The sequence below is a fragment of the Xenorhabdus aichiensis genome, from assembly GCF_028598775.1.
Taxonomy (GTDB): Bacteria; Pseudomonadota; Gammaproteobacteria; order Enterobacterales; family Enterobacteriaceae; genus Xenorhabdus; species Xenorhabdus bovienii.
In genome coordinates this window covers 1-57,671 of record NZ_JAQRFO010000009.1, presented here as the reverse complement: position 1 = coordinate 57,671, position 57,671 = coordinate 1, and the positions used below count along the sequence as shown (strand labels likewise).

Genomic DNA, 57,671 nt, shown 5'->3' with positions numbered 1-57,671 from the left:
TTGTTAGCCCTTTTAATTTTCCATCGCCGTGATAACTGACGTAGAAATCATTGACTCCGTAGCCTGCGTATTGAGAGAGCTTCTGCCCGCGCTCATTTTTGTCACCATTAACCCCTCTGAACTGAGTATGTTGAGTAAATTTACCGATCCAACCAAGGGAAAAACCGGTGTTAGATAGAGGGATATCTAGCATGCTGGTCAGAGTATCAGGACTGAGGTCGGCGATAGATTCTCCTGTTTCTTCGTTTTTTCCCGTTGTTCGGTTGTAAGCAAGATTCCATGAGAACCAATTTGATTCATAACTCATTGAAGCATCCCAACCCCAAATTTTGGTTTTAGGGATATTGATTGACGTTGTAGATCTCATATCCGGCATTGTCACGATGGAAGTGATGTAATCCTTCGCTTGAGTGTCAAAATAACTGGCTTTGAATTTCAACTCATCGTTGCTGGAGAATAAATCATCGAAACGCAGTCCAAAGCCAGATTCCAGAGTTTCATTGCTTTCTGGACGCAGGTTAGGATTAGGTTTCCAGTAATTAGTAAATCCCGGCTTTCCTCTCATGGGTGGCATGTGGAAGTGCTTAGAATCGTTATACATTTCACCCATGGTTGGAGCACGAAATGCCTGAGAATAGGAAGTAAATAACATTGACCAAGGAGTTGGCGTAATGCTGACAGCGCCTTTTGATGACCATTTATTGGCACTGATATCGTCATATTTAGCATTTGAAGCGTTGTAATTGTCGTAACGTGTACCGACGATGAGTGAAACAGGCAAATCACGCAGGGTTATTTCATCTTGAACCCAGCCGGATGCAAAACGGATATTGGCATCAGGGAAACTTTCTGTATTGCCGTTTGGCTTCTGTTTCTGTTTGTAAGCTTCGCCACCGTACGTGAATTGATGAACTGAAAAAGTGTTTACACCCAAATGTGAACGGTTCTCTAATTTAACGCCGTAAGTTTCTTGTTTGCGACCTTCAAAACCTTTCTCTTTGGTTTTTGCATTAATAGTGACGTCGGAATAATAGATATCCGCTTTGGTATTCAGCCAGTTGTATTCTGCCGGATTGAGTCGATAAGTCAGTTGTGCATCACGTTGTGTCGTGGTGCGATCCGCTCTCGGGTTATCGTTTTTAGCATTATCTGTAATAGCTTGCGGGTTTTTAGGCTCATGGGACTGATTGCGGTAATAGCGGAGTTCGCTACTGAGTGATTGGCTATCATTGATATTCCATTTCCCTTTTGCCAGCATATTCCCAATGGTTTCGTCGTTGTGACCGATTAGGCCGTTACCATAGCGAATATTGCCAACATCACGGCTACTGAATGCAAATAACCCATCAAGTTGCTCTGTCTTACCAAATGCAGCACCACCAAATCCCAGACTATGATCACCTGTTGCTGCACGACTGAAAACACGAAAGCCAGTATTTTTTCCCTCTTGCAATAAATCGGCTGCATCAACTGTCTGGTAGGCAATAACGCCTCCCAGTGCACCGCTGCCATAAAGTAGGGCGGATGGACCACGAACGACTTCGACTTGTTTAATCAGGCTTGGATCGAGAAATAAACCATTGAGATGTCCGGTATCGGTTCCCTGACGAATGCCATCGACAAGTGTTAAAACGCCTTTTTTGGAATAACCACGCATACTGATGTCTTGCCCATTGGTGCGCCCAGAACCAGAAACGTTAATACCAGGAAGGTTACGCAGTAAGTCATGGGCATTACCTGCAACTCTATTGTTGGCCGAGTTTCCTTTAATGACTGTTACCATCATAGGTGCTTCAAAACTATCGCGTTCATTGCCAGTCGCGTAAACAGTCAAAGTATCTTTGGATGATGTATTTTCTTCAGCAGGAATTGTTGTTGCGTGAGCAGAAGATAACCCAGTCAAAATGACCACACTTAATGATGATAATTTTAGGTTTGGTAATTTAATTGGGTTCATACAGGTTAATCTCCATAATTTAATGGTGTTTTGTGCACAAAAATAACCCATCACCACGATATTGATCAGGCGAGTTTGCTGGGATTTTATTTGTTCGAATAAAGCTACGAGTTTTGGTCTGGCGTAATGGCATAAGCCATTTTGCCGATTAATTTTTATGGTACGTGATTATCCCAATAATTTCTGACTGTCGGCACACCAGTACAATCGTTTTTTACGGGATCACTGAATAGCTCAAGAAGAATCTGCTGTTGCAGGAGATTTGCGTGGTAGCACTGGCAGTAAGCTAATTTTTCCATAGTCAAATCTGAACAATAACTATTCTAATATTGAGAATAATTATCGTTTCAATTCTGACTAACTTCAAGTTATTTTTTCGAAGCTTGTAATTGTGATTTAATTTATTGATTTATATTGATATTTTTTAATTTTATCTGGCTCTTGTAAGAAACAGGAGTCAGATAAAAGAGGTATTCAGATACGATTTTTGACCGCTTCGGCCAGAATATTGATAAATTGTTCGGTATCTTGCCAGCCAAGACAGGGATCAGTAATGGACTGCCCGTAGGTTAAAGGTTCTCCATATACTACTTTTTGAGTACCTTCTACCAAGAAACTTTCAGCCATGACACCCGCAATAGATGTCGAACCTGATTGAATTTGTTGGCCGATATCTTTCGCGATATCTAGCTGGCGGCGATGGATTTTTTGACAGTTACCGTGGCTGCAATCCACAATCAGGCGTTCAGTTAATTGATATTCATGTAATTTCTGGCAGGCGGCAGCAATATCTTCTGCTTTGTAGTTAGGCTTTTTACCGCCCCGCATAATGATATGCCCATGGGGATTCCCGCCGGTTTGGTAAATAGTCATCTGCCCATCTTTGTCGGGAGACAAGAACATATGTTTGGCACGTGCTGCGCGTATCGCATCGATGGCGATATGCGTATTTCCGTCTGTCCCATTTTTAAATCCGACAGGGCATGACAGGGCAGATGCCATTTCCCGATGAATTTGGCTTTCTGTCGTTCTGGCTCCGATGGCTCCCCAGCTAATTAAATCGGCAATATATTGCCCTGTGACCATATCCAGAAATTCAGTGGCCGTCGGCATACCCAGTTCATTAATATCATTTAATAGTTTACGGGCGAGAGAAATTCCTTTATTAACCTGACAGGAGTCATCTAACAAAGGATCTGAAATTAACCCTTTCCAGCCAATAACAGTACGAGGTTTTTCGAAATAGGTTCTCATCACTATTTCCAGACTGTGCTGGTATTTTTCACGCAATACTTGCAGGCGGACGGCATAATCAAGAGCCGCATCAACATCGTGTATTGAACAAGGGCCAATAATGACCAGTAAACGCGGGTCATTGCCTGTAAGAATGGATTCAATTCGTTTGCGTGACAATGTCACATTTTGCAGGGTTTTTTCTGATATAGGATATTGTTCAGCAAGTGCTTTGGGTGTAATCAAACGACCAATGGGGCGGGTTCTTAATTCATCTGTTTTGTGCATATATTTTCTCGAATTCTTTTTCACATTAAGGCAGTATCTGTAATGATTGAAATCACAATAACTCAACACCCAGTAAATTCAACAAACAATAATGACATTTGCACGAGAAAGTATCGTGCAAAGATATTGTGAAAAAAGTACCGTAGAAAATGTGGGGTTTCGAGATCAGAACATGCGGCGTTTCAATCCCATACCGTCAATAATTTTGGTTGAAATCTCTTCGACAGAATAATTGGTGGTATTTAAATAGTTAATTTTATTCTTACGAAACAGTGCCTCAACTTCAGCAAGTTCTAATCGGCATTGTCGCAATGAGGCATAACGACTATTTTCACGTCGTTCTTCTCGAATAGCAGCAAGTCTTTCTGGGCTGATGGTCAGGCCGAATAATTTATGCTGAAAGGGCTTTAAGGCGGCAGGTAATTGTAGATTGTCCATATCGTCTGCGGTGAAAGGATAGTTTGCTGCCTGAATACCGAATTGCATGGCAAGATAGAGGCTGGTAGGGGTTTTACCGCAGCGGGATACGCCCAGAATAATCACTTGAGCTTGTTCAAGATTGCGCAATGAAACACCATCATCGTGAGCGAGAGCATAATCAATGGCTGCGATACGGGCATCATATTGCCCCAGATTCTTTTTGGATAAACCGTGGGTACGGTGTAATTCGGGCTTGGGTTCCAGCCCGATTTCCTGTTGCAGTGGAGCCACCAGTGTCTGGACAATATCCTGACAGAAACCGTCACTGCTTGTGATGATACTTTTTACTTCATCCGAAATAATGGAATAAAAAACCAGTGGCTTAAGCTGTGTTTCTAGATATATCGCGTTTATCTGAGTTTTGATTTCTTCTGCTCTTATTTTACTGTTTACAAAAGGCAGAGTATAAGAGGTGACTGTAATCGGAAATTGGGACAAGACGGCATGGCCCAGTACTTCAGCTGTAATTGCCGTACCATCGGAAATAAAAAACACACAGCGTTCCAGAGTTTCATTTTCCTGTGTTTGGGAGGTATGGTTTTCTGTCATTGTATCTTTCTTTTATTGTTGGGTTGACGGTGTATTATCGGATTTGTGGAGTTGTTGGCTGAATCGTTTTTATCACAAACTAGAACTATGGTTAACATTCCCGATTATACCTGCAAAAAAATAATATTGCTGGGTTGATCGATTCACCTTTCCATATATGACAAAACAATGTGCTAGGCTATTTTACGCTGTAAAGAACAGCCTTAATTTTCCGATTTGTACTTCCGAATGTAAAAAGGATAGTTTCAATGTCCAATAATGGCCTCACCCCATGCAATGTGCTCTGGTATAACCAATTAGGCATGAATGATGTTAATCGAGTCGGTGGTAAAAACGCCTCTCTTGGCGAGATGATCACCAATCTGGCTGAACTTGGTGTGTCTGTTCCCAATGGTTTTGCTACGACCGCACAGGCATTTAATGATTTTCTGGAACAAAGCGGCGTCAACCAGCGTATTTATCAGTTGCTGGATGAAACCAATGTTGATGATGTTAATCAATTAGCCAAGGCTGGCGCACAGATTCGTCGGTGGGTGATTGATACGCCATTTACGGCACAGCTGGAAAACGATATCCAAGATGCCTACCTGCAATTGTCTGAAGGTGAACCCGATGCCTCTTTTGCTGTGCGCTCTTCCGCCACCGCAGAAGACATGCCAGATGCTTCTTTTGCAGGACAACAGGAAACTTTCTTGAATGTGCAGGGCATTGATGCCGTGATGGTTGCCATCAAGCATGTGTTTGCGTCACTTTTTAACGACCGGGCTATTTCCTATCGTGTCCATCAGGGGTATGACCATCGCGGTGTCGCGCTCTCTGCGGGAGTACAACGTATGGTACGCTCGGATCTGGCATCGTCTGGTGTGATGTTTACGATTGATACTGAATCTGGTTTTGATCAAGTTGTATTCATTACATCCGCCTATGGCCTCGGTGAGATGGTCGTGCAGGGGGCGGTGAATCCTGATGAGTTTTATGTCCATAAACCCACGCTGCAAAATAATCGTCCTGCGATAGTGCGCCGTAATTTGGGATCAAAGAGAATACGCATGGTTTATGCGGACAGTAAAGAGCATGGAAAGCAGGTACGTACAGAAGATCTGCCAGATGTGCTGCGCAATCGTTTCTCTTTGACGGATGATGAAGTAGAGGCGCTGGCCAGACAAGCACTGTTGATTGAAAAACATTATGGCCGCCCGATGGACATTGAATGGGCGAAGGATGGGAATAATGGCAAGTTATATATTGTACAAGCTCGTCCTGAAACCGTTCGTTCAAATCAACAGGTGATGGAACGCTATCAACTCAATGTTCAGGGTTCTGTATTGGTGGAAGGCCGTGCTATCGGACATCGTATCGGTGCTGGTACGGTTAAGGTTATTCATAACCTCAGTGAGATGGATCGCATCCAGGCTGGTGATGTGCTGGTCACTGATATGACCGATCCAGATTGGGAACCGATAATGAAAAAAGCGGCCGCGATTGTCACCAATCGTGGAGGACGCACTTGCCACGCCGCCATTATCGCCCGTGAACTGGGTATTCCTGCTGTAGTAGGTTGTGGTGACGCCACTGAACGTCTGAAAGAAGGGCAAGAAGTAACGATTTCTTGTGCTGAAGGGGATACCGGTTTCGTTTATCAAAATAAATTGGACTTTAGCGTCCAAAGCTCCCAAGTCGATGAATTGCCAAAACTGGATGTTAAGATCATGATGAACGTGGGTAATCCTGATCGTGCATTTGATTTTGCCCGCTTGCCAAATGAAGGTGTTGGTCTGGCTCGTTTGGAATTCATCATTAACCGAATGATTGGTGTTCATCCCCGAGCTTTGCTCGAATTTTCCCAACAGTCGCCTGAATTGCAGGAACAGATCAATGCGTTGATGGTCGGTTATGACGATCCTGTTGAATTTTATATTGGACGTCTGACGGAGGGCGTTGCGACACTGGCAGCCGCATTTTGGCCGAAGCGTGTGATTGTTCGTCTGTCTGATTTCAAATCCAATGAATATGCAAATTTAGTGGGTGGGGATCGGTACGAACCGCATGAAGAAAACCCTATGTTGGGTTTCCGGGGGGCTGGTCGCTATGTTTCTGACAGTTTCCGCGAGTGTTTTGCACTGGAGTGTGAAGCTATCAAGCGGGTGCGGAATGTTATGGGGTTAACCAATGTTGAAGTGATGATCCCGTTTGTACGCACGGTAACGCAAGCAGAAGCTGTCGTGGCGGAATTAGCTGTGCAGGGCTTGAAACGTGGTGAAAATGGGCTGAAAGTCATCATGATGTGTGAGATTCCATCGAATGCATTATTGGCAGAACAGTTTCTCGAACATTTTGACGGTTTTTCAATTGGCTCAAATGACATGACTCAGTTAGCGTTGGGGCTGGATCGCGATTCTGGTGTGGTGTCTGAGTTATTTGATGAGCGCAATGATGCCGTAAAACAATTACTTTCCATGGCAATTCAAGCGGCTAAGCGTCAAGGTAAATATGTCGGTATCTGTGGACAAGGTCCTTCGGATCACGAGGATTTCGCTGAGTGGTTAATGAAAGAAGGCATTGACAGTTTATCGCTGAATCCAGATACCGTGGTAAAAACCTGGATTTCGTTGGCTGAAAACAATTAATAGAAGATAATTCAGGCCTGAATTAAAAAGCCTGTTGGAATATTTGCAGGCTTTTTTGTTTTGTGTAACACAATCTTTTTTGACATGGATGAATAATTGAGGGGTAACAGTAAAAATTCCAAAAAAAAAGCCTATCATGGGCTGACAGGCAAAGACTACACACAGCAATATTTATTACGTCACTCGCTCCAGCTTTTGGCGTGTATAGGCTGGAGCAGCAATTCGTAGGAAACGTTTGTTTCGATGAAAAGAATACTAATTTAATAAATGAGTTTATTCATTAAGAATCCTCTTAATAAATAGGAGTTGGAAAAGAAAAACGAGGGATATAACTTTTTTGCAACAAATTACATGGTTTTTTTTATTAACCTTTGGGTATGAATTTATATTTATGATAAAACTGGAAGTTTATATTCATCAATATGATAATTGCGCGAAAAAATAATATTTTCGCGCAGTTGTTTAATTATTCTATATGATCTTTTTTGAAGTATTTTTCAGTGTCTTCTGTCTTATTTTCAGGTTTAGGAACTTCATTCATCCATGCTAGCAGTAAGCGATAAGAGACTGCCAATACAACAGGACCAATAAATAGTCCAATCAAACCCAATGAAAGTATGCCACCGATTACACCTGTGAGTATTAAAACCATGGGCAAATCTGCCCCAAGTCGAATAAGGAAAGGACGAAGCACGCCATCCATTGTGGTCAAGACCAGGCTCCAGATAACTAAAATGGTTCCCCACGTTGTTTCACCTGTCCAATAAAGCCACGCGATAGACGGAACGAGCACCAATAGAGGCCCCAGTTGGGCAACACAGCATATAAACATCAATACAGTCAGTATCATTGCATAGGGAATGCCTGCAATTGCTAATCCAATTCCACCGGCGATTGCCTGTACCAGTGCCGTGACAACCACACCAAGAGCAACCGCACGAATAGATTGGGCAGCCAGTAGTACGACTGCATCACCACGTTGGTCTGCCAGCCGGATGGCAAAATGACGGATACTTAACATGACCTGTTCACCTTTCCAATAAAGCAGAACACTGAACAGCACCATGAGTGCGAGATGGAACAGGAAACGGCCAGCGTTGGCTGCTTGGGTAAAAAACCATGTTGCTGTTTTACCAATATAAGGCGGGATTTTAGTGAGAAGAATGTTGCTGCCATCAGCAATCATATCCTGCCATTTAATATACAAATCTTCGCCTATGACTGGAATCCGGCTGAGCCACTCTAATTGAGGCAACTGAAACGTCGAGGGGGATTTTGCCCATTCAATCAATGGAGTGCTGTTTTCCAGCAAACTACTGACCAATAATGCAATCGGGATAACAAATAATAAAACTAGCAGCAATGTCATAATAGAAACGGCAATCCAGCGTTTTCCCCATAGGTGTTGTTGTAATTTTTCTAATAATGGCCAAGTTGCAATAACGACCATTCCGGACCAAATGAACCCCAGGACAAATGGACTTAAGACCCAAAAGCAGGTCGCAATGAGCAGTAGAATAAAGAACAGTACAAATAGCAGTTTGGGTAAATCCTGGCGTGGTTGCGATTTTTCCATGAAATTATTTCTCTTGGCAATTGAAAGTACTGCTGGCAGTAACAATAGTAAGTAAATATAACGTTATTTCACAGATTGCTCAAAATTGATAAAGATTGTGATATCGTTAAAAGCTTGCCTACTCAGAAAGCTGTCTGAGTTACCTTATCCAAGATAGTATATAAATGAAGCAATGTGGACACTAATTAGAGAAGGGGCATAAGCCAATGATCCCACGTATACCACAAGCCCCCCATGTCAGTGAACTGGCACAGGAATATTTGACCGAACTGAAGGAAGTTGGCTTTACAGGCGATACTGCCAGCAGTTATGCCGACAGATTGACTATGGCGACGGATAACAGTATTTATCAATTGTTGCCACAAGCAGTTATTTTTCCGCGCTCCAGCGCTGATGTTGCTCTGCTAGCGAGAGTTGCGGGCGAAGAACGTTTTCATTCCCTGACATTTGCTCCTCGCGGGGGAGGAACGGGCACCAACGGACAATCACTCAATAATGGTATTGTGGTGGATATGTCCCGTTATATGAATCGTATTCTTGAAATCAATCCAGAACAAGGGTGGGTTAAAGTCGAAGCCGGTGTCATCAAAGATCAACTCAATCAATACCTAAAGCCTTTCGGTTATTTTTTCTCTCCCGAATTATCAACCAGTAACCGTGCCACGTTAGGCGGCATGATTAATACCGATGCTTCTGGTCAGGGATCGCTGGTTTATGGCAAAACGTCGGATCATGTACTTGGTGTCCGCGCCGTTTTATTGGGTGGGGAAATGTTTGATACCCGTCCTATGAGTACGTTATCTGCGGAATCGATTGCTCAAGAAGAATCCATCATTGGGCGGATCTATAAAACAGTGCTTGAACGCTGCCGTGAGCGCCGGAAGTTAATCGTCGAAAAATTCCCGAAGCTCAATCGATTTCTGACCGGATATGATTTGCGTCATGTTTACAGTGATGATATGCAAACATTTGACTTGACCCGAATCTTGACTGGCTCTGAAGGAACATTGGCTTTTATTACAGAAGCCACACTGGATATTACGCCATTGCCAAAAGTCAGGCGGTTGGTGAATGTCAAATATGATTCCTTTGATTCGGCCCTGCGCAATGCCCCTTTCATGGTGGAAGCCAAAGCGCTTTCGGTTGAGACGGTGGATTCCAAAGTGCTCAATCTGGCGCGTGAAGATATCATCTGGCACTCAGTGAAGGAATTGATTACGGATGTCGCTGATAAAGATATGCAGGGGCTGAATATCGTCGAATTCAGTGGCAATGATAAACAGCAAATTGACCAGCAGGTTTATGATCTTTGCCAGCGCCTTGATGAATTGATGGAGGAAAACCAGACCGGTATCATTGGTTATCAAATTTGCCATCATTTAGTGGATATTGAGCGTATTTATGCCATGCGGAAAAAATCCGTTGGGTTACTCGGTAACAGCAAGGGGGCTGCCAAACCGATTCCGTTTGTCGAAGATACCTGTGTACCCCCTCAGCATCTTGCCGATTACATCGTTGAATTCCGTCAGCTCCTCGATAGCCATCAGCTTAACTATGGCATGTTTGGGCATGTCGATGCGGGCGTCTTACATGTTCGGCCTGCGCTGGATATGTGTGATCCACAACAGGAAATCTTGATGAAGCAGATTTCTGATGAAATTGTTTGTCTGACAGCTAAATATGGTGGCTTGCTATGGGGAGAACATGGAAAAGGTTTTCGGGCGGAATACAGCCCGGATTTTTTTGGCGAAATCTTGTATGACGAATTGCGTCGGATAAAAGCGGCATTTGATCCGCTGAACCGTCTTAATCCGGGAAAAATCTGCTCACCGATTGACACTGACGCTCCAATGATGAAGGTAGATGCAACCAAGCGCGGAACTTATGACCGTACTATTCCTGTTAATGTCAGAACGGCATTTCGTGGGGCGATGGAATGTAATGGTAATGGCCTATGCTTCAATTTCGATGTCAAAAGCCCAATGTGTCCTTCAATGAAGGTAAGTCAACATCGCATTCACTCTCCTAAAGGCAGGGCAACGCTGGTCAGAGAATGGTTGCGGCTTCTGACTGAGCAGGGGATGGACCCCAAGTTGTTGGAGCAGGGGCTTGATCAAGCGCGTCCTAGCCTGCGGGGGCTGATTGACAAGACGCGCTATAGTTGGCAGGCGTGGCGGGGTGAATATGATTTCTCGCATGAAGTGAAAGAAGCCATGTCAGGCTGTCTGGCTTGTAAAGCCTGTTCGACACAGTGTCCAATTAAGATTGATGTACCTTCATTTCGTTCGCGTTTTCTGGCGCTTTATCACAGTCGTTATCTGCGTCCGCTGCGTGATCATATCGTTGCCAATGTTGAAAACAGTACTCCGTTGATGGCAAAGGTGCCTCAAGTCGTTAACTTTTTTTTGAAACGACCATGGGTACAGAAAATCAGCCAGCACACCATTGGTATGGTTGATTTACCGCTACTTTCCTACCCAACACTGCAACAGCAGCTTTCAGACCACTATGCAGCAAGAACGACACTGGAACAGCTCGAAACTCTGTCACAATCTCAACGTAAGCAGCATGTGCTTATCGTCCAAGATCCTTTCACGAGTTACCACGATGCGAAAGTTGTCGCTGATTTTGTGCGATTGACCGAAAAACTAGGATATCAACCTGTGCTGTTACCGTTTTCACCTAATGGAAAAGCACAACATGTCAAAGGGTTCTTGACTAAATTTGCCAAGACTGCCGAGAAGACAGCCAATTTTCTTAATCGAGTAGATCGTCTGAATATTCCTATGGTGGGAGTTGATCCTGCGCTGGTGCTGTGTTACCGAGATGAATACAACGATATCCTCGGTGAGCGGCGGGGTAGCTTTAACGTCCAATTGGTTCATGAATGGCTCATGAGTATTCTGCCAGAGACACCATCACAAGAAAAACGTGACAGCTCAACATCCAGTGGTGACTGGTATTTACTGGGGCATTGCACAGAAGTGACAGCGTTACCCAATAGCGGTAAGCAATGGACGGATATTTTCCGTCATTTTGGCTGTCAATTGAACAATGTCAGCGTGGGATGCTGTGGTATGGCAGGCACATATGGCCATGAAAAAAAGAATATTGATAACTCGATCGGTATCTATAAACTTTCATGGGCTCCGGCGCTGGACAATCTTGCTCTCGAACGTTGTCTCAGCACAGGCTATTCATGCCGTAGCCAGGTGAAACGCATAGAAGGACAAGCAGTTAAACATCCATTACAAGCCTTATTGGAGATAATACCGTGATTTGGAAACGTACTACAGATGTGAACGCGCTTAATCAATTTAATAGCGAGTGCATGCTAGAACATGTGGGAATAAAAATCACCCAGATTGGTGACGATTTTATTGAAGGAACAATGCCTGTCGATCAACGTACTAAACAGCCGTTTGGTCTCTTACATGGCGGGGCATCTGTGGTGTTGGCTGAATCGCTCGGTTCTCTTGCAGGGTATCTCTGTTTAGAGGGTGAACAGAAAGTTGTGGGAGTAGAGATTAATGCCAACCATATCAAAGCGGTGAGTAAAGGCGTTGTCAAAGGTGTTTGTAAACCTGTTCACCTTGGACGTTCTCACCAAGTCTGGCAGATTGACATCTATAATGAACGGCAGCAGTTATGCTGCACATCTCGTCTAACAACTGCAGTCTTGTCGTAGATTTTTATCTTATGACACCCATTCATTGAGTTCAGTTCCTGTCAGTATTTTATTGACAGGAACTGTTTGGCATTTTGGTGAATGGCGACTTTTACTGATTTGAACTTCCCTCGCTAATGACGGGTTACAGGACTGTATATTGAGTGATATTAACGCGTATAGTGTGCATGGAAGAATGCGTATTTTTGTTTTTATTTTGTTAGGGTTTCTCCTTGATTTCGATAAAGGAGATAGAAGAGTCTCTTAAAGTGGGCTATTAATTAACCATTGTCATTCAAACATCATTTCAGGAAGTGTATATGAAGCGATTTTTGACTTTTATCGGTATGTCCTTGATCGGTTTGTTATCGTTAAGTGGTTCGGTCAATATAGCCCATGCGATGGAGTACCCATTGCCACCAACTAACAGTCGCCTGATTGGTGAGAACGCCATCTATGTTGTATCTGATGATGGGCTTTCGCTGGAAGCCGTTGCCGCCAAATACCAAATAGGTTTGTTGGCCATGCTGGAGGCTAATCCTGGCGTTGATCCTTATCTGCCGAAACCAGGCACCAAGCTGATTATTCCATCACAGATGCTGCTCCCCGATACTCCTCGTCAAGGTATTATCATTAATCTGGCGGAATTTAGGCTCTATTATTTCCCCAAAGGGAAAAATTATGTTGTCGTCTATCCCATTGGGATCGGTCAGCTTGAACGTGATACACCGACGATGACAACGTCTGTCAGCCAGTTGATTAAAAATCCAACATGGACACCGACCACCAATATTCGTAAAGATTATGCGAGTCGAGGGATTATTTTGCCAACAGTAGTACCTGCCGGGGCGGATAATCCGATGGGGGATTTTGCCTTGCGTTTGGCTGCTGGTCGTGGAGAATATTTGATTCATGGTACGAATGCGAATTTTGGTATTGGTATGCGTGTCAGTTCGGGCTGTATTCGTTTGCGCCCCGATGATATTGAGGATTTGTTTTATAGTGTGCCACGAGGAACCCGTGTTCAGATAATTAATGAGCCAATCAAATATACAGTGGAGCCAACTGGGAAACGTTACGTGGAAATTCATCAGCCACTTTCAGATAAACAGACCGATGACCCTCAGACTAGGCCGATTCAGCGCGCTGAGGGGTTGATAAAATTTATTGATAATCGTGAAACAGACGCTGTTCTTGTTGATCAGGCGATTATTCGACGTTCAGGAATACCTGTGCTGGTGAATAAAGGTATTGCTTTACCCAATCAGGAAGAGCAAGAAGTTTCAAGGCCGATTGAGACTCGTGAAGAAGCCACTCACGGTGTTAACCCAGTTAAATTGCCGCCATTAAATCAGCCTAGTCCCATTTATCAGGCTGAGCCCTTATCCTGATTTAGGGTAGGGGCATTTGCAATCGATTTCTGAGAACAACAAATGGATCAGCGAATATAAAAATGGCGTACCTTACTTGGTACGCCATTTTTGTTATCTGCTGCAAGATTATTTCTTGTAGGAACGCACTTGATTATCAAGGCGCTTATTCGCACGAGCTGCTTCCTCTTTGGCTGACTGAACATCAGAGTGAACAGCGGTGAGGTCATTTCTCAATTGGTCAACTTTAGAACCCAGAGTGTTAACCTGAGTGGCAAGTTGTTCAACTTTAGTCGCGCTTGAACAACCCGCTAACAGAGTGGAAGCCAGAATTACTGCACCAAATACAACTTTAGTACGATTCATCACAATACCCTCTAGATTAAGTTAATCTCCAAGTAGCTACCTAAGTATTACACAAACTTTTTTAGAAAGAGAATAAATTTTTGCTACTGAAAAAAAATTCTACTGTTCTTTAATCGGAAAATAAGCCAATAATTTTTAGATAACTGCAATAAATTAGTGGTTTATTCGGTGATTTAATCAGAACAATCTCAATGATTACGTGATATGCATTCCATTTTTGATGTTTTAGACTAATAAATAGAGAAGGTACATACAAATAAATAAAAACAGTAAGTGTTTTTGTACTGGAACCTGTAGATAAATTTGCTTACTGTAATTGTATAACTTTTATAAAGTTTATAATGATAACGATATGGCATAGAAATATAAAAAGATCTATTTGGATATAAACCAAATTTGGATCTTATTTATAGTTATTAACATCGCTAACAAGACTGCCCAATGTCTGGGCAGCTTATTCAGGATTGGGTATGGTGCAAGTTTATAGAACGTGGACTGAAGAAGTATTTGTTGTGCCACTTGGTACTAACGCACCGGATATCATTACAACGGCATCACCTTTATTGGCTATACCACTTGCCAGTGCCGCTTCCTTACCAATCCGATAGAAGTCATCGGTAGAAGCGATCTCTTTGACAATTTGTGTGGAAACACCTTTGACCAACAGTAATTGTCGGGCAGTGATTTCATTGGTAGTCAGAGCGAGGATAGGCGCGTTAGGGAAATATTTACGGATAGATCTTGCAGATTTGCCACCATAGGTTGCAACGACAATCAGGGGTGCTTCCAGCTTTTCTGCAATTTCAACTGCACCACGGCAGACTGCCTCAGTAACGCGCAGTTTCTGGGCTTTGGTATTTTCAATTCTGCTGTTCATGACGCGATCTGTACGTTCACAGATGGTTGCCATGATAGAAACCGCTTCGATAGGGTATTTCCCTTTTGCACTTTCACCGGAAAGCATCACGGCATCAGTGCCATCTAAGATGGCATTGGCAACGTCACCTGCTTCAGCGCGGGTAGGGCGTGGATTTTTGATCATGGAATCCAGCATTTGGGTTGCAGTGATGACAACTTTGCGTGCTGCATTACATTTTTCGATCATCATCTTCTGCGCGAAGATAACTTCTTCTACTGGGATCTCAACACCCAAATCACCACGGGCAACCATGATACCGTCTGAAGCTTCCATAATTTCATCAAAATTATTCAGGCCTTCCTGATTTTCAATTTTGGAGATGATTTGGATGTGCTCTCCACCGTGGGCTTTCAGGTGATCACGGATTTCCAGTACATCAGAACGCTTACGGATGAAAGACGCTGCGACGAAATCAACACCTTGCTCGCAACCGAAAATCAGATCCTGTTTATCTTTTTCTGCCAGTGCAGGCAGGTTGATGGCGACATTTGGCAGATTGACGCCTTTGTTTTCGCCTAAATCACCGTTGTTCAATACCTCACAGATGACTTCAGTCTCGGTGACGTTTTTTACTGTCATGGCGATCAAACCATCATCAACCAAAATGGTATTACCCGGTTTCAGGTCTGCTGGCAGACCAGCATAAGTGACGGCGACACACTCTTGATTGCCAATAACAGATTTATCAGTTGTAAAAGTGAAAGTCTGGCCCGCAGTGAGAGAGACATCATTACCACCTTCCAGCTTTATGGTACGAATTTCAGGGCCTTTGGTATCCAGTAGGATAGCTGCTTTTTTGCCTGTTTTCGCAGTGACCGCACGAAGGTTTTTAATACGTTGGCCATGTTCTTCGTAGTCACCGTGAGAAAAATTTAGGCGCATGACATTCATGCCTGCATTAAGCAATTCGGTCAGTTTTGTTTCGGATTCTGTTTTTGGCCCGATAGTACAAACAATTTTGGTTTTTTTCATGACAATCTATCTACTGGTTTTAATGGATTAAAAGAGTGAATCACCAACCATTGACATTTATGCCAGCATCATCTGGATTTGTAAGTTGCGCAACATAACGGAAAACGGATGGCAGAAAGTGTCAAATGGTTTTTTTTGCGTGAAGTCAGGCGTGTGTAGATATGTGGACTTGAATCGATTAAGCATCGGTAATTTTTTCTGAGTTCGGTAAATCAATTGGCTGAAACCATTCAACTTATGACAGGAGCGTATTATAGAGGCTAATTTCTGTGAAATGAATCAAAAAAGTGATTCTTGGAGATATTTATGAGTAAAAAGCGAAAAATATTCTGGCTCATGTTAAGGAAATCAGAGAGTTGTTGCGCAAACGGATAGAATTGAATTGTTAGTATCGCGTGATAGGTTGGGTAACATTAAGTATATGGTAGGGAAGTAGAGTTCAGCAAAATATGAAATAAAACAATAAATGGCTAGAAAGGAATTTAGGATACTATCTAATAGATGGTGCGTCCGAGTGGACTCGAACCACCGACCCCCACCATGTCAAGGTGGTGCTCTAACCAACTGAGCTACGGACGCACATAAGATTTTTTCTATGTCAGACAGATATATGGTGCGTCCGAGTGGACTCGAACCACCGACCCCCACCATGTCAAGGTGGTGCTCTAACCAACTGAGCTACGGACGCAATCTAAATTTCTGTGGCTGACAACGGGGAAGAATATTAACGATCACGGGGCTTTCTGGCAAGAGGAAAAACGCAAATTCTTATTCGATTGCTCGTATTTACACCTTTTGGAATGAATTTACGGCTTTTCCTCTTGTTTTCCGACCTAATAGACTAAATTAATGAGTAGAGCGTTCCAGAACAAAGTGAGTTGGTTGCTTTTGTAACCACAAAATTCGGAGACCCACCATGACCGCGGCGGCGGTTAAGCCGATAATAAACCCAATCCAGAAACCCTGTGGCCCCATTGGTTCAGTGACATAATGGGTTAGCGCCAGAATGTAACCACTAGGTAGTCCTAAGATCCAATAAGCAATAAAGGTGATAAAGAAGACGGAACGCGTATCTTTATACCCTCGTAATACACCGGAACCAATAACCTGAACTGAATCAGAAATCTGATAAATGGCTGCAAACAGCATCAGATGGGATGCAAGAGTGACAACTTCATAGTTATCGTTATACATAAGTGCGATCGGTTCGCGGAACAAAGTTGTAAAGGCCGCGGTCATACAGGCTATCATCAAACCGACAGCAAGGCTTGTGTAAGCTGAAATTTTGGCACCTTCAGTCGATTTTTTTCCAAGGTTATAGCCTACGCGGATGGTTGCTGCGATCCCAAATGACAGGGGAAACATAAACATCATGGAACTGAAATTGAGTGCGATCTGATGTCCAGCAACGGCAGCGACTCCGAGAGGAGATACCAACAGTGAAACAACAGCAAAAAGTGTGACTTCAAAGAACAGAGCCAGCGCGATAGGTAAGCCAAGTAACACAATACGTTTTTGTGTACTCCAATTAGGGCCAGTAAAATTATCGAACGTATGAATATCCTTCTGTGAAGGCGTGTGTTTTACATACGCAAGCAGTAACAGGAACATGACCCAATAGACCGTGGCCGTCGCAACACCACAGCCCACACCGCCTAATTCTGGTGCGCCAAATTTACCGTAAATGAAAATATAATTGACAGGAATGTTAACCAGTAATCCCATAATGCCAATAATCATTGCAGGCTTGGTTTTCGACAATCCTTCACACTGACCGCGTAAGGTCTGATAGAACAGATAGCCAGGGGCACCCCACATAATGGCATGGATAAAGTTTATTGCTTTTTGTGCCAACACAGGATCAACATTGTGTTGCGCTTCTATAATGAATCGGCAGTTATACAATACAGCTATAACTAAAATAGAGAGAAAAGTCGCCAGCCAGAAGCCTTGTTGGATCTGAGTTGCTACATTTTTTCTCTGACCAGAACCGTTCATGTGTGCCACAATCGGCGTTAGGGCCATCAGTAGACCTTGACCAAATAAAATAGTTGGTAACCAGATTGACGTGCCGACGGCAACTGCAGACATTTCTACAGCACCAGCTTTACCAGCCATGACTGTATCGACGAAACCCATCGCAGTTTGTGAAAATTGTGCGATGATGATTGGGATCCCCAGAGCGAGCAAACTACGCGCTTCATTTAAGTATTTCTGCACGTACTACACCTTTTTTGATTGAAAATTAATGAGAAAAACAAAGAATATTTCTACGGGCAAACGATGTTATTGGAAAATTAATCGCTTATTAGCACAGATATTGTATAGGACTCATTTTACTAAGCCAATCGCTGCGCGATACTAATACGCAACGGGAGTGCGCACTCACCGAAATAGTGTTTAAAAATGATGGGTGGGTTAAACTAACTTATTTATGCAAATGACGAAAGGGGTTCCCATGTTTACAGGCATCGTTCAGGGAAAAGCGCGGATAGTTGCAATTGATGAAAAAGCGCATTTTCGAACTCATATTGTTAAATTTCCGGCTGAATTATTACCCGGAATTGAAACGGGGGCCTCCGTTTCCCACAATGGTTGTTGCCTGACAGTGACCAATATCGATAGCGATCTGATTAGTTTTGATTTGATGAAAGAGACGCTGCGCTTGACTAATCTCGGTGATCTTAACGTAGGTGACTTAGTTAACCTGGAAAGAGCCGCAAAATTTGGTGATGAAATTGGTGGGCATCTGATGTCCGGTCATGTTATTACGATAGCTGAAATTGCCAAGATTTTCACTTCAGAAAATAACCATGAAATTTGGTTTCGCATTCACGATAAGCAATTGATGAAATATATTCTGCATAAAGGATTTATTGGCATTGATGGGATTAGCCTGACGATTGGGGATGTCGTGAATAACCGATTCTGTGTTCACCTGATACCCGAAACACTGGAACGTACGACACTGGGTAAAAAGCGCCTTGGGCAGAAAGTGAATATTGAGATTGACACACAGACACAGGCAATCGTAGATACCGTCGAACGGGTTATGGCGCAGAAAGAACAGGAAAAAGTATTGTCACAAACGGAAGAACAATAAAAAACATTACCCATTGTAGGTGAAAGCTACAGGAATGGGGTTCTGTAGCTTTCTGTACAACCTTTTTAGGTTAACACCTTACCGAGGAACTCTCAGGCCGTTTTCAATTCCCCGTGGGCTAAACATGATTTGCCACAGTTGAATGTCTCTGGCACGGAATGCGCCTGCGCAAGCATTCAAGTAATAACTGAACATCCGTTTAAAGCGTGGGCTGTAGTTATGTTCTATCTCGCTCCAGCTTGCGGTGAAATGTTCATACCATGACATCAACGTACGGTCATAATCCGCCCCAAAGTTGTGCCAGTCTTCCATGACAAATTTTCCATTACTGGCTTTGGCGATTTTTGCAACCGAAGGTAGGCAACCATTGGGAAAAATATACTTATTCATCCATGAATCGACGTTCAATTTATCACGGTTAGAGCCGATAGTATGAAGCAGGAACAGGCCATCAGGTTTCAGGTTTTTGCGCACAATATTGAAATAATTGGCATAGTTTTTAGGGCCAACGTGTTCAAACATGCCGACAGAAACAATCCTATCAAACTGGAGGTTCAAATCGCGATAATCTTCAAGGATGATTTTCACATCCAGATCTTCACAGCGTTCCTGAGCATATTTCTGTTGCTCTGCGGAAATAGTAACGCCAGTGACGGATACACCATAGTTTTTTGCAGCATAGGCAGCCAGACCGCCCCATCCACATCCGATATCCAATAATGTCATGCCTGGAGACAATTGCAGTTTTTCGCAAATCAGGCGGAGTTTACTGGTTTGGGCTTCTTCTAGTGTATTTGAATCTTTCCAGTAGCCACATGAATACTGCATGTAGGGGTCGAGCATGCGAGTAAAAAGATCGTTACCTAAATCATAATGTTCTTCTCCTACAACCCAGGCTCTCTTGGGTGATTGTAAATTAAATATACGAGCGGTAATGACTTTCAGGATATCCTTGGTATTTTTGGGAATGCGATACTCCAGACCAGCTCGCAGGATTTTATGGAAGAATACATCCAGACGTTCACAATCCCACCAGCCATCCATATAGCTTTCACCCAGCCCAAGGGAGCCTTCTTTTAACACTCTTTTATAAAAATTGGGATTTTTGACATGTATATCGAAAGGGCGTTTGCCATTGATTTCAATATCAGCTTCTTGAAGCAACTCATTGGCAATTTTATGCCACGGATCAGTAATTATTTTTTTATCTTCAATGCAAGATGAACTCATATACTCTCCAACATTTATACGAGGGAATTTTGAGGTATCTCTTTGTGGCTGATTATTTAATATGCTAAAACCAAAAAGGTTTTATTCAGAAATAATATAGATCATTAAGTAAAAGCATATACGCTCATTCATCCTGAAATTAAACAGGGCTTCATTGCCCTTACAAACCTCAAATTCCGAGTTTTTATAATAATGAACCTGTATGAGTATATGAGTGAAAGAATATTTAAACAATCATCTAAAGGTCACATTTATGACGAAACCTTTAGATGAGAATGTTCTTAATTATTATTTTTTTGCGTGATTATTGAATTCATGTTTAATCTTTCTTGTCATATTTTTGCTTTTGCAACCAATACCCTATTGCCATTAAAGCAACAGTAGAAACCATCACTGTTGTGGTAGATAAAAGAGGATTTTTCATGAATATGGAGACTATCAGGCTTGCGACAAAACAGAGACCTAATTGCAGGGCATTCTGTAATGCAGCCGCCTTCCCGCTGTTTTTAGGGTAAACAGAGAGGGCATTTGCTACGGCAATAGGATAAGAAGCACCATTCATTGTTGCCATAAAGCAGAAAGGAATGAGAATAGCCATAAATGAAGGTTCATAGAATTGGGAAATTAAATAAATGATCACCATGCTGACGGCATAACCTGCCAGCAAGAATGGAAATACCGTTTCACTTTTGACTTTTTCCAAAAGAACACGGCAACCATATCCACCGACCATAAATGCCAGAGTTTGAGGAATATAACTCAAGCCAATATCTGTAGGATCATAACCCATCTCGGCCAGAATTGTTGGTGATCCAGTTAGCCAAGCAAAAAAACCTGCACTGCACGCAGCGTAAATTAATACATTTCCACTGAAGATAGGGGATTTCAATAAGGTAAAGAAAGAAACGCCCTTTTTATCAGAGTCGGTATCGATGGTTTTGTGCTTATTGGTCAGGAAAAATGTGGGTACCAGCACTGAAAGTGTCACAGCCATCAAGACAAGGAAAATCACTTTCCAGCCAACGTGTGACAATAGCCATGCACCGACCAAAGGAGCGAGAGCAGGGGAAAGAGCAACCAGAGGCATTATCATGGCAAAAACACGTTTGGTACGCTCAGCATCATACCGATCAACAACTAAAGCCTGCCAGCAAACTGCCGCAGAGCAGACTCCAACCGCTTGAAGAAATCTCAATACAAGTAGTTGAGTGGAATCAGTTACCCAGAGCATACCTAGACAACTAACGGAAAACAGGGATAAGCCGATAATAAGAACAGGCTTTCTCCCCAACCGATCAGATAGCTGCCCCCATAACAACTGAGCAAAGGCAAAACCGCCAAGAAAAATGCTGAGGCTCGCACTGATAGCACTTTCTGATGTATTTAACTCTGTTTTCATTACTCCAAAGGCAGGTAGATACATATCAATGGCCAAATAGCCGAGCATACTCAGGCCAGCGAGATAAAACATGAATGAAATGGAATTTTTATTTGTTGTCATTGTGTTAATAACTTGATGTGGTAATTGATAAGGAGATATAAAGCTTATTCTATATGGCATGATTTTTACTTGTGAAACGGTAATATTTGCATCATGTTATGAAAAAAATTGAAAGGAATAAATATGTGGTCTGAATACTCGCTGGAAGTTGTTGATGCTGTAGCCAGAACAGGAAGTTTCAGTGCAGCTGCATCAGAGCTTCATCGTGTCCCTTCTGCTATCAGCTATACGGTAAAACAACTCGAAGAATGGTTGGCTGTACCTTTATTTGAGCGTCGTCACCGTGATGTAGAATTAACGGAAGCGGGGGGTATTTTTGTTAAAGAAGCTCGTTCTGTTATCAAAAAAATGCATCACACTCGCCATCAATGTCAGCAGGTGGCTAATGGTTGGCGAGGGCAGTTCAGTATTGCAGTTGATCAAGTTGTAAAACCTGAGCGAACGCTCCAACTTATTCTGGATTTTTATCGACATTTTCCAGATATTGAGTTGTTTATCTATCCTGAAGTTTTTAATGGTGTGTGGGATGCATTGGTGGATGGGCGGGTTGATGTCGCTATTGGCGCCACACGCGCTTCTCCGGTTGGAGAACGATATAGTTTCAGGGATATGGGGTTTATGCCGTGGTTATGTGTTGCCAGCCCTACACATGAACTGGTTTCGATAGCAGAAAAATTGAATGACGACCAGATGCGCGCTTATTCCAGTTTGTGCCTGGAAGATACTTCTCGCAGCCTGCCCAAGCGTGATACATGGGCTTTGGATAATCAACGGCGATTGATTGTGCCTGATTGGGATATTGGGTTGGCTTGCCTGATGGATGGTCTGTGTGTAGGAATGGTGCCCAAGCATCGTGCATTACCACTGATCCGCAGCGGAAAATTGATCGCACTTGAGCTTGAACAACCATTGCCTGATAGCCCATGTTGCTTGGCATGGTCGCAAAAAAGCCATTCACCCGCATTAAGCTGGTTGCTTGATTATCTCGGAGATAGTGAAACACTTAATGCTGAATGGCTGCAGGAGAACTGATCGTCAACGGCGATAATCGATGAAAGGCCCATCTGCAACAGATCGACGCTCAACAAGACGCGGGTGGACTTCGATAGTTTGTGCATCTTCACGCTTATTGATGATCCTGTCCAGTAACGCCGAGAAGGCCATCTGCCCCAGACGTTCTTTAGGTTGGTGGATGGTTGTCAGCGCTGGCGTGAAGTAGCGTGCGTTACGAATATTGTCATAACCAATGATGGAAATATCTTGAGGGACACGTAAGCCTAGCTCATCGGCTGCACAGATTGCCCCCATTGCCATCACATCGCCACCACAGAAAACGGCTGTGGGGCGATTTTTCTGGTTCAGGATCTTATACATAGCTTGATAGCCAGATTCAGGCTCAAAATCGCCCTGCTCAATCCACTCATTTCGAATGGCAATATTTGCCTCTTTCAGTGCCTTGAGAAAACCTTGATGACGCCCGCCACCTGTATTTCTTGCTAGTGGCCCAGGAATGGAAGCAATATCACGGTGACCGCGTTCAATAAGATAGCGACCGGCCAAATAACCACCATGGAAGGCGTTATCGATAATCGCATCGGTGAAATCTCCTCTAGATTCGCCCCAGTCCATGACTACCATGGGAATATTGCGATAATCTTCCAACATGCCCAAAAGTTGTTCAGGATATTCTGAACACATTACCAGTAAACCATCCACACGCTTTTGAGCGAGCATTGCGAGATAAGCTTTCTGCTTGTCGAGATTGTTGTGAGAATTGCATAAAATCAACGTATAACCTTTGCTATAGCAGCTATTTTCAACGGATTCTATGATTTCGGCAAAATAAGGTGCCTCGCTTGAAGTTGCCAGTAATCCAATGGATTTGGTGTGGTTAACCTTCAAACTACGGGCTACGGCGCTGGGAGAATAGTTTAGTTCTTTAATGGCAGCCCAAACTGCGATTTTTGTATCTTCGGCGACGAAACGGGTTTTATTGATAACATGGGATACGGTTGTGGTTGAAACACCAGCGCGTTTAGCCACATCTTTAATCGTTGCCATGATAAAAAAGACTCCTGACCTTATGGTCTAAATTTATAGATCTTTGTTAATCGTTTGCCAGTATATTTATATATAGGATGAAGGCTGGCAATAACTTAGCGATAAACCTTGAATTTTGTCTGATCTAGCTCAAAAGTGAAAGTAATAATCGATGCTATAAAGTATATGCACTAAATGTCAAATGATGTTTTTTATGTAATAGGGTGAGTAATCATTCAAAATTTATGGTGTTGCGGCACCTTAATTTTCACATTGAGGATGTTTATGGATACAGATCTGAAGTTGGGATTATTGACTGCCAGTAGCGCATTAGTAATGATTGTTATTCTAGCAAGTCTTTGCCTAGTCTAGAAAAAAATTGAAGTGTAACGTTGCCTGCTTTTGTTTGCTTTAAGGGTAAACTTTCGTTATCCAAGACTTATGGAATCGGGAAAGTCTACCCTTTACTATTTCAAACTGGTTTGAGCGTTTATCTCATTAAGCCAGATTTTCTTCAACAAATTTCCAGTTGACCAGAGCCCAGAAATGCTCCAGATATTGAGGGCGCGCATTACGGTAATCGATGTAATATGCGTGTTCCCAAACATCAACTGTCAATACAGGTTTATCTTCACCAGTCAGTGGAGTTGCGGCATTGGAAGTATTGACGATAGCTACGCTGCCGTCAGCTTTCTTGACTAGCCATGTCCAACCAGAACCAAAATTTTTCAGGGCAGCATCAGTAAACTGCTGCTTGAATTCAGCAAAAGAGCCGAAAGCACTGTTAATAGCGTCTGCCACTTTTCCAGTTGGTTCACCACCACCGTTTGGTGACAGGCTATTCCAGTAGAAAGTATGATTCCAGACTTGTGCTGCGTTATTGAAGATGCCGCCTTCGGATGTCTTGATGATTTCTTCCAGTGATTTTCCGGCAAATTCGGTATCTTTAATCAGATTGTTCAGGTTCACAACGTAGGCGTTATGATGTTTGCCGTAATGATATTCCAGAGTTTCTGCTGAAATGTGTGGTTCCAGGGCATTTTTGGCATAAGGTAATGCTGGTAATTCAAAAGACATTGCATGCTCCTTTTTAATATCGGGTTTTTGGCTCTACAAGCCATGGTTAACAAGGTGACAACCATGGGCAGAGCAAATTCAAGCTTATTATCATGTTGCTATTTTGATAATTATCTTAACAACTTTTCAGCTAAATAACAGGGAAAAAGATACGACTTAACTGCGATCTGGAATGGAACTGAACTGTAGTACTGATTGGAAACGGTCACAGGGGGTGAAAGCATCACATAGCCATCTGCGGCAGATTGCAACATAAAATTTGCAGAAGAAAGTTCGCGGTAGAAAATTCGCGGTAGAAAGTGGTATTCTGAATCAATCTTTTCTGATGCTGATAAACAGCGCTTGTGGTTTAAGGAAGTAAAAATGATGAGTATTGAGAAAAACGAACGCCCGGTTGAAGAAACAACGACTATTGGAAAAATAGAACGCCAGATCAAAGAAAATCCAATCTTGCTGTACATGAAAGGTTCCCCAAAGCTGCCAAACTGTGGCTTCTCTGCTCAAGCGGTTCAGGCGCTGTCTGCCTGTGGTGAACGTTTTGCTTACGTAGATATTCTGCAAAATCCTGATATCCGTGCAGAATTACCTAAATATGCAAATTGGCCGACATTTCCTCAACTTTGGGTTGATGGTGAGTTGGTAGGTGGTTGTGACATTCTCATTGAGATGTATCAGAGTGGTGAATTACAAGCGTTGATCAAAGATACTGCTGACAAATACCGTGAACAGGCAGACTGCGATAGCGAATAATTCATCATTTTGGTGAGTGATTGTTGAAGCCCCATCCGTATTCAGCAGGTATGGGGCTTAATTTATCAGGATTCGTTATCTGAAGAAGGTAATGGCCAGCCACCTAGCCGCTTCCAGCGGTTAACGAGTTCACAGAACAGCAGGGCAGTTCGGTCTGTATCATACAGAGCGCTATGAGCTTGATTGCTGTCAAATGGTATTTCCGCTGTGATACAGGCTTTAGCCAGGATTGTTTGGCCGAGCACCAAACCACTCAGGGCTGCGGTATCAAAAGTGGCGAAAGGGTGGAATGGGTTACGTTTCAAACCAGAACGCTCTGCTGCTGCCATGACAAAGTTGTGATCAAAACTGGCATTATGGGCGACTATAATCGCACGGTTGCAATTACTGTCTTTCATACCTTTGCGGATCATTTTGAAAATGGCATGTAATGCCGTGTATTCACTGACTGCTCCCCGCAATGGATTGGTCGGATCAATCCCTGTGAATGCCAGCGCCGCTGGATCAAGGTTAGCGCCTTCAAAGGGGTCAATATGAAAATGCAGTGTGTCAGCCGGCACCAGCCAACCCTCTTCGTCCATCTTTAAAGTAATTGCTGCGATTTCAAGTAAAGCATCTGTCTGTGCATTAAAACCACCGGTTTCTACATCAATGACAACAGGATAGTAGCCACGAAAACGTCCACTTAGCATGTTTTGATCTTTTTTATTAGACATCTGATTCAGTTCTTAACTTCATGATAGTGGATATTATGACAAAATTTGGCATGTATTGCAGAAGTAATGCCTATCCAATTTAGAAATGAAGGGCATGGAAAATGCCCTTTGCATGTAGAAATAGTTAATTTCCTAATGCACTACTGCCGCTTTGGTTTTCGATTAATTCGATTTTATAGCCATCGGGATCTTCAACAAAAGCAATGACCGTTGTTCCGCCTTTAACCGGCCCAGCCTCGCGAGTCACATTTCCACCAGAGAGCTTGATGCGCTCACAAGTTGCAGCGACATCGTCAACACCCAAGGCAATATGCCCAAATGCGGTTCCCATTTCGTAGCTTTCAACATTCCAATTATAGGTTAACTCAATGACTGCACCTTGGCTTTCATCGGTATAGCCGACAAAAGCGAGGGAATATTTATACTCTGGATTTTCACTGGTGCGAAGTAGACGCATACCCATCACTTGAGTATAGAAATCAATCGAGCGCTGCATGTTGCCAACACGGATCATAGTATGGAGTAAACGCATAATCACCTCTTGAACTTTATAATTTTATTGCGAAATATCCTTATTTAGGAAAGTCCTTATTTGGGATAATATTATGGCGAAATTTCGCTCACTAACTGCATATTTCTGGTTAACTATAACTTGTATAGATAAAATAATTCAATTTGTCCTTTCAACTCTCATATATTGTTTTCATATTGTTACTATTTTATTTTAAATTATCACAATTGAGCTTATCCTACGTCAGTATGTCAATTCTCACAGGGTAAGTGCTTGGTAGACCTAGGTACAGGAGGGTTAGATGGCTGAACAATTAGAGTTTTTTGCTATTCCAAACCCTTGCAAGGGGGTTTGTGAATCTGATTCCCGTGGTTTCTGCCGAGGATGTTATCGGAGCAGAGAAGAGCGATTTATGTGGATGAAGTTATCAGATAGACAAAAAAGAGAGATATTTCGGTTATGTCATCAGAGATATCTGAGGATATTAAAAAATAAGGGAGAAAAGTACGATATTACACCGAATCAACCTGAATTATTTTAATTTTTCACTGATTTGTTTAAAAAAATTACTTACATGAATAATAGTTTATGATTACCTTTAAAATAAGAAATATTACTAGTATTAAATGATGTATAATTTATATTACACGTTTTTTATTTGACATAGGTCATTCTAAAATATCGTTCCTGTTGACTAATTACCGTGTTTCGGTAAAATTTTCTTATCAAAGAATTACTTATTGAACAATAAAAGAGCTTGCTTTCTATCTTATTGTTTTTAATATTATTTATCATAATATGAACTATCATTGTAAGAGAAAAATGATATTAATGTAAAAATATATAGATTAGTATTTGGATGGCGGTTATTCTTATAGAACTTTAACCGAGTGGAACTGTATCTATTTTTAGGGTTTGTATTTATTTTGTTGATATTTAAAATTACAATAGTTTAGCTAGAGGATTATTTTATACAGTTTATATCGTTGGTGGATTAATGCGCGATTTTATTCGGTGCGCCGTAAAACTTCGCTCTTTAGGGCGACGAAGATGTCAACTTTGAGTAACAAGCCAACGCGACACTAATTAGGTAATTAGCGAAATTTCTGACTCTGCTAATGTAAGCATGATATAGGTGCGTATCCATTATTCATATGAATAAACTGATTGGATAATTCATTGATGTTATATGAGTCTCTAATTATAAGGAGGGGTAATTGGAATTGACATTGGGATCAGACCTAGCACGTTTAGTTCGTGTTTGGCGCGCTTTAATTGATCATCGTTTGAAACCGTTGAAATTAACTCAAACACATTGGGTTACTCTATACAATATTAGTCAGTTACCACCGGAGCAGTCACAGATACAACTTGCGAAAGCTATTGGTATCGAACAACCCTCTTTGGTGAGGACTCTGGATCAATTAGAAGAAAAGCAACTGATTACACGTCACACTTGTGCTAATGACAGGCGTGCGAAAAGAATCAAATTAACCGAGGAATCGGAAACTTTTATCAGAGAAGTTGACAGTGTTATTGGCTCTACAAGGAAAGATATCTTGGAGGGAATTACTCATGATGAGTTAATTCTGCTTGCTTCTGTAATAAAAAAAATCGAAAAGAATATTAGCCAATTGCATAAACAGGTAATATAAAAATTAACCGATGAAGAGAAAATCGCGGTCCAGCAGATACTGGCAAGCCGCGATTTTTTTGGTTTGATTCTACGTGAATTAATGATGTCAGAGTGGTGATACTGTAGTCGAATTTTCACCGCCAGCGATCTTGACACGTTGGCCTTTGCTGAATACGACTTGATCCAGTTTCTGTACGACGACGATATTTCTTCCGCTATCCGTGCGAATATCTAATTCGACACCTTTCGTTTTATTGATGGCCCCTTCAATCCCCTGGCCAGCCACTCCACCAGCAATAGCACCTGCGGCCGTAGCAAGTCTTTGGCCTGTACCATCACCGACCGTGTTACCTAATAGCCCCCCTAAAACAGCACCACCAATCAAACCCAGCATGTTTGGGTTACCAGCCTGAGTACCTTTAATATACACAGGACGTACAGACAGAATAGTGCCGTAGGTTACGTTTTGAACTTGTTTGGCTTGATCAATCGAGTAGGTATCACTAGAAAGTGCTCCCATGTCTGCGCAACCAGACAATGTTGTTACTACAACTGCACCAACCAGGAAACGTTTGAACATAGTTACTCCTAATTTTAATGCCCAATGGGAAAGCCTGATAATAAACCTACAACCAAGCATTAGGCTACTATTGCCAGCAACAGTCATAATAAATTTGCTGGCTACTAATTGCCGATACACTAACAGCTCATTTCTCGATAAATAATAAGTATTGAAGACGAACTCCTAAGGGAATAATTCCTGACCAAAAGTTTAGCATGTTTTGTGAAGGACTCTCCAAAACTCAGATTTTATCTCTGATATTGACTGCTAAACATATATAGTCCAAATAGATGTGTTTCATAGTTTATGTAAGATTAAATGTAATCTACGAACGAAATGTAATCCACTCTTTAAATAGGGGAGTATTTATGAAGTCAGGACGTTATATCGGTGTCATGTCTGGTACTAGCATGGATGGAGTTGATGTTGTTCTGGCGGCGATTAGCGATAAAGTTGTTGCACAGCAAGTGAGTTATTCTCACCCATTTCCACAAGAGCTTAAGCAGAAATTGCTTTCCATCTGTCAAGGTCAGCAGACGACATTATCTATGGTCGGCCAGTTTGATTATGAACTTGGAACACTTTTTGCCGAAGCAATAAAAGGTCTGATGGATAAAGCTGGGCTAACCGCAAGCGACATTACGGCAGTTGGCTGTCATGGGCAGACAGTATGGCATGAACCAGACGGCGAAAAACCTTTTACTATGCAAATCGGTGATAATAACCGTGTCGCTGCATTGACCAATATTACTACTGTGGGCGATTTCAGGCGTCGTGATATGGCTTATGGTGGTCAGGGCGCACCTTTAGTGCCCGCATTTCATATGGCAGTTCTCGGGCATCCAACAGAAAGACGCATTATTCTGAATATTGGCGGGATCGCAAATATCTCCGCACTGCTGCCAGATTCTGCGGTTAAAGGGTATGATACTGGGCCAGGGAATATGCTAATGGATGCCTGGATATGGCGGCATAAGCAGTTGCCTTATGATAAGGATGCTCAGTGGGCAAATGAAGGAACAGTTAATCAACACTTGCTCCAGAAAATGATTTCTGATCCTTATTTTGCACGTATTGCACCGAAGAGTACGGGGCGTGAGTACTTCAATATGGCATGGTTGGAAAAACAGTTGGCAGATTTTCCTGACGTCTCATCTGTAGATATTCAGGCAACGCTGGCTGAACTAACCGCGGTAAGTATCGCACAGCAGGTAGTATTGAGTGGTGGGTGTGAGCGCTTGCTTGTCTGCGGAGGTGGAGCACGAAATCCACGTGTAATGAGCCGCTTATCTGCTTTATTGCCAATTACTGAAGTTGCTACGACCGACAAATATGGGTTGAGTGGTGACGATATGGAAGCACTGGCATTTGCTTGGCTGGCATTCCGCACTATGTCTGGATTGTCGGGTAACTTGCCGTCAGTAACGGGTGCGGGCAGGGAAACGATTTTAGGGGCAATTTATCCTGTTGCCAGCAGATAACAATGATATGTTAATACTCATTAAGAAATCGAGAGTTAGAAATGTCAGAACATAATGAAACGGGTATCGCAGACCTGCGCCGCGAATATATACGTGGTGGATTGAGGCGGAAGGATCTTACTAAAGAACCGATTGAACTTTTTGAACTTTGGTTGAAACAGGCTTGTGAAGCCAAACTCCTTGACCCTACGGCAATGTGTATTGCTACAGTTGATGAGCACGGTCAGCCTCATCAACGTATTGTTTTATTAAAACATTTTGATGCCCGTAGCTTGGTTTTTTATACCAACCTTGGTAGCCGCAAGGCGAAGCATTTGACCCAGAATAACCGAATCAGCCTCCATTTTCCGTGGTATCAGCTTGAACGGCAGGTCAGTTTCCTTGGCAAAGCTGAGCGCTTATCTCCTACAGAGGTTGTGAAATATTTCCATAGCCGCCCGAGGGATAGTCAAATCGCTGCATGGGTGTCACAACAATCTTCCCGTATTTCTACTAGAGGCATTCTAGAAGGTAAATTTCTGGAGTTGAAACAGAAATTCCAGAGTGGAGAAGTGCCGCTACCCAGTTTCTGGGGAGGATTTAAAGTCGAATTCGATTCTGTGGAATTCTGGCAGGGAGGCGCGTATCGCCTTCACGATCGCTTCTTATACCAGCGGGAAGGCGAAGAATGGCATATTGATCGTCTTGCACCCTAAGAGATTAATTACTGTTTTTAATACTGGCACTTAAATTACTGGCGTTTTATGCTATAGCACGCAATTTATAACGAGTTACTTATATAGGTCATTATATAGGTAAAGTATACAAACCGATGGAGCCATTGATGTTTAGCAATAACCTGATAAAACAACTGCAAGATCGGGGCCTTGTTGCCCAGGTAACGGATGAAGAAGCGTTAGCAGAGAGGCTGGCGCAAGGTCCGGTTTCTCTCTATTGCGGCTTCGATCCTACCGCTGACAGCTTGCATTTGGGGCATCTGGTTCCCTTGCTGTGTTTAAAACGATTCCAACTGACCGGGCATAAGCCTATCGCGTTGGTAGGTGGTGCGACAGGTTTGATTGGCGATCCAAGTTTTAAGGCAACTGAACGCAAATTAAATACAGAAGAGACCGTTAAAGAGTGGGTTGAAAAAATTCGTAAACAGGTTTCACCATTCCTCGATTTCGATTGTGGTGAAAACCGTGCGGAAATTGCCAATAACTATGAGTGGTTTGGGGAAATGGATGTGCTTACTTTCTTGCGTGATATCGGAAAGCATTTCTCCGTTAATCAGATGATCAACAGAGAAGCGGTAAAGCAGCGTCTGCATCGTGATGATGTTGGTATTTCGTACACTGAGTTTTCTTATAACCTGTTGCAATCGTATGACTTTGCTAACCTGAATGGAAAATATGGTGTTGAATTGCAGATTGGCGGTTCAGACCAATGGGGCAATATTACTTCAGGTATCGACTTAACGCGCCGCTTACACCAGAAACAAGTTTTCGGTTTGACAGTGCCGCTGATCACTAAATCTGATGGTACTAAATTCGGTAAGACAGAAGGTGGTGCAGTTTGGTTAGATCCAAAGAAAACCAGCCCGTATAAATTCTACCAATTTTGGATTAGTACCGCGGATGCAGACGCTTATCGCTTCCTGAAGTTCTTTACTTTTATGAGCATTGAAGAGATTAATGCTTTGGAAGAAGAAGATAAGAACAGCGGTAAGGCTCCGCGCGCTCAGTATGTATTGGCAGAGCAAGTGACGGGTATGGTACATGGTGAAGCCGGTCTTGCTGCGGCGAAGCGCATTACTGATAGCCTGTTCTCTGGCATTGTTGCAGACTTGACTGAAGAAGATCTTGCTCAATTAGCGCAAGATGGTATGCCAGCGATTGAACTGGAAAAAGACGCTGATTTGCAACAAGCTCTGGTCACCGCTGGGCTAGTACCTTCCCGTGGTCAAGCTCGTACCATGATCGGTTCTAATGCGGTTTCCATCAATGGTGAAAAACAATCCGATGCTGAATATACGTTCGCGGACAGCGATCGTTTGTTTGAGCGTTATACTTTGTTACGTCGTGGTAAAAAGCATTATTGCCTTATCAACTGGAAATAATTCATAAAGACGTAGTTGTAGTTAAAGACATAGTGAAAAACAAAGTTAAGGGCAACAGCAATGTTGCCCTTAAAAAATTCGACTTGTTAATAAGCCGCTCATGAATCATAAAATAATAAATTAGGCCTTATCATGAAAAATGTTCTTTCAATTCAGTCTCATGTTGTTTTTGGTCATGCTGGAAACAGTGCTGCTGTTTTTCCAATGCATCGAATGGGCGTGAACGTATGGCCATTGAATACGGTTCAATTTTCCAACCATACCCAATATCCTCAATGGCGTGGTTGTGTTATGCCGCCAGAGCATTTGGCTGAAATTGCCCAGGGAATTGGTGAAATTGATAAATTAGTTTCCTGTAATGCGGTACTGAGTGGTTACATTGGTTCTGCGGAACAGGGAAACCATATTCTTGATATTGTAAGACAGGTTAAGCAAGCCAATCCCGAAGCATGGTATTTCTGTGATCCGGTGATGGGACATCCAGAAAAAGGGTGTATTGTCGCTCCTGGGGTTGCTGAATTCCTCTGTGAAAAAGCATTACCCATCAGCGATATCATTGCTCCTAATTTACTGGAGCTTGAAACGTTGAGCATGCGGAAAATCGAAAATGTAGAACAAGCTATATCCGCAGCCCGCGAATTATGCGAAAAAGGCCCAGAGATTGTTTTAGTCAAACACCTCAGTCGTGCAGGCTACCGAACAGATCGCTTTGAAATGCTTTTGGTGACTAAAGAACATAGTTGGCATATTAGTCGTCCATTGATTAATACGGGTGAACGTCAACCTGTGGGTGTCGGTGACTTAACGAGTGGTTTGCTGCTCGTCAATTTACTGAAAAGTACATCACTAACAGATGAAGCATTACAAGCGGCGTTGGAGCATGTTGCATCAGCAGTCTACGAAGTGATGCTGGAGACTCAGGAGAGAGGGGAGTATGAGTTACAGATTATTGCCGCTCAAGATAAGATGGTCACTCCAACACATCAATTCAGTGCGGCGCAAATTGACTGACGATCAAGATTGTCGGTAAAGTTATGCTTCCGGTAGCTTAAATTATTTTTTTGGCACACCGGAAGCGACAATTCTCAGATTTAAATTAATCCTTCTGCTTTTAAAGCATCCTGAACATGTGAACGCTGCCTGATATTTTGCAGATAGGCATTCAAATGGCTGAGTTCAGACAAATCCAGTTTTATATCAGGTGTCCAGCCACAGGTTGTGAAGAGATAGGCATCTATGACTGTAAAATGATCGCCCGCAATATACGAGCGTTTTGACAAAATACCATCAAGATAAGTAAATTTTTGCAGTAATTTTTGTCGGGTAATCGAACGGTAGCTCTCTGGTGCCTCCATCGCTGGAGAGAATGCCCAGAAGCTTTGATGTATTTCGCTGGCGACATAACTCAGCCATTCGATTTGTTGGTAGCGTTCCAAAGTACCCGCTGGCGCGATTAGATTTCTGTCTGGTTTTTGATCCGCAATATATTGCACAATCGCAGACCCTTCCGTGAGAATGACATCATTGTCGAGAACCAGTGCTGGAACTTGTCCCTTGGGATTGATTTTGAAAAAATCAGTTCCATTCTCTGTTGTTTTATCTTTTAAATTTACCTTTATGAGGCTGAAATCCAACCCAGTTTCGCGGAGAATAATGTGAGGAGAGAGTGAACAAGCTCCCGGTGCATAGTACAGTTTCATATGTTGCTCCTTAATCAAGCCCTTAATATAGAAATGCAGGAAAGCGAAAGAACACCAGTCAAGTTTTTATGTTATCAATTTATCTTACATTAACTGGTGATAAATTGGATGTGGTATCTGTTGGCACAGCATTTCAAGTAAAGTGTAAATTAGAACAATATGAGGATAGATGAAGACGACAGAGATGGTGGGAAAGAAATAAGCCCAGAAATACAATTATCACTAGGCTTATTTTAAGATATCAATGAGTTATTGAAGTTATTTCAATTCCAACTCATTCATGGCAGCGATACTGAAACCGCCATCGACGTGCAGAATTTCGCCTGTCACACCGCCAGCTAGATCAGAACACAGGAATGCGGCTGCATTACCTACATCTTCTGTTGTTACAGTACGGCGAATAGGTGTTACCGCTTCGCAGTGTGCCAGCATCTTGCGGAAATCCTTGATGCCAGATGCCGCCAGTGTACGAATTGGGCCTGCGGAGATACCGTTAACACGAACACCTTCAGCACCCATTGCATTCGCCATATAACGCACGTTAGCTTCCAGAGAAGCTTTTGCCAGACCCATTACGTTGTAATTAGGGATTGCACGTTCTGCACCCAGATAGCTCAGAGTGAGCAGGGCTGAGTTAGGATTCAACATGTTACGGCATGATTTCGCCATAGCGACGAAGCTGTATGCGCTGATATCATGTGCAATTTTGAAACCTTCACGGTTGACGGCATTAACATAATCACCATCAAGCTGCTCAGCAGGGGCATAACCAATAGAGTGAACGAAGCCGTCAAACTTAGGCCATACTTTACCTAGTTCAGCGAATAATGCGTCAATACTTTCATCTTCAGCCACATCACATGGCAGAATGATGTTCGAATCCAATGATGCAGCGAATTCTTCGACACGAAGTTTCAACTTGTCATTCTGGTAGGTAAAAGCCAGCTCAGCTCCTTGATCGTGCATTGCCTTGGCAATTCCATAAGCGATAGACAGTTTGCTGGCAACGCCAGTAATGAGAATGCGCTTGCCGGTCATGAAACCCATAGCAGTATCCTTATTGTTCTTAGTGGTCAATACCAGAGTTATATAGTGGAGTAACAAAAATATATACTTACTATAACTGTGGTATTTGTTGTTAATAAACGGGGACGATTCTACCACGCTGGAGAAAAATGTGGTGAGTTTCCCACGCTGCTCCGAGCAGTGAATAAAATACGTCCAGTAAAAAATATTAGGTGATATCCTGCCGCCATGCTTCGGCGGACAGTGGTTCGCCAAAATGGCTGGATATCAGTTTACGTGTAATATCGTGTAATGGTGAGGCCAGTACTTCCGCTGTATTGCCGCGTTCTACCACTTCTCCCTGATGCATCACCAGTACCTGATCACTAATGTGCTTCATCATGCCGAGGTGCTGGGTGACATAGATATAGGCAATACCGTGCTTCTCTTGCAGCTCCAACATCAGGTTAATGATTTGGGAACGCATGGACATATCAAGAGAAGCCAATGCTTCATCTGCAACAATAATTTGCGGTTGCAATATCAGCGCCCGTGCCAATGCTACGCGCTGCTTCTGGCCTGAAGCGAGCATGTGTGGATAATAGTAGGCATGATCTGGCAGCAAACCAACTTGACGTAATGTCTGGTTGATTCGCTTCTCTCGCTCAGAAGAAGAAAGTTCCGTATTCAAAATCAACGGCACATCTAGAATCTGCCCAATACGCTGACGGGGATTCAATGATGTACTGGGGTCTTGGAAAATCATGCGGATACGTTGGCTGCGATAGCTATAATCCCCATAGGCTAGTTTATGGTTATTAATCAGGATATCGCCCGAAGTTGGTTCGATCACACCTGATAGCATTCTTGCCAGTGTGGATTTACCGGAGCCATTCGCACCAATGATTGCCAGCGTTTTTTTGGGTTGCAAAGTAAAGCTCACGGGCTTTACAGCATCAAGGTGGTGATGGCGAAACAGTCCAGTTCGGTAGCGGAATGTTTTAGTCAGATTTTTAACTTCCAGTAATGTCTCAACCAATTACTGTTCCTCCATGTTCAAGGGGAAATGACAGGCGAAGGCATGATTTTTAACTCCCCGTAAACGTGGGGTTTCAATACAGGTTTTCTGGGCATAGGGACAACGAGGCCCCAAACGGCATCCTATCGGTAAATGCTCCAGTGATGGGATAGCCCCTGATAAAGTATTCAAACGGCCTTTATGAGGCAATGGATTGCCAAAATCAGGAATTGAGCGAATAAGTGCCTGAGTATAAGGATGATGAGGTGTCACCAGCAACTCATCGGGTGTGGCACTTTCCACTGTTTGACCGCAATACAGTACATTTATGCGCTTGACCAGTTTGCTCATCATTTGCAGATCATGGCTAATCAGCAAGATTGTCATGTTGTTGTTCTGGTTTAGGCTCGAGAGTAAGCGGAATATCTGGGCTTGTGTTGTTGGCTCCATTGCGTTGGTGGGTTCATCCGCAATCAGCAGTCGAGGCTGGTTGGCGAGTGCAATGGCAATCATCACTTTCTGACATTCTCCATCCGTTAACTCATAAGGATAACAGTGCATGATGGCATAGTGATCTTTAATCCCAACCCGATGCAGCAGTTCGATGGCACGCCGTTTTCGCCAATTGAATCGCTGCCACCAGCGGCCTTTATAGGTCCAGCCTGGGATGGACTGAATGAGCTGTTTGCCAATACTTTCTGATGGATCAAGGCATGACTGCGGTTCTTGAAAAATCATCGAAATATTGTGTCCGATTACTTTCCGGCGTTGTCTTAACGTCAGGCGCAATAAGTCAATGTCGTTGAAACGAAAACGGTCTGCGGTGACGCTGAGGTTGTCTTTCGTGACACCACAGATAGCCTTGGCAATCAAACTTTTACCAGATCCTGATTCGCCAGCTAATCCGAGTATTTCACCTTCTGCCAGTGAAATACTCATACGGTCAACCACTTTAACGGGGCCTTCTGACGTCATGAATTCAATGGTGAGATTTCGGATATCGAGCAGAGGCATTATTCGACTCCTGCATTAATGGCGCGGTGCAGGCCGTCACCGAGTAAATTAACCAGTAAGACACTGAGCGTAATAGCAGCACCGGGTAACATGACGGTCCAAGGGGCAGAATAAATGAGTTCCAATGAATTTCCCAGCATGGCTCCCCATTCAGGTGATGGTAATTGAGCACCCAGATCGAGAAAGCCTAACGCAGCAATATCAAGAATAGCGATAGAGAGAGCGCGGGTTAATTCACTGACTATCACCGCCGTAATATTAGGAAAGACGGCATAGCGCAAAATACGATAATTTGAAGCACCATCCAGACGTGCTGCGATAATATACTCTTTATCCAGTTCATCGTGTACAGCAGTATAAATTGTGCGAACTATCCTTGGCAGTAATGCCAGCCAGATAGCAATCATTGCATGTTGCAGACTAGCTCCTACAAAAGCCACGACAATGATAGCCAGTAACAGTGAGGGAATTGAAAGTAACGTCTCAAGAATATGGTTCAAGACAGCAGATCTCAGTCCATGAGTCATACCAGCAAGGCTACCGATAGCTAATCCAGCAATTGCCGCTGCGGCAGTCACAATTAATGCCGCTCCAAATGTGGAAGACGTACCAATCAGCAAACGGCTGAAAATATCTCGCCCGAGATCATCAGTTCCAAGGAAAAAGGCGACATTCCCGTGGTGTGACCATGACGGGGGCATAAGCTGGTACATAAATTGCTGATCAAGTTGATATGGGGCAATTTGCCCACCCAAAAGACTTAATGCAATTAAAATCAGTACTCCATAAAGGCCCGTCATTGCCAGTATATCAGCATAGAAAAAACGCCAGATAACTTTCAGTGGAGAAGGCATTTTCTTTTCACGGTAGAAATTATCTAAGGGCATACCATTCCTTATGCTTCAGGGGATTAGCTATCGCGCCAATAATATCAGTCAGCACATTCACTGAAATAACCAAAGCTCCGATCACCATCACGCCAGCCGAGATGGCTGAATAATCCTGCTGGCGAATGGCGATGATGAGCCAGTGTCCCAAACCCGGCCAGTTGAATACCTGCTCTGTTACCATTGCCAGTGTGAGCATGGTTGAAAATTGTAATCCCAGTTTAGGAATGATGGGAGGCAGGGCATTATGCAACAAATGGCGCCGAATAATCGTCAATCGTGATAGTCCGCGAGTGGCGGCTGATTTGATATAGTTTGATGCCGAGACTTCCTCTGTACTGTTGCGCATTAAACGAATGACTTCGGTCATGGGTGCAACGGCTAGTGTGATAACGGGTAAAATCATGTGCAAAATGACATTCACGATCATCTCATTGCGATAAGGTTCCTTGGACAGCCAGGCATCAACTAGTGCGGAACCTGTCACTTGCTCCATCCGATACAGTAAATCAAATCGTCCTGATACTGGCAGCCATCCCAAATACAGTGAAAAGAGGAGAGTGAGTAGCAGGGCTAGCCAGAAAACAGGGATGGAAAAACCCAATAGGGCAAATGTACTGATGATTGTATCTGCCTTTTTGTTGCGCCAGACGCCAGCAATGATCCCCAAAGGAATGCCGATTAATAACGCCATCGAAAAAGAGAGAATACAAAGCTCCATGGTTGCAGGAAAAACGCTGTACAATTGTTCAATAATGCGTTCGCCATTAATGCTGGAAATGCCAAAATCCCACTGTAACAGGCTGTGGAAATAGAACAGATAAGCGTCAGTCAGTGATGCACCGCTCAAAGGTCCATGAGGCGTGAAATACATCAGGCTGAAACTGATTAATGAAAGAAAAAACAGCGTCACAAGCAGAAGCAGCAAACGACGCAGAATATAAATAATCATTTGCTTTCCTTTTTATTTCCAGTAGGCGTGGTCGTTTCCTGTACGCGGTAGACCCCAGCAAAGGAGCTATTGCCAAACGGGCTCAATACTAATCCTTTAATGTTATAACGAAATATCTGTAACCGGGTTGGATAAGCTAATGGTAGTACAGGTAACTGCTGTGCAAGGATTTGCTGGGCAATATGATAATTTTCAATACGTGATGCAAGCTGCTGATTTAATAAGGCTTGATGGAGTGCATCATCAAAGGCTGGGTCGCACCAGCGGCTCAGGTTGGTTTGGGAAGCGATGGCTGCACAACTCAATAGTGGTCGGAAAAAACTGTCAGGATCGTTACTGTCAGTAGACCAGCCTGCCAGAGTCATGTCATGGGTTTTATCCATCAGTTGGTTTTCCTGAGCACGGCCTTCGACAGGACGGATAGACATCTTAATACCAACCTGTGCCAAATCTGCCTGAATCAGTTCTGCCATTTTCAATGGGCTCGGGTTATAAGATTGTGAAGCCGTTGGCACCCACAATGTCAGTTCTAATCCATTTAATCCCAGCTCAGTTAGCATTTTTCGTGATTTTTCGGGATTGTATTCAGTGATTTCCGCACTATTATCATAAGCCCATGATGCGCGTGGTAAAATTGAGGCAGCTGTTTCAGCCGTGCCATAATAGATGGATTTCATCAGTCGCTGATTATTGATGGCATACGCAATGGCTTGACGAACTGCCAGCTTGTCCAGCGGTGGTTTGCTGGTATTGAACGCAAGATAGGCGATATTCATACCTGAGCGTAATGTCTGGTGCAGGTTCGGATTATCATGCAGCACACTGAATTGATTGGCGGGAGGATAGGCCAATACATCACATTCCCCCGTCAGCAGTTTAGAAATTCTGCCTGTGCCGCCGGCGCCGGCATCTATAACAACCTGTTCCATGTGTGGCTTGCCTTTCCAATATTTATCATGACGGATAAGTCGAATAAATTGTTCCGCCCGATAATCTTCCAGCATGAATGGCCCTGTTCCGACTGGTTTCCAATCAATTTGTTCCTGTCGATTTATCTTATGCAGTTTCTGCCCATACTCCTCAGACAATATTGGGGCATAGTGAGTTGCTAAGTGCCAGAGAAACGATGCATCAGGTGCATTAAGGCGAAATTCGACTGTATATTTATCGATTTTTTGAATACTCAGTACAGAATCACCAAATTGCAAACTATCAAAATAGGGGTAATGCCCACCGTTGACATAATGGTAATAGTGCGTTTTGTCGAATAAGCGACGGAAGCTGAAAACTACATCATCGGCATTCATGGTACGGGTTGGTGTAAACCAGTTCGTTGATTGGAAAGTGACATTAGGACGCAGGTAAAAGCGGTATGTTGCCCCGTTGTCCTGCACTTCCCAGCGGGAAGCCAGTTCTGGTATCAAACGATAGGTCAAGGGGTCAACACCTAAGAGGCGATCATAAATCTGGGCAGCCAGAGTATCGACAGTCAGGCCGCTGATAGCCATCTGAGGGTTAAAAGTACTCAGATTGCCGTTAACGCAATAAATAAAACCATTCTGCCGCAAGGCAGCCGAGATATAGGATAAATTATCTAATGCGTCGTCAGAAGTCGCTTTGTGAGTAGCTTTAGTCGTTTCTGGGATAGCATTGTCAGCAGCCAGTGTGGATGCTGAAAGCAATAATATGATCCAGTAAATCAAATAGCGCATATAAAACATCAATCATAAAAAAGAGTTTGTGCATTGTAACTTAATTAACGCTTTCTGCTCAAAAACAACGAGTAGATCACTATAATGAGAAAAATTCTCAATAAAACACTTTACAAATCGCATTGAGAAACATTATCATTTATATCGTGCTTTGGAGAGACATCTTGTGATACTAAATATGTTTTCTCAGAAAAAGCACGACATTGCTCACATTGCTTCCAGTGTTTTTATTAGCCAGCTCGGGTGCTGGCTATTTTTTTATCCCTTTATCTTCTAATTTATCTTCCCTTTTAATCCATGACATGAATGTTGATATGGTGTTTTTTGATTAATCCACGTAGTTGATGGTAGGTCAGGTTGAGTTTCCCAGCCGCTTTTTTCTGGCTGAACTGGCTTTTTTCCAATGCCTGTATAATCAACTGTTTTTCGCTGTCATTTTGCCACTGTCTTAAATCGAAAGGTAAGCTGGGGAGGGAATAAGGCGTCACTTCATTATGATTACACGCAGGAATAGACATTTGTGAAGAAAATATTTGTGATGATGCAAAGGGATTGATAATGATGGTATCTAGTTCTTTTTCATTATCTCTGTGTCGATAAATAGAGCGTTCTATCACATTCTTCAATTCACGAATATTGCCGGGCCAGTGATAAGTCAGTAACTGTTGCTTGGCCTCATCGGTAAATCCGGGGAAGAACGATAGGTTCAACTCTCGGCACATCTGAATGGCAAAGTGTTGTGCCAGTAACATAATATCTTGTTGCCTTTGGCGCAGTGGCGGGATTTGGACAACATCAAATGCCAGTCTGTCGAGCAAGTCAGCTCTGAATTTTCCACGGGCAGCCATGGCAGGTAGATCTTCGTTGGTTGCACAGATCAATCGTACATCCACCTGTAGCGATTGATTGCCTCCCACTCGCTCAAGGTAACCGTATTCAATTACCCGCAGTAGCTTTTCTTGTACCTGCATAGGTGCGGTAGCCAGTTCGTCAAGAAACAGTGTTCCACCATCGGCACGTTCAAAACGTCCTTGATGTTTTGAACGTGCACCCGTAAATGCCCCCGCTTCATGGCCAAACAGCTCAGAATCCAGCAAATTTTCATTAAGTGCGGCACAGTTGAGGGAAATAAAAGAGCCTTGCCAGCGTGGAGAAAGGTAGTGCAAACGGCGTGCAATCAATTCTTTGCCTGTTCCTCGTTCCCCTAGCACCAAAACGGGTTTATTTAATTTTGCAAGTGCAGAGACTTGCTCCAGAATTTCAATAAAACAGTTTGCTTCTCCTAGTAGGTTATCAATGAATTGATGCATAGTGTTTTTCGCCAATAGTAGGTCAATTTAACCACGATAAACCATAGCGCTAAAAAGTCAAAGATAAATTATATCAAATAATTCAATTGGATAAGCAAAATGTGAAAGTTGGCATGTATCTTGTATTTAATTAAGTGTCTTACCGTGTATCCGTTTTAACAGTACACAGACATAACATACATACATTCTAATGAAAGAGGTTTATGACTATGGGTATTTTTTCTCGTTTTGCTGATATCGTTAACGCCAATATCTCTTCCCTGCTGGATAAAGCAGAAGATCCACAGAAAATGATCCGCCTGATGATTCAGGAAATGGAAGATACGCTGGTGGAAATCCGTTCAACATCGGCCCGCACATTAGCAGAGAAAAAACAGCTTTTGCGTCGTATCGGTACTGGTGAGAATCAAATAGAAGGCTGGCAGGAAAAAGCCGAACTGGCGTTAAGTAAAGAAAAAGAAGATCTGGCTCGTGCCGCTTTGATTGAAAAACAGAAGATCAGTAATTTGGTTGGCGCGTTGAAAAACGAACTGTCCATTCTGGATGAAACCCTTGGACGCATTAAAGGGGAAGTGACTGAATTGGAAAATAAATTGACAGAAACGCGTGCAAGACAACAATCACTGACCTTGCGCCATCAGGCAGCCGCATCTTCCCGTGAAGTACGCCGCCAACTGGACAGCGGTAAAATTGATGAAGCTATGGCACGTTTCGAACAGTTTGAGCGTCGAATTGATCATATGGAGGCAGAAGCGGAAGCTATTGGGCTGGGCAAACAGAAATCACTGGAGCAGCAATTTACAGAATTAAAAGCGGATGACGAAATTAGTGCACAATTGGCAGCCTTGAAAGCTAAAATGAGTGTCAAAGATTCACAATGACTAATCATTGACTCACCATTTAAGGAAAGATAATGGGCTATATATTTCTTGGAATCCCACTGATCCTCTTTGTGCTTTTTGTTTTACCCATCTGGTTGTGGTTGCACTATAGTAACCAGAGTCGGGGTCAGTTAGGGAGCAATGAAATTCAGCGTTTGGAACAATTGGCAGAGAATGCACGGTATATGCAGGAGCGAATTAAAACGCTGGAAGAGATACTTGATGCAGAGCATCCAAACTGGAGACAATCATAATGTCGAATACTTACCGCCGGAAACTTTACCGTCTTCCAGAGCAGGGGATGGTGAAAGGAGTTTGTGCTGGGCTGGCGAGTTATTTTAATGTACCGGTTCCGCTCATGCGTACCATCACGGTATTATCGTTGTTTTTTGGATTATTTGGCTTCACGGTATTGGCCTATATTATCTTGACCTTTGTTATGGATCCCGCGCCAGCGGGATATCAGGCAGAGGACGTAAATAAGGGGCCATCGGGACAAAATATACTGGATGAAGTTGATTACCAACTGAGAGCAAGTGAAGCGCGCCTGCGTCAGATGGAGCGCTATATCACCTCTGATACCTACAGTGTGCGCAGCCGTTTTCGTCAGCTTTAAACCGTGGCAAGCTATTATGTAATAGCATCTAAGCCATAGATAAATATGAAATCTGGCCAGTAATGACAGTGAGGATGCCAAATTTTAGCAATGATTTTGTTGATGTTACCCGGCCGGATATAAATTGAGTCACGGTATTCCATTTAGGAGAAACATGAAACGGTTGCAAAACGAATTGAAATCCCTTGTTAATCGTGGAGTAGACCGTCATTTGCGGCTGGCGGTGACAGGATTAAGCCGTAGTGGAAAAACGGCATTTATTACTTCTTTGGTGTACCAGCTTCTTCATGTCCACAGCGGGGCTAGATTGCCGTTGTTTTCTGCTGTGCGGGATGGCCGTTTACTTGGTGTGAAGCGGGTGCCTCAACGAGATTTTGGTGTTCCCCGTTTTGCTTATGATGAAAATATTGCAGCATTGCACGACACACCACCTTATTGGCCAATACCAACACAGGGCGTGAGTGAAATCCGTCTGGCTCTGCGTTATCGCTCTGAAGATTCCCTGCTTCGTTATCTTAAAGAAACTTCCACCCTGTATCTGGAAATCGTTGATTATCCGGGAGAATGGCTACTGGATTTACCGATGCTGGAACAGAGTTATCTGGCATGGTCACGACAGATGAACGGTATGCTGAAAGGGGAAAGGGCAGGTTGGGCTAAACCATGGCTCGAATTATGCCAACAGTGCGATCCTCTAGCACCTGCCGATGAAAATTTGCTTGCCAGAATCGCACAGGCTTATACGGATTATCTGCATCAATGCAAAACGCAGGGGTTGCATTTTATTCAGCCGGGTCGTTTCATATTACCGAGTGATCTGGTAGGGGCGCCGGCGCTACAATTTTTTCCGTGGCCGGATATTGACGGAATTGGGGAGCCACAACTGACCAAGGCGGATAAACATACCAATATTGGTATGTTGCGGGAACGATTTGCCTATTACTGTGATCACATTGTAAAAGGTTTTTATAAAGAGCACTTTCTCCGTTTTGATCGACAAATTGTTCTGGTTGATTGTTTGCAGCCATTAAACAGCGGTCCACAGGCTTTTAACGACATGCGTCTGGCTCTGGCACAGCTCATGCAGAGTTTTCATTACGGTAAGCGAACCTTATTTCGCCGCTTATTTTCACCTTGCATTGATAAATTGATGTTTGCAGCAAGCAAGGCTGATCACGTGACCGCTGATCAACACGCTAACCTCATATCTCTCTTACAGCAATTAGTTCAGGAAGCGTGGCAGAATGCGGCCTTTGAAGGGATCAGCATGGACTGTGTTGGTTTAGCATCTGTTCAGGCTACTGAAAGTGGTATCGTGCTTCACGATGGTGAAAAAATCCCCGCAATCAAGGGAAATCGGTTGTCAGATGATAAATTACTGACGTTTTTCCCGGGAGAGGTGCCACAGCGTTTACCGAACAGTGATTTCTGGCAAAAACAAGGGTTTAATTTTGAATCTTTTCGGCCAAAACAAGTAAATGTAGATACACCGTTACCCCACATCCGCATGGACAGTGCGATGGAGTTTTTATTGGGAGATAAACTAACATGACTGATCCCTTGAAACCGAGAATTGATTTCGATGATCGTTTACAAACACAGTCGGAACCCTCATTGAAATCTAAGAAAGAATTCAATGGACAGGAAAATGAGTTCTGTCCAGTCGCGCCTGAACGGGAAGCAGAAGAGCAAGAAAGCGAGTTTGAAGGCGCAGTCAATGCCGCTCTGAAACCAAAGCGTAGTTTTTGGCGAAAAATTTTTTCCGGTGCGGTTCTGTTGTTGGGTATTAGTGTGGTTGCGCAGTTTATTCAATGGATATACCAATCATGGCAGCAACACGATTGGATTTCGCTGGGTGTGGCCGCCGCAGGCAGCATGATTGTTTTTGCAGGCATAGGTACTGTAATAAGCGAATGGCGGCGTCTTTATCGTTTGCGTCAACGGACGGAAGAGCGCGATATAGCGAAGTCATTATTGCAAAGCCACGGCATAGGTAAAGGACGTCAATTTTGCGAGAAGCTGGCGGAACAGGCTGGGATCGGGCAGCAGCATCCAGCATTGCGACGTTGGCAGGCTGCGGTACACGAGACTCACAATGATCGTGAAATCGTCATGTTGTACAGCAAACTTGTTCAGCCTGTTTTGGATGTTCAGGCTAAAAAGGAGATCAGCCGCTCGGCTGCGGAATCGGCTTTAATGATTGCCGTCAGTCCACTGGCTATCGTGGATATGGCCTTTATTGCATGGCGAAACATTCGCCTTATTAATCGCATTGCGGCACTATATGGGATCGAATTGGGCTATTTCAGCCGTATTCGCCTGTTCCGATTAGTCTTGCTGAATATAGCTTTTGCGGGTGCATCGGAGCTGGTCAGGGAAGTTGGTATGGATTGGCTGTCACAGGACATTGCTGCCCGGCTTTCGGCGCGTGCCGCTCAAGGTATTGGTGCTGGGTTGCTGACGGCACGCTTGGGTATCAAGGCAATGGAACTGTGCCGTCCTTTACCGTGGATTGATAGTGATAAGCCAAAACTGGGGGATTTCCGTCACCAGTTGATGACTCAGCTTAAAAGCACGTTACCGACGAAGATGAAAAGTGCAGTAAAAAGAACAGAGAACAGCACAGTAATCAAATAGTGGTTACTGTCACGTTATTTTGACGCCCTGTTTTATCGTCAACTTTTGCTGACAGGGGGCTTCATCTATTGCACCGTAACGGGTAACATTTCAGACGGCTATGAACATCGTGTAAATAAGGTCGGAATAAATGCGATTGGAAGTTACTTGTCAGGATCGAATTGGGTTGACTCGCGAGCTACTTGATTTACTGGTTTTACGAAATATTGACCTGAAAGGAATTGAGATTTCTCCTGCACGTCGTATTTACCTTAATTTTACTCAAATTGATTTCAACACCTTTCGCTTATTGATGGCGGAAATTCGCCGTATTAACGGGGTAATAGATGTCAGGACGGTTGCTTTTATGCCGTCAGAAAAAGAGCACAGGGCAATGTGGACATTGCTGGAATCTGTTCCTGAGCCCATCTTTTCTATTGATATGAAAGGCAACATTGATCTGGTTAATCCGGCATCTTTAGTATTATTTGGTCTCAACAAAGAGAGAATTGGTCAAAAAAACATTGGCCACCTTATCAGTAATTACAATTTCCTCCGCTGGCTTGAGAGTGAACATCATCAACCTCATTCGGCAAATTTAGTCATCAAAGGTCAAGATTACTGCATGGATATTATTCCTATGCAATTAACGGATGAAAATCAGTCTGTTAAATGTGTGGGGGCTGTGATTATGCTTCGTTCAACCACGCGTATTGCTCTTGCCCCATCGCGTAAAAAGTTTACTGTGAGTGATGACAGTGCTTTTGACAAAATTGTTGCTATCGGCCCGAAAATGGTTCATGTCGTTGAGCAGGTACGTAAAATAGCGATGCTAGATGCACCTTTATTGCTGATTGGTGATACAGGAACAGGAAAAGATGAATTTGCCAAAGCTTGTCACCTGCGGAGTTCAAGAAGAAAACAGCCTTTTCTAGGATTGAATTGTGCTTCCATGCCAGATGATGTTGCAGAAAGCGAGCTGTTCGGTTATGCCGCAGGGGCTTATCCGAATGCACTGGAAGGTAAAAAAGGTTTTTTTGAGCAGGCTAATGGTGGCACGGTTCTGTTGGATGAAATTGGTGAAATGTCGCCACAAATGCAGATTAAGTTACTGCGTTTTCTAAATGATGGGACGTTTCGTCGTGTTGGTGAAGATAATGAAGTCAAGGTTGATGTCAGGATTATCTGCGCTACCCAAAAGAACTTGGTCGAGTTGGTGCAGAAAGGGGAATTTAGGGAGGATCTCTATTACCGACTTAATGTACTGACTATCACATTACCTCCTTTGCGGGAACGCCAAGCGGACATCATGCCGTTGGCAGATTTTTTTGTCACCCGCTTTGCTGAAGAGCAGGGGTTGGAAAAGCCTAAATTCGCTCATGAACTGGAACACTTTTTGTGTAGTTATCATTGGCCGGGAAACGTCAGACAACTGCGCAATGCTATTTATCGGGCATTAACTCAGTTTGAAGGTCACCAGTTACGCCCTCAGGATATTCAGTTACCTGAATTAGATACAGAGGTTTCATTCAGTGACGATATTTTGGCAGGCTCTTTGGATGAGATTAGTAAACGTTTTGAACGTTCTGTACTCATTCGTCTTTACCGTCATTATCCAAGCACCCGAAAACTGGCTAAACGGCTAGGCGTTTCTCACACAGCCATCGCGAATAAATTACGTGAATATAGTTTAAGCGGGAAAAAACAGATGGCCGAACATGAAGATGATGAATAATTTTCATCAGCGTAGCTGTTTTTAAGTATTAACCCCATCAGATGTTCTACCTGATGGGGTTAATTTTCGGACTTCATAAATGAGAGGATTACCTGGCGACTATTCGCTGTTTGAACTTACGGAAGGAAAGTAATTCGTAAAGGTGTTTGGTCGAGTATAAGATAATACAGGGGTTCGGCATGTCTTTATAGGAGACGTTTTTATCTGCGTCATTAGTTCTGCTATAGACAATGGGCGTTCTGATAGTTTTATTTTCAATGTATGGTCAATTACATGTAAAAATGATGAAGAATATCCCGCAGGGCAAAGCTTACTCAACGGCTGATATTTATCTTCGATATTGCGCACGATACTGACTGGAGGAGGGGTTCCGACAATCAAGGTATGCAATACCGCTCCTAGAGAGTAAATATCTGTCCAAGGACCTTGTTGCCCTTCTTCGTTGGCGGTGTATTGCTCAACAGCCGTAAACCCGGGATTTATGGTTACTTCCGTTTCATCAGACAAACGTTCCGTTGCTTTTCTGGCAGAGCCTAAATCAAGTAATATTGGTAACTGATCATCCTGAATCAGAATATTATCCAGAGAAATATCACAGTGCAAATACCCTGCTTGGTGGAGCGTATCGATAGCATCAAGCAAAGAAAACAACATATTATAGATCCAATTTTGATTGATGATCTTAGGGCGTTTCGTTTGTAATTTTTTTAATGTTATCCCACTGTAAAATGGAGTTGCAATATAAGCGGTACTATTTTGTTGCCAGAAACTCAGAAAGCGTGGTAGGCAGGGGTGATTAAAACAGGTCATCAAATGGGCTTCATGCATAAAATTATGTAGCCCGATCTGGAATCTCTTTTTGAGACTTGCTCTGCGTAGATTTAGCTTTAGATCCTGACGACGTACAACGAGAATAGAAGGCATATATTCTTTAATAGCAATAGTGCGTTTCAGTCGGTGATCCCATGCACGATATACAATACTGAATCCCCCTTCGCCAATGACTTCTTCAATTTCAAATTCGTTGAAACAATACCCTATAGGAAGTGCATGAGATAGAGAAAACTCGCCACTGGAGTAGTTATTATGAGTATTCTGCATAATGAATGTTCTCCTGAACACAGATCTAATTTGTGTATTGAAACTCACCTTGCTTGAACGATACCTGTAGGTGAAACATTATCCTTCACCATAGCCAAGGTGTACCTTTCCATGTTGAGGCAGTGTGTGCTTCCTAAAACTCATTCATATTGATGGTAATAAGATTTCGCCTGCCACCCTACAGAGTTGCTGTTAATGCCTTGAAAAGAAAGGCATCATCATCCAGAGAAGAATGAGCTATTCATTAACAGCGCTTTTTTAAGGAATGCTACTGCATGAACCTTTAGTGGAAGGACCCAAACAAAAAACTGGAATTCCATGTAATTAATATTACTAATTGAAATGAACTATTTCATAATGTTAATAATTTTTCAATTAAATTATATTGATATTAATTTTTTTTATAGAAATAACTTCCAAATAATAAAATAACGAATTTAAGAAATAGGTGGTTTTTAATATTTTGATTTAAAATTATTTTTATGGGGGATATTAGGTTGTATGATTTCTGTGTATTTTGTTAGTTATTATTACTGAAATGAGGATTTTTTTGTGTACTGATAAGATAAGTTGGCGGCAATCAAAAATAGCTTGCCGCCAAGAAAATAAATTTTATTTATAAAACAATTGGTTTGCCATGTTGGAAAACAAAAGTAATATTATTTTATTTTAGTACTGATAATGCGTTGTCATAGTCAGGTTCATTGGTGATTTCATCAACTAGCTGGCTATAAATAATCTGGTTATTTTCATCCAAGACAACAACGGCACGTGCAGTTAACCCAACTAATGGGCCTTGATTTATTGCCACACCGTAATCTTCGTGAAATTTACCACCACGCAATGTAGAAAGCATCACCACATTTGACAAACCTTCAGCACCACAGAAGCGGGATTGCGCAAAAGGTAAGTCTGCTGAAATGCAAAGTACGACAGTATTATTCAGTTCACTGGCAACTTGATTGAATTTACGGACGGACGTGGCACAAACACCTGTATCAATACTTGGGAAAATATTGAGTATCTTTCGTTTTCCTGCGTACTGGCTCAGTGTCACATCGGCGAGATCTTTGGCTACCAGTGAGAATTCTTTTGCTGTTTGGCCTACCTGTGGAAAATCTCCATTAATGGTGATATCGCTACCTTGAAACTTGACTGTTTGTGTCATGGTTTTTATCCCTCGATTAAGTAAACTGCGTTATCAGTGTAAAGGAAGAGTGCGATCTTGCCCACCAAAATAGACGCGATATTCAGAAATACTCTGCCCTCCTTTAATTAACAATGTTTTATAATTTATTTTTAGGATAATTATTAGACTCACAAGGCAAAAATTCATGCATAATTTTAAGTTGCTTCCCTCTGTATTACTGATGACTGGACTTTCTTTTTCTGTTTCTGCCGCTAATGTACCTACTGGAACTCAACTTGACGGCCGTCAGGAACTGGTTCGTCAATTGAAAGATGAACCTGCATCATTGGACCCTATTAAATCCTTTGGCTTGACAGAAGCACAGGTGCTGCGTGACCTGCTTGAAGGCTTGGTGAATCAGGATGTTAATGGAGAGCCCATCCCTGGCGTTGCTATTGATTGGAAGACAACAGACAACCAAACGTGGGTATTTACATTACGGCAGAATGCACGCTGGTCTAACGGTGACAAGGTCACGGCATCTGATTTCGTTTATAGTTGGCGGAGATTGGTTAATCCTGCTAACGCATCTTCTTTTTCTTGGTTTGCTGCTTTGTCAGGCATGCAGAATGCACAGGAAATTATTGATGGCAAATTACCATCAGAAAAACTGGGAGTGGAAGCGATCGATCCATATACATTAAAAGTTAGCCTAGATCGTCCAGTTCCTTATTTTCCCAATATGACAACCAATTTTAGCCTTTATCCCGTTCATAAACAGAGTGTTGAAAAATATGGTAATGATTGGACAAGAGTCGGTCATTTGGTTGGTAATGGCGCATTTATGCTTACGGGACGTGTTGTAAATGAAAAAATTGTTCTGACACCAAACCCTTATTATTGGGATCATAAAAATACCGTATTAAAAAAAGTTACTTTTTTACCTATCAATCAGGAATCCCACGCGACCAAGCGTTATCTGGCAGGGGATTTGGATATTACTGAATCTTTCCCCAAAAATATGTATCAGAAACTATTGCGGGATATTCCAGGAGAAGTATTCACGCCGGATCAATTAGGTACGTATTACTACGCATTCAATACACAGCGGGCACCCACCAATGATATTCGCGTTAGGCGAGCGCTTTCTATGACGATAGATAGAAAATTGATTGCGGGAAAAATCTTGGGAACGGGAGAAAAACCTGCATGGCGCTTTACACCTGATGTCACTGCTGGATTCCAGCCAGAAAAAAGCCGGCAGGAAGTTTTAACCCAACAGGAACTGGATGATCAGGCGAGAACATTATTGAAAGAGGCCGGATATGGTTTCGGTAATCCATTAAAGCTTTCTCTGCTTTATAACAACTTAGAAAATAACCAGCGGATCGCTATTGCAATAAGTTCAGAGTGGAAAAAGAAACTGGGTGTTGAAGTAAAATTAGTCAATCAGGAATGGAAAACCTATGTTGATAATCGTAATACCGGTAATTTTGATGTCGTCAGAGCATCTTGGACTGGGGACTATAATGAATCATCAAGTTTTTTATCTCTCCTGACCTCAACGCATAGTGGCAATCTCGCTAAATTCCACAATTCTGCCTATGACACATTGCTAAAAGAAGCTGGTCAGGAAACTGATGAAATGGTGAGAAACCGTGATTACAATCAGGCAGAAAAAATAATTACCGAACAAGCGCCAATTGCCCCGATTTATCAATATACCAATGGCCGATTGATCAAATCGTGGCTAAAAGGATACCCGATCACCAATCCTGAAGACGTGGCCTATAGTCATAGTATGTACATCATCAAGCACTAAAAAGGAGTAGATGTGGAAACGATTTATGGCTCAGTTTTTAAAGATTCCGAAGCTGTGTATTCCTGCCAGTTGAATGGTAAGGGAGGTATCATGGCATTTGGGGAAGACGAAGCCGCAACAGCAGAGCAGCCATTCTGGCAGCACCTTGATTATAAAAATCAGGCCAGCCAGCGATGGATCATGAGTACGGCTTTGCTGCCGACCCCAGTGAAAGAAGGGTTGTCAGGTGAAAGTATCCGACCCAAAGTGCTTCGCACTGGCGAAGGCACCATGATCACCTTGCGGACAGTCAATCGCAATGAAAATGCACGTCCTGATCACTTGGTCTCGTTCCGCATCTATATCAATGACAGAATGATTATTTCCAGTCGTCACCGGAAAGTTCGTTGTATCGATCAAGCCATGGATGATTTACATAATGGCGTTGGTGCCAAGAGTACGGGCCATTGGCTGGTTGAAATAGCAGGGGCCATTACCGATGAAATGAACGATTTTATTGAAGAGCTACATGATAGCCTAATAGGGTTTGAGGACGATATTCTGGAGCAGAAAGTCCCCGGACGCGGAGAATTAGTGTTATTACGTAAACAATTAATCGTTTTGCGTCGGTATATGGCACCGCAACGTGACGTATTCCTGCGTTTGGCCAGTGAACGGCTACCTTGGATGAATGATGAGGATCGTCGTCTGATGCAGGAGATAGCTGATCGTCTCGGGCGGGGGCTGGATGATCTTGATGGCAGTATAGCGAGGACAGCAGTCCTTGCAGATGAAATATCGTCCATGATGGCGGATGCGATGAACCGCCGCATTTATATGATGTCTTTGCTGACGATGGTATTCCTGCCAACTACCTTTTTGACAGGTCTGTTTGGCGTTAACCTTGGTGGAATACCCGGCAATGAGTATCGGTTTGGATTCGGCATATTCTGTCTCTTGCTATCCATATTGATAACTATTTTCGCTTGGTGGTTGAGACGAACTAAATGGTTATAAGGAACTAAATAAAAATGTAAGGGATATGTGGTGATTTAATAGGCCACTATCCTCAAACCGAGCTGTTATCTCAAAATCGAACGGTTAGTGTTAACTGGTTTGAGATATATCAATAATTAGATCCTACAATTAAGGCACTATAGCTTTCGCAGGTGAATACAACGTTGGGTGATGAACGTTGTGCTCCATAATTGTAGTTTTTCTCAAATTGAGTTTTGTACAGAATATTTGACCATAATTATGCCGATGTCAGTTTTTACATCGGCTATTTTTTTCGCTATTTTATTTCGACCACATCCAGACGATCCGCTTGAAAATCAAGTTGGTCATCTGATTCGACGGCTGGCTGCGAAGGCAGTTCTTCACGATCAAAGGCCAAATCCCCACCATCAATCACTTCACTGCCATGAGTAATACTCTTGAAATCGAACAGATTAAGATCGCTGAGATGAGATGGAACCACATTTTTCACGGCACGAAACATAGTTTCGATTCGTCCTGGATAACGCTTGTCCCAGTCACGTAGCATGTCCTTAATGACCTGACGCTGTAAGTTAGGTTGCGAGCCGCACAGATTACAAGGAATGATCGGGAACGCTCTGGCCTCAGCATAACGCTCAATGTCTTTCTCTCGGCAGTAAGCGAGTGGACGGATAACAATATGTTTGCCATCATCGCTGATCAATTTGGGAGGCATGCCTTTTAATTTACCGCCATAGAACATATTCAAAAATACGGTCTGCAAGATATCATCACGGTGATGGCCCAGAGCGATTTTGGTCGCCCCTAGTTCAGTTGCCGTGCGGTACAAAATACCACGACGCAGGCGAGAGCAGAGCGAACAAGTGGTTTTCCCTTCAGGGATCTTCTCTTTTACAATACCGTAAGTGTTCTCTTCGACAATCTTATACTCAATGCCTAGCTCTTCCAGATAGGCTGGCAGGATATGTTCAGGGAATCCTGGCTGTTTTTGATCCAGATTCACCGCCACCAGGGAGAAATTAACTGGCGCACTTTTTTGCAGGTTTTGCAAAATGGATAGCAGCGTATAGCTATCTTTCCCACCAGAAAGGCAGACCATAATACGATCGCCTTCTTCGATCATTTTGAAATCTACAATGGCCTGACCCGCGTCACGACGCAGGCGTTTTTGTAATTTATTGAAATTATATTGATTTTTCTGGCTATTCATTTCTGATTGTTCTTTACTTTTTCTGGTTGCCTGTTTAGCAATGGATTGGAAGGCCTTTAAAAAACTGAAATCAGCTTATTATGGCGGAGAACATAAAAAGGAAGCAATGATAGCGGATGAAAAGGGATTATCAATCAGAGTTGGTAAAAAAGTCTTCCAGATAAGCATGGCTTAGGGTTTATGAAAAATTTGGTAATAGAAATCCTTTTTTTCGTTAAAGCGTTATATTTGAAATTATGGTAGATTCAGCCGGTTTTTGGTATGAGACACCATTTTGTCTCTTGTGGATTGGTAACAGGTATGAATGGATTGGGTTATTTGCTTATCGCGATCATTTCTGAAGTGATCGCAACAACGATGCTAAAGGCATCGGATGGGTTTAGTCGCTTGATGCCTTCTATTGTCGTTGTGATAGGCTATTGCTTCTCGTTTTGGGCATTATCGCAGGTTGTAAAAGTGCTTCCGTTGGGAATTGCTTATGCTATTTGGTCGGGGCTTGGTATTGTGTTGGTCTCGGTGGCAGCTATATTTTTATACCAGCAAAAATTGGATTTGCCTGCAATAATAGGAATGTTGCTGATTATCATGGGTGTTTTGGTGATAAACCTATTTTCCAAAAGTGGAGCTAGTCACTGATAGTCATCTGTAGTCATGGATGTGCATATATTATATTGATTTTTATTGTAATTTATTTATTTTGCTTCGTATAATCAGCAATAGTCATCAATATTCACAAGTATTCATCTAGTGTCATGATAAATGTGTACATGAATGTGTATATAAACTACAGGCAATTACTGATTCATGGCTGCGTTCTACCAATGGCAAACCCCAAGAAAAAATGATTACCAAATCAGACAGAGATGGCTTATCTGTTCGTGTTACCCCGAAAGGTAAAGTGATTTTTCAGTTCCGGTATCGTTGGGGAGGAAAAGGAGATAGGATCGATATCGGAACTTATCCAGCAACCAGTCTAAAAGATGCTCGTGACGCTGTAACCTCTTACCGTGGGGAGCTGGAACAACACCGTAATCCCAAAATCGTTAAGCGTGTACGCAAAGAGTTAGCTTTGAGTGCAGTAACTGTAGAAGGGCTTATACGAGAATGGTGGGTGACGACTATTCAGGATGTAAAAGTTAATGCTGATGCAATTCTGCGCACTTTCGAGATTCATGTTTTCCCAAAATTCGGTGAACTACCCCACGATGAGGTAAAACTTCATATTTGGCTGACTTTAATCGAAGGCGTTACAAGACAATCACCAGCAATCGGTAAGCGGATATTGACGTATTCCAAAACTGCGCATCGATGGGCTGTTCGGCGAGGAATGACTAATAACACTCCTCTATCTGATCTGATATCAAGTGACTTAGGAGGTCAGGACATAAATACGGATGTTGATACAAATGTGGGGGATAGAACGCTAAGCGAAGAAGAGCTGGTGATTCTTTTCCAGCTTATCAATGCTCCTAAGTATAATCCCCGCAATGCACTGATAGTAAAGTTGTGCTTATTATTTGGATGCCGTATTGCTGAGTTATTGAAAGCTAAAGTTAATGATTTTGATTATGAAAAAGATATCTGGATTATCCCTCCCGCAAACCATAAAACAGGAAGAAGAACTAAGAAACCTATTATTAGGCCGATTATTCCAAAAGCCAAAGAATTAATTGAACAGGCAAAAAAATTAAATTATGGGAGTGAATATCTGTTCACTGTGTTGCGTGGCAAATCCTTTTCAGATGGGTCGCATGGTGACATTGTCGCGAAGCTCAATAAAAGGATGGCTTCTCACTTTGATTCTTATACCTATTGGTCCATCCATGATTTGCGCAGAACGATGCGTACTGGCGTTTCTGAGTTGACTGCGCCTCATATAGCTGAAATTATGGTAGGCCATAAACTGCCGGGAGTGTGGCAGGTGTACGACAAGCACACCTACCTGAATGAGCAGAGAGAGGCATATGAACTCTGGTGGGAGAAGTTGACTAAAATTGTTTCCCGCCCTCCCAGTCAAGAATGTCCTGCCGCAGAAAATTAAGCTGGTCAGATTTAAATTTGGGTTTTGGGAAGCCTTCTCTTTTTTGCTTCCCATTACTGCACCATAATCTTACAGTATGCGCCGTGACTCCATATCGGTCTGCCAGTTCCTTTGTTTTGATATAGGGTGACTCCGCCATCACTCACCTCCTTTCTGATAACCGTTCTCCAAAATCAATCTTGCCACTACTGCCGGTGTTGCCTTTCCTTCCCATGTCGCATCAAAAATGATGTTGTTCAGCTCCGTTGTGAGAATATCGTTCAGATTCTTCGGCCTTTCGCTGTAGGGCACCTGATCAGGCACCCCGTCCATCACGTCAATAATAAGCTCGGCAATTTCCTTTTCTCCCCGTTCTGGCTTACGGTATCCTGCCTGCCAGATTGCATCGGTGATGTCAGAAGGATCGCCCCAGACCGAAGCGATGATTTGAGTCAGGTGGAAGGAGTTATTGATCACTTGATTGTTTCCTAAACTCAATTACCCAAACCCACGGATTGACAGTGTTATCACCTTTCCCATACCAGCATCCTTCGGCTTTTGCGTCTTCTTCACTGATATCCTGCAACCGCTCAACCCGAATATCAGTTATTTCCAGTGTGATACGTGATGCCCAGCGAGGCATGTGGATAGATGGCCGCCAGGTTCCTTCGTATTGCATGTCGCGATCAGGAATTGACCATAGCCCGTAATTATCCAGCGAACATGAGGCCCTATAAATTCTCGCTGCCTGTTGCTCGTCACCTTTGATTAAGTTTTCATCCCAGTCGATAGGACAACCATCTTCGTTGCCGAGAACAGCAAACGTCTCACGAACCCACAGGCGATCACTGATCTGACCATAAGGACATTTGGCAATAAATTGTTCATGCGTGTAGTCCTGCCACGTTCCATGTTTATCACGCATAGAAAATACATAGTCGCCATACCATTTATCCCCTGGCGCACGATATCTAATTACTTCAGATCCATGTTTTTGCATATTTTTAGCGGGTGACTGAATAACACGCCGTGTCTGCGTCTTCTTACCATCTAAAATGGTTCGAACCATTTCAGTGTTAAAAATTATTGGCCTACAAGAAAAAAGGGATTCCTTGCTTTCATCTGCCTTCTTAAGCAACCAGTCAGCCCACTCACGTCCATCGTCAATGTGACCGGACAACCCAATTTCATTCTGTGCATTATCGATGCTGATCATTATTCTGTACCTCGCTTATTACGCGCTTTCTTCACCGGTG

Annotated in this window: 50 protein-coding genes and 2 tRNA genes (1 of these 52 running past the window's edge); 23 read left to right on the top strand and 29 right to left on the bottom strand. The window is 42.9% G+C overall.

Annotated features, from left to right (window positions below; translation table 11 throughout):
* From PSI22_RS06195 to ppsR, 3 genes are all read right to left on the bottom strand, one after another.
* Nucleotides 1-1,957 carry the 5' portion of a TonB-dependent hemoglobin/transferrin/lactoferrin family receptor gene (locus PSI22_RS06195; RefSeq protein WP_273579006.1) on the bottom strand. Its footprint begins 104 nt before the window's first position, so only the first 1,957 of its 2,061 coding nucleotides appear in the window; its start codon is at nt 1,955-1,957; its stop codon lies beyond the left edge, outside the window.
* Between the two features lie 474 nt (nt 1,958-2,431).
* On the bottom strand, nt 2,432-3,478 hold the full coding sequence (locus PSI22_RS06190) for a 3-deoxy-7-phosphoheptulonate synthase (protein WP_273579005.1): 1,047 nt from the start codon (nt 3,476-3,478) through the stop codon (nt 2,432-2,434).
* A 165-nt stretch (nt 3,479-3,643) separates the two neighbouring features.
* Nucleotides 3,644-4,507: a posphoenolpyruvate synthetase regulatory kinase/phosphorylase PpsR gene (gene ppsR / locus PSI22_RS06185; protein ID WP_273579004.1), complete on the bottom strand. Its 864-nt coding sequence runs from the start codon at nt 4,505-4,507 to the stop codon at nt 3,644-3,646.
* Between the two features lie 248 nt (nt 4,508-4,755).
* On the opposite strand from ppsR, the gene ppsA reads away from it, so the two are divergent.
* Entirely contained in the window at nt 4,756-7,134 is a 2,379-nt protein-coding gene (gene ppsA, locus PSI22_RS06180; protein WP_273579003.1) for a phosphoenolpyruvate synthase, read from the top strand.
* A gap of 466 nt (nt 7,135-7,600) precedes the next feature.
* Here ppsA and ydiK read toward each other — a convergent pair whose 3' ends face one another.
* Entirely contained in the window at nt 7,601-8,710 is a 1,110-nt protein-coding gene (gene ydiK / locus PSI22_RS06175) for an AI-2E family transporter YdiK (RefSeq protein WP_038206204.1), read from the bottom strand.
* 206 nt (nt 8,711-8,916) lie between these two features.
* Here ydiK and ydiJ point away from each other — a divergent pair, with 206 nt between their 5' ends.
* The 3 genes from ydiJ (at nt 8,917) to PSI22_RS06160 (ending at nt 13,768) form a co-directional block, all read left to right on the top strand.
* Entirely contained in the window at nt 8,917-11,988 is a 3,072-nt protein-coding gene (gene ydiJ, locus PSI22_RS06170) for a D-2-hydroxyglutarate dehydrogenase YdiJ (RefSeq protein WP_273579002.1), read from the top strand.
* Nucleotides 11,985-12,398 (top strand): hotdog fold thioesterase, encoded by a 414-nt coding sequence (locus PSI22_RS06165; RefSeq protein WP_273579001.1) that lies wholly within the window; start codon nt 11,985-11,987, stop codon nt 12,396-12,398. The genes ydiJ and PSI22_RS06165 overlap by 4 nt, the downstream gene beginning before the upstream one ends.
* A 299-nt stretch (nt 12,399-12,697) precedes the next feature.
* Entirely contained in the window at nt 12,698-13,768 is a 1,071-nt protein-coding gene (locus PSI22_RS06160) for a L,D-transpeptidase family protein (protein WP_273579000.1), read from the top strand.
* A gap of 108 nt (nt 13,769-13,876) precedes the next feature.
* On the opposite strand, the gene PSI22_RS06155 is transcribed toward PSI22_RS06160, so the two are convergent.
* The 5 genes from PSI22_RS06155 to PSI22_RS06135 form a co-directional block, all read right to left on the bottom strand.
* Complete coding sequence (locus PSI22_RS06155) at nt 13,877-14,113, bottom strand: major outer membrane lipoprotein (RefSeq protein ID WP_273578999.1); 237 nt, start codon at nt 14,111-14,113, stop codon at nt 13,877-13,879.
* A 481-nt stretch (nt 14,114-14,594) separates the two neighbouring features.
* Nucleotides 14,595-16,004, bottom strand: a complete 1,410-nt coding sequence (gene pykF, locus PSI22_RS06150; RefSeq protein WP_273578998.1) for a pyruvate kinase PykF — start codon at nt 16,002-16,004, stop codon at nt 14,595-14,597.
* A 502-nt stretch (nt 16,005-16,506) separates the two neighbouring features.
* Nucleotides 16,507-16,583, bottom strand: a tRNA-Val gene (locus PSI22_RS06145).
* A gap of 32 nt (nt 16,584-16,615) precedes the next feature.
* Nucleotides 16,616-16,692, bottom strand: a tRNA-Val gene (locus PSI22_RS06140).
* 158 nt (nt 16,693-16,850) lie between these two features.
* Complete coding sequence (locus PSI22_RS06135) at nt 16,851-18,224, bottom strand: MATE family efflux transporter (RefSeq protein WP_273578997.1); 1,374 nt, start codon at nt 18,222-18,224, stop codon at nt 16,851-16,853.
* Nucleotides 18,225-18,462: 238 nt separating this feature from the next.
* Between PSI22_RS06135 and PSI22_RS06130 the strand changes: the two genes are divergently transcribed.
* Nucleotides 18,463-19,107, top strand: coding sequence for a riboflavin synthase subunit alpha (locus tag PSI22_RS06130; RefSeq protein WP_273578996.1), 645 nt, complete (start codon nt 18,463-18,465; stop codon nt 19,105-19,107).
* 78 nt (nt 19,108-19,185) lie between these two features.
* On the opposite strand, the gene cfa is transcribed toward PSI22_RS06130, so the two are convergent.
* Complete coding sequence (cfa, locus tag PSI22_RS06125) at nt 19,186-20,337, bottom strand: cyclopropane fatty acyl phospholipid synthase (protein ID WP_273578995.1); 1,152 nt, start codon at nt 20,335-20,337, stop codon at nt 19,186-19,188.
* Nucleotides 20,338-20,656: 319 nt separating this feature from the next.
* Nucleotides 20,657-21,838: a purine nucleoside transporter PunC gene (gene punC / locus PSI22_RS06120; RefSeq protein ID WP_273578994.1), complete on the bottom strand. Its 1,182-nt coding sequence runs from the start codon at nt 21,836-21,838 to the stop codon at nt 20,657-20,659.
* Nucleotides 21,839-21,961: 123 nt separating this feature from the next.
* Between punC and punR the strand changes: the two genes are divergently transcribed.
* Nucleotides 21,962-22,870, top strand: a complete 909-nt coding sequence (gene punR, locus PSI22_RS06115; protein ID WP_273578993.1) for a DNA-binding transcriptional activator PunR — start codon at nt 21,962-21,964, stop codon at nt 22,868-22,870.
* A gap of 3 nt (nt 22,871-22,873) precedes the next feature.
* Here the strand turns inward: punR and purR are convergent, their stop codons facing one another.
* Together purR and sodB are read right to left on the bottom strand one after the other, a co-directional pair.
* Nucleotides 22,874-23,899: an HTH-type transcriptional repressor PurR gene (gene purR, locus PSI22_RS06110; RefSeq protein WP_273578992.1), complete on the bottom strand. Its 1,026-nt coding sequence runs from the start codon at nt 23,897-23,899 to the stop codon at nt 22,874-22,876.
* A gap of 477 nt (nt 23,900-24,376) precedes the next feature.
* A complete protein-coding gene (gene sodB / locus PSI22_RS06105) occupies nt 24,377-24,955 on the bottom strand; it encodes a superoxide dismutase [Fe] (protein ID WP_273578991.1) in 579 nt (192 codons plus the stop codon).
* Nucleotides 24,956-25,321: 366 nt separating this feature from the next.
* On the opposite strand from sodB, the gene PSI22_RS06100 reads away from it, so the two are divergent.
* The gene (locus PSI22_RS06100; protein WP_155271245.1) at nt 25,322-25,705 is read left to right on the top strand and encodes a Grx4 family monothiol glutaredoxin; all 384 of its coding nucleotides are present in this window, start codon (nt 25,322-25,324) and stop codon (nt 25,703-25,705) included.
* A gap of 65 nt (nt 25,706-25,770) precedes the next feature.
* Here PSI22_RS06100 and rnt read toward each other — a convergent pair whose 3' ends face one another.
* Both rnt and gloA read right to left on the bottom strand, forming a co-directional pair.
* Nucleotides 25,771-26,421, bottom strand: coding sequence for a ribonuclease T (gene rnt / locus PSI22_RS06095; RefSeq protein WP_273578990.1), 651 nt, complete (start codon nt 26,419-26,421; stop codon nt 25,771-25,773).
* A 124-nt stretch (nt 26,422-26,545) separates the two neighbouring features.
* The gene (gloA, locus tag PSI22_RS06090; RefSeq protein WP_238098583.1) at nt 26,546-26,953 is read right to left on the bottom strand and encodes a lactoylglutathione lyase; all 408 of its coding nucleotides are present in this window, start codon (nt 26,951-26,953) and stop codon (nt 26,546-26,548) included.
* Nucleotides 26,954-27,233: 280 nt separating this feature from the next.
* Here gloA and PSI22_RS06085 point away from each other — a divergent pair, with 280 nt between their 5' ends.
* Both PSI22_RS06085 and slyA read left to right on the top strand, forming a co-directional pair.
* Complete coding sequence (locus tag PSI22_RS06085; protein ID WP_273578989.1) at nt 27,234-27,473, top strand: DUF1289 domain-containing protein; 240 nt, start codon at nt 27,234-27,236, stop codon at nt 27,471-27,473.
* 676 nt (nt 27,474-28,149) lie between these two features.
* Nucleotides 28,150-28,587, top strand: coding sequence for a transcriptional regulator SlyA (gene slyA / locus PSI22_RS06080; RefSeq protein ID WP_012988918.1), 438 nt, complete (start codon nt 28,150-28,152; stop codon nt 28,585-28,587).
* Nucleotides 28,588-28,674: 87 nt separating this feature from the next.
* Here slyA and PSI22_RS06075 read toward each other — a convergent pair whose 3' ends face one another.
* Nucleotides 28,675-29,148: an outer membrane lipoprotein gene (locus PSI22_RS06075; protein ID WP_273578988.1), complete on the bottom strand. Its 474-nt coding sequence runs from the start codon at nt 29,146-29,148 to the stop codon at nt 28,675-28,677.
* A 350-nt stretch (nt 29,149-29,498) separates the two neighbouring features.
* Between PSI22_RS06075 and anmK the strand changes: the two genes are divergently transcribed.
* The 4 genes from anmK (at nt 29,499) to pdxY (ending at nt 33,720) form a co-directional block, all read left to right on the top strand.
* Complete coding sequence (gene anmK, locus PSI22_RS06070; RefSeq protein WP_273578987.1) at nt 29,499-30,611, top strand: anhydro-N-acetylmuramic acid kinase; 1,113 nt, start codon at nt 29,499-29,501, stop codon at nt 30,609-30,611.
* A gap of 41 nt (nt 30,612-30,652) precedes the next feature.
* Nucleotides 30,653-31,306 carry a pyridoxamine 5'-phosphate oxidase gene (gene pdxH, locus PSI22_RS06065; protein WP_273578986.1) on the top strand — a complete coding sequence of 218 codons (654 nt, stop codon included), beginning with the start codon at nt 30,653-30,655 and terminating at the stop codon, nt 31,304-31,306.
* A gap of 128 nt (nt 31,307-31,434) precedes the next feature.
* Nucleotides 31,435-32,709: a tyrosine--tRNA ligase gene (gene tyrS, locus PSI22_RS06060; protein WP_038206178.1), complete on the top strand. Its 1,275-nt coding sequence runs from the start codon at nt 31,435-31,437 to the stop codon at nt 32,707-32,709.
* 132 nt (nt 32,710-32,841) lie between these two features.
* Nucleotides 32,842-33,720 carry a pyridoxal kinase PdxY gene (gene pdxY / locus PSI22_RS06055; RefSeq protein WP_273578985.1) on the top strand — a complete coding sequence of 293 codons (879 nt, stop codon included), beginning with the start codon at nt 32,842-32,844 and terminating at the stop codon, nt 33,718-33,720.
* Between the two features lie 80 nt (nt 33,721-33,800).
* On the opposite strand, the gene gstA is transcribed toward pdxY, so the two are convergent.
* The 8 genes from gstA to pspF form a co-directional block, all read right to left on the bottom strand.
* Nucleotides 33,801-34,409, bottom strand: coding sequence for a glutathione transferase GstA (gene gstA / locus PSI22_RS06050; protein ID WP_273578984.1), 609 nt, complete (start codon nt 34,407-34,409; stop codon nt 33,801-33,803).
* Nucleotides 34,410-34,667: 258 nt separating this feature from the next.
* Complete coding sequence (fabI, locus tag PSI22_RS06045; protein ID WP_038192206.1) at nt 34,668-35,456, bottom strand: enoyl-ACP reductase FabI; 789 nt, start codon at nt 35,454-35,456, stop codon at nt 34,668-34,670.
* 187 nt (nt 35,457-35,643) lie between these two features.
* A complete protein-coding gene (gene sapF, locus PSI22_RS06040; RefSeq protein ID WP_273578983.1) occupies nt 35,644-36,453 on the bottom strand; it encodes a putrescine export ABC transporter ATP-binding protein SapF in 810 nt (269 codons plus the stop codon).
* Nucleotides 36,454-37,446: a putrescine export ABC transporter ATP-binding protein SapD gene (gene sapD, locus PSI22_RS06035; protein WP_273578982.1), complete on the bottom strand. Its 993-nt coding sequence runs from the start codon at nt 37,444-37,446 to the stop codon at nt 36,454-36,456. It abuts the gene before it with no gap.
* Nucleotides 37,446-38,333 (bottom strand): putrescine export ABC transporter permease SapC, encoded by an 888-nt coding sequence (sapC, locus tag PSI22_RS06030; RefSeq protein ID WP_273578981.1) that lies wholly within the window; start codon nt 38,331-38,333, stop codon nt 37,446-37,448. The genes sapD and sapC overlap by 1 nt, the downstream gene beginning before the upstream one ends.
* Nucleotides 38,320-39,285 carry a putrescine export ABC transporter permease SapB gene (sapB, locus tag PSI22_RS06025; protein WP_273578980.1) on the bottom strand — a complete coding sequence of 322 codons (966 nt, stop codon included), beginning with the start codon at nt 39,283-39,285 and terminating at the stop codon, nt 38,320-38,322. The genes sapC and sapB overlap by 14 nt, the downstream gene beginning before the upstream one ends.
* Nucleotides 39,282-40,997, bottom strand: coding sequence for an ABC transporter substrate-binding protein SapA (gene sapA / locus PSI22_RS06020; protein WP_273578979.1), 1,716 nt, complete (start codon nt 40,995-40,997; stop codon nt 39,282-39,284). Before sapA ends, sapB begins: the two co-directional genes overlap by 4 nt.
* A gap of 290 nt (nt 40,998-41,287) precedes the next feature.
* The gene (gene pspF / locus PSI22_RS06015; RefSeq protein ID WP_273578978.1) at nt 41,288-42,307 is read right to left on the bottom strand and encodes a phage shock protein operon transcriptional activator; all 1,020 of its coding nucleotides are present in this window, start codon (nt 42,305-42,307) and stop codon (nt 41,288-41,290) included.
* Nucleotides 42,308-42,516: 209 nt separating this feature from the next.
* On the opposite strand from pspF, the gene pspA reads away from it, so the two are divergent.
* From pspA to tyrR, 6 genes are all read left to right on the top strand, one after another.
* Nucleotides 42,517-43,188, top strand: a complete 672-nt coding sequence (gene pspA / locus PSI22_RS06010; protein WP_273578977.1) for a phage shock protein PspA — start codon at nt 42,517-42,519, stop codon at nt 43,186-43,188.
* 32 nt (nt 43,189-43,220) lie between these two features.
* Nucleotides 43,221-43,442 (top strand): envelope stress response membrane protein PspB, encoded by a 222-nt coding sequence (gene pspB, locus PSI22_RS06005; protein ID WP_273578976.1) that lies wholly within the window; start codon nt 43,221-43,223, stop codon nt 43,440-43,442.
* Nucleotides 43,442-43,804 carry an envelope stress response membrane protein PspC gene (pspC, locus tag PSI22_RS06000; RefSeq protein WP_273578975.1) on the top strand — a complete coding sequence of 121 codons (363 nt, stop codon included), beginning with the start codon at nt 43,442-43,444 and terminating at the stop codon, nt 43,802-43,804. The genes pspB and pspC overlap by 1 nt, the downstream gene beginning before the upstream one ends.
* Nucleotides 43,805-43,958: 154 nt before the next feature.
* Nucleotides 43,959-45,356, top strand: coding sequence for a YcjX family GTP-binding protein (locus PSI22_RS05995; protein WP_273578974.1), 1,398 nt, complete (start codon nt 43,959-43,961; stop codon nt 45,354-45,356).
* The gene (locus PSI22_RS05990) at nt 45,353-46,441 is read left to right on the top strand and encodes a YcjF family protein (RefSeq protein ID WP_273578973.1); all 1,089 of its coding nucleotides are present in this window, start codon (nt 45,353-45,355) and stop codon (nt 46,439-46,441) included. Before PSI22_RS05995 ends, PSI22_RS05990 begins: the two co-directional genes overlap by 4 nt.
* 130 nt (nt 46,442-46,571) lie before the next feature.
* Nucleotides 46,572-48,155: a transcriptional regulator TyrR gene (tyrR, locus tag PSI22_RS05985; RefSeq protein WP_273578972.1), complete on the top strand. Its 1,584-nt coding sequence runs from the start codon at nt 46,572-46,574 to the stop codon at nt 48,153-48,155.
* 99 nt (nt 48,156-48,254) lie between these two features.
* On the opposite strand, the gene PSI22_RS05980 is transcribed toward tyrR, so the two are convergent.
* Both PSI22_RS05980 and tpx read right to left on the bottom strand, forming a co-directional pair.
* Nucleotides 48,255-49,256 carry a serine/threonine protein kinase gene (locus PSI22_RS05980; RefSeq protein WP_273578971.1) on the bottom strand — a complete coding sequence of 334 codons (1,002 nt, stop codon included), beginning with the start codon at nt 49,254-49,256 and terminating at the stop codon, nt 48,255-48,257.
* A gap of 664 nt (nt 49,257-49,920) precedes the next feature.
* The gene (gene tpx, locus PSI22_RS05975; protein WP_273578970.1) at nt 49,921-50,424 is read right to left on the bottom strand and encodes a thiol peroxidase; all 504 of its coding nucleotides are present in this window, start codon (nt 50,422-50,424) and stop codon (nt 49,921-49,923) included.
* A 166-nt stretch (nt 50,425-50,590) separates the two neighbouring features.
* Here tpx and PSI22_RS05970 point away from each other — a divergent pair, with 166 nt between their 5' ends.
* Together PSI22_RS05970 and zntB are read left to right on the top strand one after the other, a co-directional pair.
* Nucleotides 50,591-52,207, top strand: a complete 1,617-nt coding sequence (locus PSI22_RS05970) for a peptide ABC transporter substrate-binding protein (RefSeq protein WP_370689005.1) — start codon at nt 50,591-50,593, stop codon at nt 52,205-52,207.
* A gap of 12 nt (nt 52,208-52,219) precedes the next feature.
* Nucleotides 52,220-53,203 carry a zinc transporter ZntB gene (gene zntB / locus PSI22_RS05965; protein ID WP_273578969.1) on the top strand — a complete coding sequence of 328 codons (984 nt, stop codon included), beginning with the start codon at nt 52,220-52,222 and terminating at the stop codon, nt 53,201-53,203.
* A gap of 277 nt (nt 53,204-53,480) precedes the next feature.
* Here the strand turns inward: zntB and ttcA are convergent, their stop codons facing one another.
* On the bottom strand, nt 53,481-54,437 hold the full coding sequence (gene ttcA / locus PSI22_RS05960; RefSeq protein ID WP_273579057.1) for a tRNA 2-thiocytidine(32) synthetase TtcA: 957 nt from the start codon (nt 54,435-54,437) through the stop codon (nt 53,481-53,483).
* Nucleotides 54,438-54,695: 258 nt separating this feature from the next.
* Between ttcA and PSI22_RS05955 the strand changes: the two genes are divergently transcribed.
* Complete coding sequence (locus PSI22_RS05955) at nt 54,696-55,031, top strand: DMT family transporter (protein ID WP_273578968.1); 336 nt, start codon at nt 54,696-54,698, stop codon at nt 55,029-55,031.
* A 157-nt stretch (nt 55,032-55,188) separates the two neighbouring features.
* Nucleotides 55,189-56,436, top strand: a complete 1,248-nt coding sequence (locus tag PSI22_RS05950; protein WP_273579056.1) for a tyrosine-type recombinase/integrase — start codon at nt 55,189-55,191, stop codon at nt 56,434-56,436.
* A 138-nt stretch (nt 56,437-56,574) separates the two neighbouring features.
* On the opposite strand, the gene PSI22_RS05945 is transcribed toward PSI22_RS05950, so the two are convergent.
* Entirely contained in the window at nt 56,575-56,892 is a 318-nt protein-coding gene (locus PSI22_RS05945; protein ID WP_273578967.1) for a hypothetical protein, read from the bottom strand.
* On the bottom strand, nt 56,882-57,484 hold the full coding sequence (locus tag PSI22_RS05940) for a hypothetical protein (protein WP_273579055.1): 603 nt from the start codon (nt 57,482-57,484) through the stop codon (nt 56,882-56,884). The genes PSI22_RS05945 and PSI22_RS05940 overlap by 11 nt, the downstream gene beginning before the upstream one ends.
* Nucleotides 57,485-57,671: the final 187 nt, after the last annotated feature.

Coding starts and splice junctions, on each gene's coding strand:
- PSI22_RS06190 (WP_273579005.1), bottom strand. CDS start 3,478: ATGCACAAAACAGATGAATTAAGAACCCGCCCCATTGGTCGTTTGATT.
- ppsR (WP_273579004.1), bottom strand. CDS start 4,507: ATGACAGAAAACCATACCTCCCAAACACAGGAAAATGAAACTCTGGAA.
- ppsA (WP_273579003.1), top strand. CDS start 4,756: ATGTCCAATAATGGCCTCACCCCATGCAATGTGCTCTGGTATAACCAA.
- ydiK (WP_038206204.1), bottom strand. CDS start 8,710: ATGGAAAAATCGCAACCACGCCAGGATTTACCCAAACTGCTATTTGTA.
- ydiJ (WP_273579002.1), top strand. CDS start 8,917: ATGATCCCACGTATACCACAAGCCCCCCATGTCAGTGAACTGGCACAG.
- PSI22_RS06160 (WP_273579000.1), top strand. CDS start 12,698: ATGAAGCGATTTTTGACTTTTATCGGTATGTCCTTGATCGGTTTGTTA.
- PSI22_RS06155 (WP_273578999.1), bottom strand. CDS start 14,113: ATGAATCGTACTAAAGTTGTATTTGGTGCAGTAATTCTGGCTTCCACT.
- pykF (WP_273578998.1), bottom strand. CDS start 16,004: ATGAAAAAAACCAAAATTGTTTGTACTATCGGGCCAAAAACAGAATCC.
- PSI22_RS06130 (WP_273578996.1), top strand. CDS start 18,463: ATGTTTACAGGCATCGTTCAGGGAAAAGCGCGGATAGTTGCAATTGAT.
- cfa (WP_273578995.1), bottom strand. CDS start 20,337: ATGAGTTCATCTTGCATTGAAGATAAAAAAATAATTACTGATCCGTGG.
- punC (WP_273578994.1), bottom strand. CDS start 21,838: ATGACAACAAATAAAAATTCCATTTCATTCATGTTTTATCTCGCTGGC.
- punR (WP_273578993.1), top strand. CDS start 21,962: ATGTGGTCTGAATACTCGCTGGAAGTTGTTGATGCTGTAGCCAGAACA.
- purR (WP_273578992.1), bottom strand. CDS start 23,899: ATGGCAACGATTAAAGATGTGGCTAAACGCGCTGGTGTTTCAACCACA.
- sodB (WP_273578991.1), bottom strand. CDS start 24,955: ATGTCTTTTGAATTACCAGCATTACCTTATGCCAAAAATGCCCTGGAA.
- PSI22_RS06100 (WP_155271245.1), top strand. CDS start 25,322: ATGAGTATTGAGAAAAACGAACGCCCGGTTGAAGAAACAACGACTATT.
- rnt (WP_273578990.1), bottom strand. CDS start 26,421: ATGTCTAATAAAAAAGATCAAAACATGCTAAGTGGACGTTTTCGTGGC.
- gloA (WP_238098583.1), bottom strand. CDS start 26,953: ATGCGTTTACTCCATACTATGATCCGTGTTGGCAACATGCAGCGCTCG.
- PSI22_RS06085 (WP_273578989.1), top strand. CDS start 27,234: ATGGCTGAACAATTAGAGTTTTTTGCTATTCCAAACCCTTGCAAGGGG.
- PSI22_RS06075 (WP_273578988.1), bottom strand. CDS start 29,148: ATGTTCAAACGTTTCCTGGTTGGTGCAGTTGTAGTAACAACATTGTCT.
- anmK (WP_273578987.1), top strand. CDS start 29,499: ATGAAGTCAGGACGTTATATCGGTGTCATGTCTGGTACTAGCATGGAT.
- pdxH (WP_273578986.1), top strand. CDS start 30,653: ATGTCAGAACATAATGAAACGGGTATCGCAGACCTGCGCCGCGAATAT.
- tyrS (WP_038206178.1), top strand. CDS start 31,435: ATGTTTAGCAATAACCTGATAAAACAACTGCAAGATCGGGGCCTTGTT.
- pdxY (WP_273578985.1), top strand. CDS start 32,842: ATGAAAAATGTTCTTTCAATTCAGTCTCATGTTGTTTTTGGTCATGCT.
- gstA (WP_273578984.1), bottom strand. CDS start 34,409: ATGAAACTGTACTATGCACCGGGAGCTTGTTCACTCTCTCCTCACATT.
- fabI (WP_038192206.1), bottom strand. CDS start 35,456: ATGGGTTTCATGACCGGCAAGCGCATTCTCATTACTGGCGTTGCCAGC.
- sapD (WP_273578982.1), bottom strand. CDS start 37,446: ATGCCTCTGCTCGATATCCGAAATCTCACCATTGAATTCATGACGTCA.
- sapC (WP_273578981.1), bottom strand. CDS start 38,333: ATGCCCTTAGATAATTTCTACCGTGAAAAGAAAATGCCTTCTCCACTG.
- sapB (WP_273578980.1), bottom strand. CDS start 39,285: ATGATTATTTATATTCTGCGTCGTTTGCTGCTTCTGCTTGTGACGCTG.
- sapA (WP_273578979.1), bottom strand. CDS start 40,997: ATGCGCTATTTGATTTACTGGATCATATTATTGCTTTCAGCATCCACA.
- pspF (WP_273578978.1), bottom strand. CDS start 42,307: ATGCATCAATTCATTGATAACCTACTAGGAGAAGCAAACTGTTTTATT.
- pspA (WP_273578977.1), top strand. CDS start 42,517: ATGGGTATTTTTTCTCGTTTTGCTGATATCGTTAACGCCAATATCTCT.
- pspB (WP_273578976.1), top strand. CDS start 43,221: ATGGGCTATATATTTCTTGGAATCCCACTGATCCTCTTTGTGCTTTTT.
- pspC (WP_273578975.1), top strand. CDS start 43,442: ATGTCGAATACTTACCGCCGGAAACTTTACCGTCTTCCAGAGCAGGGG.
- PSI22_RS05995 (WP_273578974.1), top strand. CDS start 43,959: ATGAAACGGTTGCAAAACGAATTGAAATCCCTTGTTAATCGTGGAGTA.
- PSI22_RS05990 (WP_273578973.1), top strand. CDS start 45,353: ATGACTGATCCCTTGAAACCGAGAATTGATTTCGATGATCGTTTACAA.
- tyrR (WP_273578972.1), top strand. CDS start 46,572: ATGCGATTGGAAGTTACTTGTCAGGATCGAATTGGGTTGACTCGCGAG.
- PSI22_RS05980 (WP_273578971.1), bottom strand. CDS start 49,256: ATGCAGAATACTCATAATAACTACTCCAGTGGCGAGTTTTCTCTATCT.
- tpx (WP_273578970.1), bottom strand. CDS start 50,424: ATGACACAAACAGTCAAGTTTCAAGGTAGCGATATCACCATTAATGGA.
- PSI22_RS05970 (WP_370689005.1), top strand. CDS start 50,591: ATGCATAATTTTAAGTTGCTTCCCTCTGTATTACTGATGACTGGACTT.
- PSI22_RS05955 (WP_273578968.1), top strand. CDS start 54,696: ATGAATGGATTGGGTTATTTGCTTATCGCGATCATTTCTGAAGTGATC.
- PSI22_RS05940 (WP_273579055.1), bottom strand. CDS start 57,484: ATGGTTCGAACCATTTTAGATGGTAAGAAGACGCAGACACGGCGTGTT.